We start from the raw sequence: 57,671 nt of genomic DNA, 5'->3' as shown, positions 1-57,671 counted from the left end.
TTAATTAATTCTAGCTTTAAGCGTAACCTCAAAATTTATATTCCCTACCTAATTTCAATGACGATACTCGTTGCAATCAATTATATTTTTAAGGCTGTCGCGGTTAATGATAGTTTAAAAAGTTTACCAAGTGCCAGTGTTACCAAAGCCTTATTAGAGACCGGCTCAACTTTTATTATCCTTGTTACGCTAGCTTTTATGATCTATGTTAACCGTTTCTTATGGCAGCAACGTCATCGGGAAATGGGGCTTTATAGCATGCTTGGCATGACTAGCCGTAACCTCCAGCTCTTAACAATTCTTGAAAAAGTTTATCTTTTTATTCTTAGCTTAATCGCCGGCCTGCTAACGGGAATTATCTTTGACCGGTTAGCTTTCCTGGGCCTTTCCCGTCTCCTAAGAATTGACCGGCTATCGCAGCCATGGATTGAATGGTCTGCTGTCGGTAATACTATTTTTATCATTGGGGCATTCTTTATCCTGCTGATGGTAATTGACCTCGTTAAACTATTTCGGTTAAATCCCAATGAGTTATGGCACCCTGCATCAAAAAATCTTCGCCGTCACGGAAAGTTCTTTACTTTTGCGGGTCTTATGGGTGCCGCTGCCCTTGCTTGGGCTTATTATCTTACTGTGACCGTGAAGCCTAAAATTTCTGCAATCTCAACCTTTATGTTTGCTGTCATCTTAGTTGTTGTCGGAACTTATCTTATTTTTATTACTGGAAGCATTATTGTCCTTAAACTCCTACAAAAAAATAAACGATACTACTATCATCCCCGACATTTTATCGCAGTTTCAGGGATGTTACAGCGAATGGAACAAAACGGTGCTAGTCTTGCAACAATCTGTCTCTTATGCAGCTCAGTCCTCGTTATCCTTTTTACCTCAATCACTCTTTATGTCGGAATTAATGATACTGTTAATTCTTTCGCCCCTAAAGATATTAATATTATTAGTTCCCAACGCCTTTCCGCCCAGCAACAGTCAACAATTAAAGAAGTTGCCAACGAGCATCATGCCCGGCTCGGTCATTCAATAACCTTTACTACTAGCGCACCGCAATATGGTTACTGGAAAAATAATCGTTTTGTTAGCCAAGGAGGCTTGCAAAATATGACTAACCAGACTACTAGTTCAGTTATTACAATGTCTACTGCAACTTACAATCAAATAACTGGAGCACACAAAAAATTAGGAAAAAATGAAGCATTAATTTATTCCCCAGCAAAAAAGCGGAGCGGAGCATTACAAATCGGGACACAAAAGTATCACGCAACAAACCTTAACCACTTTAATTACTACTTTAACCCTAGCCATTCGATCTACTCTCCCATCTTTGTCATTACCAATAACCTACCAGCCAATAACGGAACAATTACCGTTACTGGAATCAATTATCGCCTAAATGGCAGTCGTAAAGCCCATCTTAAGTTTGAAAATGACTTGCAAAGGCGGCTTGGTCTATCCAACCTTGCCTATACATCACGGACCAATATCCGCAGCCTCCTTACTGGACTATATGGCGGAATTGTCTTTTTAGGAATATTAATCAGCATCGCGCTCGGAATTACGACGACGGTGGTTATTTATTTCAAACAAATTACTGAAGGTTATGAAGACCAGTATCGGTTTAAAACAATGCAACAAGTTGGCTTAAGCGAAAAAGAGACTGCTAAAAGCATCCACAGCCAAGTCCTGATGGTATTTATGCTCCCCGTTATCGGGGCAATTATTAACCTTGGATTTGCCATCCCGGCCATTCGCCAGATCCTAATCCAATTTAATTTCTACAATGTCCGCTTAATGATTGCTATTGCTGTTACTATCACCCTTATTCTTCTCTGTCTTTACCTTCTTATCTATGGACTGACTACTAGAATGTACCAAAAAATTGTTACCCAAGCGTAGAAGCAATAAATTGACATTCATCCTTAAAACGGTTACACTTTAATTACTATTTATAAGTACGACTGAATATGAGGAGATGTCGTTTATGAACAACATAACTTCAATAGCTCAACAATCCTTAGTTTGCTGTTGCTAAGCAAAGAGGCAGATTCTTCTGTCTTATTTAAGCATGGATACTTCCATGTTTCTGCTTAGTAACAGCTTTTTATTTTAATTCAATCGAGGTGATATTTATGAAAACTGATCCTTTAAATATCGGGATTCTCAACTTAATGCATGACAAAGTTGATACACAAAAACGGTTTTCCAAAGTTCTCACAGCAGGGCGTTACGAGGTTAACGTTCAATACCTTTATCCACAAATGCATTATCAAGCTCGACCAGTTCCAGAGCTTGTTCAAAAAATTTCCTCCCCACTTGATTTATCCCAAATACATCGGTTTGATGCTTTTATTATTACTGGTGCCCCTATCGAGCAACTTCCATTTAATAAAATTACATATCTAGATGAAGTACATCGATTAATTGATCAATTGGTTACCTACGAGGTGCCACAACTTTATGTTTGCTGGGGAGCAATGGCAGCTGCTAATTATCTTTATGGGATTACCAAAACACCTCTTCCTGAAAAAATTTTTGGTGTTTTTCATAACTATATTCAACACGAAGATCCGTTATTAACAGGTTTAGAGGACGGTTTTCTTGCCCCGCATGCTCGATATGCGGAACTGGACATAAAAAAAATCGCACGCGATCCCCGTTTAATTATTAATGCTACTACTAAAGATAATCGCTTGTTCTCATTTCGGACCCGTGACAAACATCAATATTTCTTATTCTCACACCTCGAATATGGACAAGATGCTTTATTGAAAGAATACTTACGGGAACGAAATACGCATCCTGGCGTTGAATATATTAAGCCGCAAAACTATTTCCGTGATCCGCTTCATATGAAAGATCCCCAATTTAGCTGGCAGCGAACTCAACGCGTATTCTTTGATAATTGGCTTCAAACTGTTGCTAATGATGCAAAAACAAAACAATTAGTAAAGGAGTAAATACTATGACTGAAATCACTAATTCTATTACCAACTTAATTGGCAATACGCCAATCGTGAAGTTAAACCGGGTTGTTCCTGATGATGCCGCTGACGTTTATGTAAAACTTGAATTCTTTAATCCAGCAGGGTCAATTAAAGACCGGATTGCCCTTGCGATGGTTGAAGAAGCGGAGAAAACAGGTAAACTTCAAGCTGGCGGCACCATTGTTGAGCCTACTTCTGGTAATACGGGAGTAGGCTTAGCAATGGTTGCGGCAGCCAAGGGTTACCAGCTTGTTATCACAATGCCGGAAACAATGAGTATTGAACGCCGAAAACTGATGCAGGGTTATGGTGCCAAATTAGTTTTAACACCTGGTGCAGATGGAATGAAGGGTGCAATTGCAAAAGCAGAAGAACTAGTAAAAGAGAAGGGCTATTTTATGCCAATGCAATTTAATAACCCAGCTAACCCTGATATTCACGAAAAGACTACCGGAAAAGAAATCCTTGAAGCATTCGGTAATGATATTCCTGATGCTTTTGTTGCCGGAGTTGGGACTGGTGGTACATTGACTGGTGTCGGCCACGCCCTGAAAAAAGCTAACCCCGATGTCCAAATTTATGCCCTTGAACCAGCCGAATCACCTGTTTTAAAAGAAGGTAAAGGCGGTAAACATAAGATCCAAGGAATCAGTGCTGGCTTTGTACCAAAAGTCCTTGACACTGATGTTTACAATGGGGTTATCGAAATCAAGAGTGACGATGCAATTGCGATGGCGCGTGAGGTTGGTCATAAAGAGGGTATCCTTGTTGGGATTTCTTCCGGAGCTAATATCAAGGGTGCAATCGAGCTTGCTAAAAAGCTTGGTAAGGGGAAGAAGGTTATTACCGTCGCTCCTGATGGTGGTGACCGTTACCTTTCAACTGAATTATTTGATTATTAATTTTTTAGGCATGTAATGAGAAAATTTTCTTGTTACGTGCCATTTTTATGTTGACCGCTACCTTACGTTACCATTTACACTAAGAGCAAAGGAGTGATGATAATGTATACCAGTGGTCAATTAGCCAAAAAAGCAAATGTTTCTATTAGAACGATTCAATATTATGACCGTCGTGGGCTTTTACACGCCCGACGTACCACAAACGGGCTTCGCAATTATAGCAACCAGGATCTCAGACAACTGCAAAAAATATTGATCTATAAAAAGTTAGGATTTACCCTTAATGATATTCAAAAGATTATTAATGATAACGATAACAGTACCCTAAAATCATTAATTGCTCAACGGCAAAACACTATTAGTTACCAAATTAAGGACCTATCAACCCAGCTTAAAAGCCTTAATTATTTCGAAAAGCATTTAATAAAATTTGACGATTTCCCGGGGAATTTTAATCAAGATATTCTTAGTAAGGTACGTCAGGTTAAGAAATTAAGGACCTTGCGAATTTCACTAATATTAGTTGGAATATTAATTGACTTGCTTATATTAGTAAGTATTTTTTACTTTTTCTTACATCTAAGTAATAGCCTATTATTTATTATTGGTATAGTGATTTGCTTGATTTTGAGTTGGGGCATAACCATGTTTTATTATCAACATACTCAATACTTGTGTCCCCAGTGTCACCATGAATTTACAGTACCGTTTAAAGAATGGTTCTTTGCCAAACATACACCCAGTACCCGTTATCTTTTTTGTAGCAATTGCCATAAGAAAAGTTATTGTATTGAAGAATATCGATAAAAAAGCTTTACGAGGGCACTTCCTAGTAAAGCTTTTTGATGTTCTCTTATAAAATTGGCGATAATAACCGTGAAAAGTACTGCTTGAATTTTCGCCAGTTTGATTGATTAGCGAAATATTCAGGCGTAAGCAAGGTACTCTTTTCCATATCTTCTTCAAAAATTCTCTTTAACTCAGCAGTTAGTTCTTTGTTATAAGCAAAGGAATTAACCTCAAAATTTAGCCTAAAGCTTCGATAATCCATATTAGCGGAACCTACAGAAGCGATATTGCTCCCACTAATCATAGTCTTAGAATGGATAAATCCATTATCATACTTATAAACTTTCACCCCATTATTTACCAAGTATTTTGCGTAATACTCTGTTGCCCGATAAACAAATGGATGGTCAGGCATACATGGAATCATAATCCGAACATCAATTCCACTCCGCGCTGCAATTACTAATGCTTCTAAAACCGAATCTTCTGGAATTAAGTACGGTGATTGAATATATACGTATTTGCGAGCAGAGCTAATAATTGATTCGTATCCCCGCCGTATAGAATAGTTTTCGTTATCTGGTCCCGATGACACTATCTGCATTGTCACATCATCCGGATTACCAGTTGGTCCCAATAATTCAAAATTCTTAAATTCGTTTTCAAGATTAATTTTCTCTTTATGAGTTTTCCGACAAGTTGTATTCCAATCCATAGCAAAGCGAACTGTCATCATCATCGTTGCTTGGCCAACAACTCGAAGATGCGTATCACGCCAATAACCAAATTTAGGATCTTCACCTAAGTATTGATCCCCAATGTTAAAACCGCCAATATAACCGATTTTCCCATCAATAATCGCTAATTTACGGTGTAAATGATAATTTAATCGCGGTGTTTGGAAATGAGCTTTTGCGGCTGCAATAAATGCCTGTGCTTCACCGCCCAGCTCTTCTAAATGCTTAAAAAATTTATATGTTGTGCCATGAGAACCACTTAAGTCATAAAGGACCCGCACCGTTACTCCCCGTTCAGCCGCGGCCTCTAAAGCTGCTAACACCCGCTTGCCTAAATTATCGGCATAAAAAGAATAGTATTCAATATATACGTGATCTTTTGCATTATTAATATCATCAATTAACTTATCAAACTTCTTCTTCCCATCAGTAAATACCTGAACCTTATTGTTAAATGTCACAACAGAATCATTTAAACTCAAAAACAGGTTAACCAATTGTCGATCCCGAGAAAGCCGGTTCCCCTTAGGCAACAATTCGTGTTCTTCACTTAACTTTCTTTGTTTTTCAAGATATTTTGTTCGTAATTGTTTTTGCTCATCTTGAATACTAAAGATCTCGTCATGTGAAAGTTGTCGGCCAACAAAAAGATAGAGCAAAAAACCAACAACTGGAAAAACTGATAACACAAGCAACCATGCCCACGTTGACGCAATATCGCGACGGCTCCGGAACACTGTCCAGATCGCAAAGGCAATATTGATCAGCCAAAGGACTTCGATAATGCGACGGATAACGTCCCACGTCCATACGATATTCATAAGCTTATAATCTCCCTATTAGTACTACTGCACTATTATAGCTGTTATCTACTCACATTTCAGCTTTATTTTGGATAAAGGCGCTGAAGAACTACCGCTAATACAATTGCTAATACCCCATAAATAGCTCCTACATAACCAAGGGTAGTAAGACTTGCGATGCCCACAGTTGTCGAAGCTGTAAACGAACCTAATGAAATTCCCACATTAGCAAAGATTGAGATAAGCGATGTCGCTAGCGCTAATGACTGCGGATATTCCTGTTCCGCCACATTAATAAAAACTAGTTGAATTGTTGTTCCATAAACAATTACTACGACACACAACGCTGCTAAAGTTAACATTCCCGTAATCTTATTGCTTAATGCAATGCCTAAAATTAAACTAAGGACTGTCATAATAATAAAAACTGTCGGGAGTTTGTGAACACCATGGTGACTAGCAACAAGTCCAGCTATCTCGTTACCAATAATACTCATTACTCCTAAGATAAGTAATAACCAATTTAAACTTGTTAAACTAAAGCCCATCACAGTTGTAATCAACGGACGGACATAGGTATAAAAGGTATACTGTAAACTCAATACAGCTACTGTAATCCCTATCCCTAAGAGTACTCGCCGATCTTTTAATAAAGATAGCTGTTCTACGATACTCCCCTTAACCTGTGGTGTCTCACGAGGAGTCAACCAAGCTAAAAGGGCAAAAACAATTAACGTCAACCCAGATATAATCCAAAAACTATCATGCCAAGTAAGGAGGGTCGCAATGGTCGTCCCTAGTGGTACTCCAATAACGGACGCAATGCTAAATCCAGCACCAACCCACGCTAGAACCATCGGCCGCTTATCCATTGGCGTGATTAAACTAACAAGTAAGTTAATTAATGAAATAATTGTTCCAGCTACTGCCGCCGTAATTATCCGCGCTAATAAAAGCCAACCAAGTGAAGGTGCGAGCGCCGTTAGTGTATTTCCAATAAAAAAGATCGTCATTAAAATCATCAATAACTTATAGCGGTTCCAATTACTCGTTAGCGTTGTAATAATTGGCGTACTAATCGCATAAACGCCCGCAAATGCCGTTACCAGAAAACCGACTGTTGATAACGGAACATGATAACTACGAGCAATGTCTGATAGGACACCTACAACCATAAATTCATTACACCCAAGCATAAAGGCAACTAAAATAAAGGTCAACGATCGTAATTTCTCATACCTCAATATTATCCCTCCTTATATTTACGATATTTACGCTTTTAAAGCAAAAAAATTTTCTGAAAAAAAAGCAATCCAGAAAATTATAAACGTTTATCAACAAACTTCCAATAGTTTTATGTGGTTTATTAATAAATTTGCGCCTGATATGCTTTGAAAGTTTGTGAATCAAAGCAGACCATCATTACTACATCAACATAATTAGCTGTTAACAGAAAGTCTTTAATCGTTGTAATTGCAATTTTAGCCGCCCGTTCAAGCGGAAAAGCATAAACTCCCGTACTAATTGACGGAAAAGCAACCGTCTTACATAAATGCTGGTCAGCTAGCTGCAAACTATTACGGTAAGAATTTGCAAGTAGTTGGTCTTCATCATTATTGCCCCCATGCCAAACCAGCCCAGGCGTATGGATAATAAAACGAGCTGGTAAATTAAAGCCTCCTGTAATCCGAGCTTCACCAGTCGGACAACCATGAAATTTTTCACAGGCACTGTATAATGCAGGCCCTGCTGCGCGATGAATTGCTCCGTCAACACCGCCACCACCCATTAAAGTTGTATTGGCAGCATTTACGATCGCATCCGCTTTGATTTTAGTAATGTCGCCTTGGATTATATTGATATGGCCCATTAACTACCAATCCTTTCACGTTTTCTAAACTGTGGATATAGCCAAATTAATATAGTAAGCGCAATCGATTTCATTGATACTAAAAATCCTGTTATAAAATCGTAATAACTACTAAAGTAACAATAATTTCAGTTTTTATTGTTATATTCACTTTCTTCCAATCACCATATAATATTAACAAAAGTGCATTAATAGAAAACAAGCCTAATAATATTCCATTTCCCATTTTAAGATTTACTCCTAAAATTGATATAAATTTTAAATATCCTAACGATTGCATTACAAAATATAAACACCCTAAAACATTAATAACATATAAAATACTAAAAATTCGATCTTTCCTTGTCTTAACCAGATGTTCTTCCTTATAGTTATCTATCATCTCGTGATCCTCCCGTAATAAATCGTCTAAACTAATATGGTAAAGATCACTTATTTGTACCAACATGAATATATCAGGATAACTACGGCTATTTTCCCAGCTAGAAATCGTCTTGCGGGATGTTAATAGCTGATCTGCGACATCTTGTTGTGTCCAATTATGCTGGTGGCGATATAATTTCATTTTATCGGCAAATTTCAATAAGTTCTCCTACCTTCATCTTAAATTTATTTCCCGGGAAATTAAGCTTGTTACCACCTTACAAAAAGAGCCCTAAAATGTCACGCTAAGTTACATAGCTATATAAAAAAGCCTGCCATACTATCAGGGTATAACAAGCTTCTAGGTAATAATTACCAAATATGAACCCGATTTTCTGGAGCTCGGTACATCTTATCACCTGGTTTAATACTAAAAGCGGTGTAAAAGTCATCTAAGTTTTCTGCTTGGATATTTGCCCGTAGTTTTTGTGGTGCATGAACGTCAATTGAAAGTAATAATTGCATATACTGTTCTGTTGCCTTCATTCGCCAAATGGTTGCCCAATTAATAAAGAATTCTCGCGCATTAAAATCTGCTTCCGTCTTTGCGGCTTCTAATGCACAGCTGAGGCCACCCGCATCCGCGATATTCTCAGAAACAGTTAATTTACCATTTACTTTCTGACCAGCAAATGGTATACCATCAAATTCCTTAATCATCTTTTGAGCTAATTGCTTAAAATGAGCTGAATCCTCATCGGTCCACCAATTATTAAGGTTACCAAATTCATCAAAAAGCGAACCGTTATTATCAAAGGCATGGGAAATCTCATGGGCAATAACTGCACCAATCCCCCCATAATTTTGACTACTACTTTGTTCTAATGAATAAAATGGCGCTTGTAGAATAGCTGCTGGAAAGACAATAATGTTTTTAAATGGGTGATAGTAGGCATTAACCGTTGCTGCACTCATTTCCCATCGCATCCGATCAACCGGTTTATTCCACCGACTAAATAGTTCCTTGTTAGCAACTACCGTCAATTGATTTAAGTTAGCGATTAAGGACTCCTCTTCATCAACTTTAAATTGGTCATAAAGAGCTGGAATCTTATCAGGGTAACCAACTTGAATCCCTAATTTATCAAGCTTCAAGATTGCTTTGTCCCGTGTGGCCTTACTCAACCACGTATTGTTCGTCAACCGCCCTTTGTAGACCTTAATCATTTGTTCAACCATGTGGTGAACATCGGCTTTTGCTTGCGGGCCAAAGTACTTCTTGCCATAGTAGTCGCCCGCTACTTGACTAAACATATCGCGTGCAAGGTAATAAGCAAATTTACGTTGGCTAACCGGCTTCTTGCTTCCTGATAACGCCCGATTGTATCGACCGTTAATTTCACGCATCTCATCATCAAGATAGCTGGCGTTTTCTCGAATAATCCGAATCAGTGCCCAGCTCTTAAATAGTTCAAAGTTATTTTGCAAAATGCTATTAAGCGCCTTGAAATAATCAGGTTCCATAACAATTACTTTTTCTGGTTTTTCACCAACCAATTGCTCAATAACAGCGGCAATGTCTAGTTGGTCAGTCGAGCTGGCTAGTTCAGCAACACTTTGCGGATTATACATTTTACTATAGTCAGCTGCTTCCTCGGCACTCTTAACATTAGGGGCAAGCAAAGCATCAAACTTCTTGGTATCATCAATAAGCTTAGCAGCCTCTGTTTTACTATAGCCCAATTTTTCCAATAAGGTTGCAACCATCGATGACCATAATTGGAGCAATTGATCATGCTGAGCCTTTTTTTCTTCTTCATAGTAGCTCTTATCAGGAAGAATCAAGGATGGAGATGAGGCAAATAATGCATATACAGTAGCATTCTTCATATCAGCATCAATATCAAAACTGATTGGCGATGGCATCCCCGATAAAATCCAATTTTTCCATTGCATCTGGTAGTCCGCATACGATTCAAGCTTTGCAACACTAGCAAGCATCCGCTTTAACGATTGTGGTCCCACTTTTTTCCGCCAATCAAACTTTTTAGCAAGGCGGTAGAGCTTAATCATTTCATTAAAGCGAGGATCGTCAGCTTTTTCTTTTCCATCTGCATAAGCATCAAAATCATCCATTAACTGCTTATCAATCTCATCAACAAGATCATTAAAGCCCCCAGTTGCCGGCTTGTCATCAGGAATCTTAGCAGTCTTTAGCCATTCGCCATTAACTGCCTCATATAAGTCATCTTTTATTAGTTCGTTATTTACTGCCATTTGCAGCACCTCCTTAAAAGGTTACATGACTATTATACTATGCTTGGCTTACTTTCACGAAAATTTACTTTAATCCATAAATGGTGCTAATAACGTTTTCCTTGCACTTTCTGAAAACCATGAATCATGCTGCATTAATAACTGATTAACTGCCTGATAATCACCAAGATCGATCTTGCCCTTAACTAATCCAGCTATCTGTAACTGACGTGCAAATTGGACGTCAGCCGATTGCAAAACATTCCGAAAAATCGGTTGTTCATCTGGATCCCATCGTTTATTAAGCAACCCCACTGCTCGTTGATATTCTTTACTGTGAGTAAGTACCTTCTGCATGGCTTGCGGATTAAGAATCGTTGTCATTGTTTGTTTCCTTTCATTTCAAATACCTGGCCTGGTGGATTCGCTACTGATAATTGGTCGACCTTAGTCATCATTAACCAATAAACATTCTGATAGTGATAATTATTTATTTCCCGTTCGCCCCAGCCATCGGTGATGATAATCGTAATCCGTCCTTGCCGTGCAACATGGTGCTGACGAAGATAGTCAAAAATACATTGAAAACTAGTACCGCCACCGCCATGCCGGACAAAGGAAATTCTTTGTCCCGGCCGAATATCTTTTTGGGAAGTCACTTTGGCATCAAATGAATAAACTGTTGCTGCTAATTGTGACTGTTGCAGCATCTTTTGGATTATCGCTAACGTCTGCCCTAATTCGTCATCCCTAACCGAACCCGAATTATCAACGAAAATATCGACTGCTGGCGTCAATCGCGTAACTGTTCCTGGTAAATCCATCCGCAATGGTTGGCGGCGATTAAACCGTGCATACGATTCCTGCTGTCCACGCATGATCATGCCAAATTGCTGTTGCAAAATTCGTTGCCAATTAACCGTCTTAGTTACTTCGACATTATCTAATTGTTCTTTTACCTCTCCTGGTAATAATCCTCGATCCCGCTGTGGAGTGAGTTTGTACGCTTGCTTTAATATCTTCTTGAGATTAGCTATCCGCACCAGCTGATTGCTTAATTGCCGAGTACCTGATTCTGTATTTTTCCAGCCGGTATGACTACCCAATGGGCGGTGGCGACCTTCTGCACTAGCTTTACCCCGTTGACCTTCTTTTAGTTTAAAGCCGTCTTGGTACAATTTCTCTTGTTGCTCAATCGGCAGCTTTTCTAACAGTTCCAGATATTCCTGTGAATCTTGTTGTGGTACAATTTTGCGGCGAAGGAGACGCTGTAGATTTCCAAGGGTCATTGTTCCTTGCGGTGGTTCGGCTAAAAATTGATTAACAGCGACATCTGTTGCAATTTCAACCAACCCTTGATGCGGATAATCAGCATACCTCAGCGGGTGTTCCCAAATAATATGTAATGCCTCGTGCTCTAATAACGTCTTTAGTTCATCACTGCGTAAATGTGCCAACCGTGAAGGGTTAAAATTCAAGATCAATTCATTATTTTGCCACGCTAAACCCATAACAGCTGGTAATTGCGGGGCTTCCTTGCGTGGTAACTGTAATAAGATTTCACCACTTAGTCGTCGTTCTTGTAACACGCAAACGATCGCCGAGGTTAGCAACTGGTTCACATTGTTATCTGATTGTCCATGACGAAAACGATTAAAGATTCGTGAAAGAGCCATCAATTATCACCACGGGTTGCAATATGAGCAAACTCTTGGTAAAGGCGGGCTACATTTCCATGAGGATGCTTAATTGCTTGTTCATACATCGGCTGAAGAATAGTTGCTAACTGTTCACCAACTGATTGTGCTATTGCATATTGCCCGTCTGGACTAATTAGTTGTAAATATTCATTAAATAGTTGGGCTTCTTTTTCTACTGCCAAGCCATCCTGTAGCCACGACCGTAATAGTTGAATTTTGGTTGCTTCATCACATGCACTAAATTGTTTTTTCCCCTCTTCTGCTTTCTTTAAAGTTGCGACTGTCAATTCATGTCCCTGAGCAAGAACAAATTGCGCAAACGCAACACCGATTTCATCACCGAGGTCGCCACTAAACAAGTCGGCTGCCAGCTGTTTTTGCATTCCATAAGCTAACAATTGCAATTGATCAAGGTTTCTCGCTACCCGTTCCCAAGCCCGAGGAGTAGGTGCTAAATCCTCGTTATTAGGATCAATAACTAATAACCGTTCTGGGTATTGAGTAAGATATTTAATTACCAACCGATTCAAATCAATTGAGCGGGCCCACTTTAACCATTCATTAGTTGAATTAGTCATTACCAGCCGAACTGTCCGGTCTTTTATTGCCGCATCACCAGTTGCAACACCATAATCACGATCTATAAAGCCTGCCATCGTCGAATCAGGGTTCTCTGCAATTACAATTTTGACAGTTGAAGGTAATTTCAAGGCATTAATTTTTCGTTGAAGCACAAGATTCATGAGTTCACTCTGTACTGCTTGCGTACCACGATTAAATTCATCTAAAAACCAAATAATCGGCTGTGAAGGATGACTTTCAGCGTATTTAATTATACTAATCAAGGTCTCTGAATAACCAAATTGAACATTTGCAAGGCGCCCATAATTTTGCGTTTCAACAAATGAATCGCTAGTTAAAGGCGGCACGGGTATTGCCAAGTCACCTTTCTCGCTTAAACTAACAACCGTTGTAAATAACTTAGCTCCTAGGTTGGCAGCTACTTCTTGGACCAAGGCAGACTTACCGATACCTGCATCACCAACAATATTAGGAACATTGTCAGCAGCGAGAACTAATGGAACTGCCGTTAGTAGCTGTTGGTATGTTAATGACATTCATTATTCCTCCCAACCATGATTTACAATATCGACATCCCTTTTTTTCATATTTGAAACATAAGGATTGCCTTTTACATAGAAGCGACGCGGACTAAGCCCATTAGCTGCCTTTAAGTTAACCCCGATCCGCGCAGTTGTTATAATTTCCCGGGGAATTTTAAAATCCTGAAGGTCAACGGTCAATGCACTTGTTTCCATTGGCTGGCCATCTAAGTCCCGCGAATGAATTCCTAGTGCCTGAACTAATTTTCCTGGCCCATTGGTAATATTTACCCCTGTCATTTGTCGGTTTGCTTCCATTTGTTCGATATTTATGGCAGGTTCAATTCCACGCAACAAAACACCATGTGGTTCTTCCTTATTTTGAACAACAATATCAAAACAATAATGGCCCCTAATTTGGTAAAGATAGATATTACCAGGCATTCCATATAGTGATTCCGAATATCCGGTTCGTCGACCGTTAAATGCATGTGAAGCAGTGTCGTGTTCCCCTAAATATGCTTCGGTTTCAACAATATATCCACCAACTGTCCCCGCCGCGGTTTTATATTTAACCATTTTTCCTAGCAGGTGCTGGGCAATTTCGGTTGTTGGCCGACCAGTAAAAAACTGTTGATATTTTGTTAGCATATTTATTTTCCTCCTGAAAAGAACTATCCTTAACATAACACACTAATTAATTATAAAGGGGATAAGCATATATGGAACTTAAACTAGAACGTATTTATACCAAGCCTGCTGATTTAGACGGATATCGTATTCTCGTGGACCGGATATGGCCCCGTGGAATATCCAAAGCTGATGCACATCTTAATAAGTGGCTTAAAGAAGTCGGTCCCAGTAACGATCTGCGAAAATGGTATGGTCATGATGTTGCTCGCTATCCAGAATTTAAAGAACGTTATTTAGCAGAATTAGCCGCATCTCCTGCTTATTACAATTCACTAAAAGCAATCGTTCAGGATCAACTACAATCGCAAAATGTAATTATCCTTTACGGCGCTAAGGATGAAAAGCACAATCAAGCCGTCATTTTAGTTGAAAAATTAATTCGTGATTTAAAGCTTAATGGTAAATAACCAATTCATATTATTAATTTAGTGTTTTTAAAGGTGTTTTGTTATATAATGATAAATGAGAATTTGATTCATAATTCTCTGATACCCATAGGATAATGTATCTTTATAGTCCTAAAATTCTTCCTTCGAAGTCATCATAGTTTATCCAGATGATTTTTATAGCTATATTGATTCATTTATCCTCATCTTAATTGTGCAGTTAGGATGGACGGGTATTAATAACCCCCTAGTTTCATTTTTAATGAAACAATTATCTGATATGGCGGAAGTCTGTTGTTGAAGTGGTAAACAGGCTTCTGCTTTATATTTTTAAACCAACTTATCAGCCCAACTGCGTCCATCGAGCTCTCCAGATGCATTTTCCAACCGTTGGGCCTGCTTATTCATTAACTGATTTAATGCCCGATAAAATGCTTGATCTTCGTAGGTCGGGCTTTTTTTGATTAAAGTCATTATTTCTTCATGTGCCCATTGCTGATTTTCATTCATTCTAATCATCCTCTTTTTCACGCAGCCATGTAATTGATGCAAATAAATCATCTAATTCTTCTTGCTGATCATTTAATAATGTTAGCAGCTGTTCAAGCTTAGCGCGTTGTACTATGTCTTTCTCTTTTATAATCTTATGCTCTAGCTTGTCAGCGAACCACTTCACATTGCTTTTGAAGTGGCCTAATTTAGGAATTGTTAAGTATTGTTGGTAACGGATAAATAGCAATTGACGTTCTTCATCACTTTGTTGGTCGAATTGATATATTGGAAAAGCAGGAAGATATTTTAATCCTAAGTGATGAGCAAGGGCTTCAAATGGTCGCAATAACTCTGCAATTGTGTACTGTTGGCTTGCTCCGGGTTGAAATGATGAAGCAGCATGACCAACTGTAACAACGATTCCTAATTCACGTCCAGCTACTAGGCGGCGACTAATAAGGCGGCTATTCCAGACTTTATCTAACCATTCTTTTAGAATTGCTGGTGCACTGTACCAATACATTGGGAATTGAAAAATTATCCGATCTGCTGTATTAAGCAATTTTTGTTCTTTTTCTATATTAAATGGCAGAGCAAGCGGATGCCATGTAACGTTACTTTCACATGTGGCAGCCTTTTTTAGGAATGATTCTGTAGATGAATTTTTCAGGCGCGGATGAGCAACTACTACTAACGTTTTCATTTATACTGCTCCTCCAATATTGCTAATCCTTGTTGCAGTACATCATCTGTCACATCAATTGTTAAAAAACGTTGTAATGGCGTCTCGCTGTGGCGGTTCTTAAATGCCATTGGTTCAGCCGCCAAAATAACAACTGTTAAATTATTTTCTGTCAGCATTAATTGACCGGGATGATTGTATTTTCCTTTAGTATGCTTCCCAGTTCGCCATGTGTGAAGCTTGATTTCCCCTTTTTGATCAATTTTTAGTTGATACTTACCACTAGCATCCGGCTCAACGGGGATTCCCGTAAATTTTTGAACATCATACTTATCTTTTTTACCCATAAGTATTCCCCTTTTATTTTTTAGCTTTTTCTTTGCCCTTTTTATTATATTCCTTTCACTTTTCACATTGAATTTGCTTGCTTAAAAAATACTCCCAGCAGTTAGGAACTGGAAGTATAATTAATTACTTCCTACTGTTATCTAATTCCGTTCCTTCATAGTTCTCTATTAATATATATACGTAAAAAATCACTTTTTGCACTTTTAAAATAAGGATGGCTGAAAAAATTTTGTCTTCTCTCAGCCATACCTATTTTATTTTAACGAATGATAATTAGACCGTGACGCGCTAATCATCGCCCGCAATTAGCCAACCACCTTGGCGAGAAGGTTATCCCCCCTTTTTTCATTTCTAATCCTTAGTATCCTTTAAGTACTGAGTTGCTTCTTGTTCAGATAGGTTAAAGCTGCTCATCACTTTTTGTTTGATAACAGCTTCATCAATGTCAAGGGCGCGAAGGGTATGGATAAGGGCATGAATACCTTCAATTTTTCCCTTAGCTTCACCCTTTTTCATACCTTCTTTAATTCCAGCGGCACGCGCATCCATCAGTTCTAATTCAAACTTCATAAAGCCCCGTCTCCTCTCTGGATCTTGCTTTACTCTGGCAATTTCGTCCTGAATTGTTGTAATAAACTTACTTTTATTGTCTACTTGATTGCGCATTAAAGCAAGAAAGTCCTTGATCGGTTCCTCATCTTTTTTAAATTTTTTCGCCAGCGCATTAAAAACCACCACTGTGCGTTGATCGCCAAGCTTGAGGGTCGGATCACGGCGACATGTATTTTCAAAGGTGTACCGTGCCCAGCCACGACCATAGTAATCAAAGTCGCAAAACATAATGACATAGGTTGGGTGATCACCTAGGTCTTGGTAATTTTTCCCGGGTAATAATACGCCATGATCGATCTGTTCTTGATAATACCGTAAACGATAAGGCAGATTCTGTTTATCTGCTACCTGCATTTCAATGACAATAATATTGCCATGCTCATCGCGAACATACACGTCATAGCGGACACGGCGAGCTGCAGCCACATTAATGTCCTTTTGCGTCACCAGCTGCACGATTTGCGTTGCTCTTAAACGGGGCAACGCGCGGTTAATTAGCTCTAAACAAATCGCTTTGTTTTCCATGACCATCCCAAACAGCGGGTCGCTGGTAATCGTCATCTTTTCCCAAGTTGCCAATACCGTTGCAATATTCTTTGCTAAGTTTGTACCCATAAGTAATTTCTCCCGTATTTTATTTTTGAGGAAGTCCCTCTAAAATATATATACGTAAAAAATCACCTTTTGCACTTTTATTTAAAACATTCGTGCTATTAATGCACATAACCAATTCAACGTCTAATTAAAAAACAACCAAATTGCTTTATTGATTAGCATTTATTTAAAACAGACTATAATAAAGGTGAAAGGTAAATCTTCTTTAGTGGGTAACATATCTATCGTATGTGTAGGTACAGATTTGAAAGGGGATAATACTATGTTCAACGTTATCTTTTGGATTCTTGCAATCTGGTTCGTAGTAAACGTTGTATGGATGTGGTTTGCTCTTGACAATCAAGTTCTACAAAAGACATTCGCATGGATTAATGTATGTGCAATTGTAATTGGCTTTTGGGTATATTACGGCATGACGCACGATGCTAGCGCGCTTAACGGCTGGTTCCTTACAATGAATTGGGTAAACATTGCCGTTGCCGCTGTTCAATTCTACTTTGGTTATCGTGAAGACAGCATTACCCACAACGATCACAAGACCGCTTGATTTACTTTTCAGCTAAGGGGCTGTGACTCTTGCTAGTCATGGTCCTTTTTATATTAAAAAATCCAAGATAAGCAATAGGCCTTCTTGGATTGATCACCAACTCTCGCTTACGCTATTTAGTAACATCTGCAGAAGAAGGTCCATATTGTGCCGTATCTTTTCCTTCGTACTGAGTATAAGTTCCACCATTCAGGCTTCCGTACTGAGCTTCAATATGGTATTTATTTTTTTCAGTCTTAGTGACTATAAATCTATCCTCCCCCTTTGCTCCAGGATAAGTAACCATTATATAACCACCATTGGAAGCTGCATTGCACTCTCATAAGAGAAATCAGTAAATCCACCTTTTTCAATTAAACTAGCCGCTTCATCAAAGGTCATTTTCTCTGGTTCATTATTGGTTTCACTTTCATTTGATGTATCGTTTCGTTTAGCGTTAATTTGTGAATCCAAGGATACATTTTTTATCATTGCCCCAGCATTATTTTTATTTGCCAGACTTACCATTTCATCAGTTGTAAAAGGTTCTTTCATGAAGCCGTTATGATTATCAAGAATATATGTATTATTACCAACTATCGTATAATAGGCACTTCCCTTTCCTTCTTTCAATTTAACCGAATATAATATCTGGGCCCCCGCTGGAATATCACCTCTTATCTTAAACCTATCAGCATCATTTATATTATATAAAGTCACATTTATCTGTTGCCCTTTCTCATCTATCTTCCTAACATAATTCTGATTATTCTTGACACCACCATAGTACATAACTAATGCGGCATTTTCTTGCGGGGTTAAATTATTAGCTGCTAATTTCACAGGACTCGATGATACTTTATGATCAACACTTTTTTCCTTTTGTATTACTGATTGCGTATTCTTATTCTGGCTTGATTCGTTGTGCTTTCCACATCCTACTAACAATATACCTGCAAACATCGTAACCACTAACAAAACCATTTTCTTCATTATCATCTATCCTTTCTACTATTTCTTACTTTAGTTTAATAATAAAAAGGGCGCTACATCTATCCGTAGCGTCCTTTCCTATTAACTTTAACCCTTAGTTTCGATTCCCGACCGCATTTAATACTGCTTCTGTAAGTCTAACAGCGTTCTCATCATGTTCTTGCTGTCCCTTAGCAATAACTGAATCTAAATGTAATTCGGGCTTATCTAAAAACTTATCATCAGAATATATATAAGCAATGTCTCCCTGAGCATTGTAAACCTTGATTTCCCAACCAGTACCGAAATCTTTAATAAATTTTTTATTTGAAGAAATCGTATCACAGATTGGTTCTATTTCATCCCCTGTAACTAGCAGATTTCCTTCACCATCTTCATGTCGAGTAGGGTCACCAAATGTTCTTGTAAGCACAGAAATATTATCTTCAATATACGAGCCAATGTTTGACTTCAATCGATTACTAAGTTCCTCATTCATTTGAAGATTCAACACTTTTTTATGGGTATCAACACCAGCTATCTGGAACTTACTAAACAATCCACTCATGGATGGGGTCTTTTTACAGGCTTTTGATATCTCATCCACAGCCTGCTCATCCCTTTGCTGTTCATAAGCCTTGTGCCCTATTATTATCACCACCAAAGCACAAACTACGCCCAATGCTATAATCAATAACTTCCTATTATTTTTAATAAAATTTCTCATTTTGTCTTATCTTTACTTAGTACCGTTTCTTTCGCATTAATCCTAATCCAAACATTGCACTTACTGTCCCCATCGTGATTGCTAGTAATGAATTAGTGTTTCCTGTTTGTGGTAATTTAACATCATGTTCATTATTAGAACCGTGATTACCTTTGTTGGTAATATTGGCTGTCAAATTTTCATTAACAAGACTATTATGCAATTCATTAACTGTAGTAGCAGGCATCACAATCTTGGAATTAATTATTGCATCATGATAGTCACTAGTTTTAGTAAGATTGTTTGTAGAGCCAGCATTAACACTCTTTTGTGTATTTTTGCTTACAGTGTTATTCATGTCCAAATTATTAACTGTATTCGTATCATCAGCCTTATTCACTTTTTTCACCCCAGCATCGCTACTTTGATGATCCGTTGATTGTTGTTGGTCGTCATGTTTAGCTGGTGGCAAAATAACAGTGTGATCGCCGTTACCAGTTTGAATCGTATCGTGTGATTTATCTGTGTCAACTGATGCCAATTGAGCTAATTCAGCATCAAGTTTAGCTTTCAAGTCGTTATAAGCTTTGAGATCATCAGCCTTTAGTTGAGCTAATTTATCAGCATTAGCTTGAACAAATGCTTGGTGAGCAGCTTGAAGCGCTTTGATTTGTTCTTGAACAGCAGTATCGTCAACACCTAACTGCTTAACCTTAGCTTCATAATCAGCTTTTGCTTGAGCAGTTAATGCAGCGATATCTTGTTGACGCTTGGCTTCGATTGCAGTTAACTTAGCTTGATTAGACTTAACTAAGGCTTGATACTTTTGATTGAGTTCTTGCTTTAATTTAGCGACGTTAGTTGTATCGCCTTGAGCATTAGCAATCTTAGCGTCACGTGTCTTAGTGGCCTGGTCAACGGCTTGCTTTAAGGTAGCGTCGGCTTGCTTGATAGCGTTATCACGAATGGCTTCAAGATTCTTTAAATGATCCTGATGAGTTTGTGATAATTGTTGAAGCTTGTCATTAGCATCAGCAGTTGTTTGCTTCAGGTTGTTTTGAGCGGTAGTTAAAGCGTCAGTATATTCCTTTGGCGTAACAGTTTTTGCTTCAGTATGTGAGCCAGTACCGTTCTTTTCGTATGAAACAGCAGCTTCAAATTCAGGAGCAGTTACATCTGAACCTAGCATCTTGTCAAGGTTCGTCTTAAAATCATTGTAGTAATTAACAATCTTTTGATCAGGAACAGTAGATGGATCAACTTCAGCAAATAAGCTACGAGTGTTAAGTTTACCGTCAGCATCATGCGTCATATGAATGCAATATGGATAAAAAGAAAATGGGTCGAAAGTGAAGGCGTACTCGCCATCTGTAAAGCCATGACTATCTTCTTGAGGTGTAAGCTTTTGTAAGCCAAACGAAATGCAATTTAAATCAGCATGCAGCATGCTTTCAGCATGGCCGCCAATTTTCATAGTAGCTGGATGAGTGTCGTATAATTCACCGTACCACATGTCTTGGGTCATATTATAGAGGCCGACTAAATACCCCAGTAATGTTAGTTGCTTGTTTTTATTAAGATATGGAACCATCGTTTCAAGATTTTCCGTATAATACGTACTAGCCTGCGTGCTATATTCACCGAATGGTGCTTGCTTTTGCGTTGTGTTATAATAATCATATAATTTGGTACTCGTTGGAAGATTTGTTTCATCACGTGTTGTAGGGTGAGTACTAGATGACATTGTGTGTTCATCATTGGTTAATGAGTTACTTTCACGTTCTTGAGTAATTTCTTTACTTAATTGCTGCATCGCATCAGTGAAATGTAACTGTAATGGTGCAGTATCTGCTGAAAACGGATTAATAGTACTGTTGTTAACATGTTGGTAAACGGCCGGCTCGTTATGATACATCCAGTCACGATAACCGTTAGCCCAACTAGTGGCAAATAAACTAATAATTGTTTTTTGCCGATCGGTTAATGTGCCATTAGTAACAACTTCCGATGTGTCAATATCAGGATTATAAGCAATTAAACCTGGTTGAAAATCGGTCGGCATTTCAGCAATGCTTGATGGCACATCTTTCACTGAATCAGTAGCACCTATACGTGAATAACTCCCTAATTGTGTGTTCAAATATATATCATTATCGTTGTGATATTTGTTTTTCCAACGTGAAATAATAGTATCAGATACATATGGATTAAATTCTTTTGCATCTGTAATACGTTTAATGTTTTTCTTCTCACCGGGAACCGTGACCGTTTCAGTAGTTGTATGATCTTTAACAGCTTGTTGAGCTTGGTTGACAACATTTTGAGCAGCGGTTACACCGTTCTTAACTTGCTGTTGATTGGCGTTGTACGTATTATTTTCATTGTTAACGTTAGCAGTATAGTCCGCATTAGCGGCAGATGTAGCTAGTTGATGACTAGCATTAGCGTTGTTAACAGCAGTTTGATATTCCGCATTAGCGTTGCTGATGGCGGCAGCTGAATGAGCAGCGGCTTGTTGAGCTTGCTGTTCAGCTTGCGCGATTGTAGCTGCGTTTGCTGATTGCATTTGAGCTTCGCTAGCCGCGTTAGCTTGTTGAGCGGCGCTAGTAGCGGCAGCAGCCGAATTGTTAACGGCTTGTGTTTGGCTAGTAATAGTTGAAGTCATTGCATCGGAAGCAGCTTGAATTTGTTGAGCTGCATCTTGCTTTTTTTGAGCAGCTTGTGCTTGAAGGTCAGCGATTTGTTGACTTGTGGCATTAGCACTTTGTTGGTTAGCTTGCGCGTATGAATTAGCAGCAGTAGTTTCTTTAGCCGCATTAGATGCAGCTAAATCAGACAACTGTTGTTCATTTTGCGCTGCTTTTTGCTGATAAGCACTTTGACTAGTTTGGGTAGTTTGCGCATCTGTTGTCTTAGCCGTAACTTCATCAGCATGAACGGAAGTGACGCCTAGGGCAGTTATAGCCACCACGGTAGAAAGTGCCATTGTACATAGATATTTACCATTCTTAAATAATTTGTAATGTAATTTTTGTTCCATCTCAAATATCCCCCACTCTAATTATCAATAGCTTTTGAATATTCATATATTCGTGATTGCCCGTCTGGCGTTGTTACAATATCGGTTCCTAATTGATAACCATCGGCCGTTTGTCCTGACATTGTAATATGATGAGTGTTTCCTTCAGCATCAACCGAGGTACTTTCTGCGTTAACCGAGTTATCATTCGAACTGTTACTTTGTGCATTATCTTGTACAGATGAAGATGCTGCGCTTGGTTGTTCATCACTTGTAGCTACTGATGAATCAGCCTGTGATGAACTAGACGAACTACTACTAGAAGCCTTCTTTTGATGGTGTTTAACTACTTTTTTCGATGAACTTACGCTACTATTTTCTTTGCTTGTCGAATTTGTAGAATTGCCACAAGCAGCTAACGATAGCGCAATCGTCATCGTAGCAGTTATCGCAAGAAGTTTTTTCATGTCAAAATCCTCCATAAATAAAGCGCCCTATGAATATAGTGTTATTGGGCAAAACTAGATAATTTATACAATTCTCCGTTTAAAAATAACACTATATTAATAGTTTGCAATGGTGATGGCTTCTTATTTATCGTGTAATACTTTTCATAATTACTGTTATTTTAGTAATATATGTGATAGGTAAAAAATTTTAAAAGCAATAATTATTTAAATTTATTATTATATCGATAACTATTTATATAAAAACACATGCATTTATTAACAGTTTTTAACTTTTAAAAATATTTACAAATATCGTTATATCAGTAAATTTTTTCAGTTATCTTTAATAAAAAAGAAGGTGACTGTTATCGCGGATATCGGGGACAACATGCGAGCAATTCGAAAACATCTCGGGGTAACACAAGAGCGTTTAGCTGAATTAAGCGGCTTATCCGTTAACTTTATATCTCGTCTTGAACGAACAAGTGACCAAAATGTAAGTTTAAAATCCTTAAAACGAATTGCGGCCGCTTTACAAATATCAATTACACAACTACTTGAAAATACAGATTTTAATAACAATGAACCTTCTGAAGTTCAAACTAATTTTTCTAAGATTGATCAGCTTTGTTTTGAACTTAAATCAAAAGATCCTAAAACAGCAATTGAATTAACTGATTCATTTTTAAGAATTCTTAAATACACAAAATAATTACTTAAACGCAAAAATCCCAAGCTATAACAGCTTGGGATTTTTGATATTCGAGGCTAATCGCCTCGCTAAAACCTTTGAAATTAATTCAAAGGAGTTATTCATATGATTTTATCGCAAAAACAAATTGTCCCGATTCTTGATGAACTATTACAAACGGCATGGCAAGAGCACCAAAAGCAGCTACCACTAGAACATGGTCACATTAAGCCAGCTCAACTAGCACAATTTGAACATAATTGCCACGACCTTGCTACTATCGTCAACGACCTGCAATTACTCCTGAGCTTACCAGCTGACACAACTTATTACATTAAATGGCAGGTGACAATTTTTGAAGAACAATTACCAGAGGTAGACCTCCATATCCGCCCTATCACGCCCGCTTCACATCATCCTCTCACAATTTCACCACGACTGCTAGCCCTTTTCACCGACTATTTCATTAAGGTTGGCCGCATCCCTAACCCGTGGCTCATCAGTTAACTAAAAAAGCTCCTCAATTTGAGGGGCTTTTTTATCCTACTCAAGATCCTTCAATTCAACAGAATCTCTCGTATGCAGCATTATTAGATAATAGAACAACCCAATTACAAACCATGTACATCCAATTACCTTAGCAAGTATGTCCATATTTAGTAAAACATAGGCAATAATTACAAAACCAATCAATGGCGATACAAGATGTTTTAGGTAATCCTTTGAATGCTGGCGTCGAAGATAATAATTGATTACAGAAACATGAATTACACAGAATGATACCAAGGCGCCAAAGTTAACTAATGCAGATAAGACGTTTGCTTGATTAACAAAGATTGCCCCAACGATTAATGAAACAACACAAACTAAAATATTAGCAGCATATGGGGTCTTATATTTAGGGTGTACCTTTGCTAAAACAGTTGGCAGGTTATGGTCGCGAGCCATTCCAAATAAGATCCGTGAAATTGCTGCTTGAGCAACCATGGAATTAGCAATCCCCCATGAAAAGATTGTCGCTAAAATCGTCATGATTTCGAGCGGACGACCACCAACCGAAAAAGCAATTTCATAAAATGCCGTATCCGCACTCTTAAATGATGTGTAATCCGGGTGCAGCAAGGCCGCAATATAAGTTTGCGCGATAAATAACAGTCCGACTACGAATAATGCTAACATGATACCGCGGCCTACAGTTTTATTACCACCCTTTGTCTCTTCAGCTAGGGTACTAATTGCGTCAAATCCCAAAAAGTTCAACACACAGATTGAAACAGCCGTAAAGACAAAATTAAGGTTAAAATCTTGGGCAATATAGAAAGGCTTAGCAGTAAAGCCATCACCGACACCATGCATGACGCCATAAGTTCCGCAAACTAAAAAGATTAACAACACAGCCAGTTCAAGGCCTAGAAAAATAAAGTTAGCCCTATTAGTAAATTCAATTCCCCGGATATTGATGACAGTATTAATAACAATAAACGCAATTACCCAGACATATGGCGGAACCCCTGGTACCAATGTCCGCAACGAATTAGCCGCAATTACATAAAGTAGCGCTGGCGCAAATACATAATCAAGCAAAATCATCCACCCAGCTAAAAAACCAACATGTTTATTAATTCCACGTTGGGCATATGCGTAAACCGATCCTGCTACTGGAAACGCCTGTGACATTTGCCCATAACTCAAAGCAGTAAAAAACATCGCAACTACCCCAATCAAGTAGGCAAGTGCAACCATCCCCTTAGCAGGCGTAACTACTGAGGCATAAATTCCAAACGGTGCAATCGGGGTCATAAATACCAGCCCATAAACAACTAAGTCCTTGAGAGTCAGTCGGCGGTCGAGTTGTTGCTGGTAGCCCATCTTTTCTAGCATATTATCAGACTGTTGCACATTCACTCACCAAACTTTCCTTGAAAAACATCTGTGAAATAGCGACGCAAATTAGTGAAAAATACTTCTGGATTATCAACCATGTGGTTATGACCACCATTCGGCGTAACAACCAACCGTGCATTAGGAATTGATTTTTGCATCCTTTGCGCTGTCGTAAGCGGCATCGTTTCGTGAGCCCCAAAGGTCAATAACGTCGGCACCTTGATATTATGAATATCATTGCTTCGATCCCATCCATCCAAATCACCGTTGATAATAAATTCATTGTCACCTTGGAAGGTGTTATAAACCGGCTTAGATTGAATATCAATTTGGTGACTCATCTTGGACGGTTGCTTGCGGTTCACATACTCTTTATACATATGGTCAATATATTTACGGTATGCCGGATCTTGATAATCGCCGCGCCGTTCTGTTTCACTCATATACGCAACTTGATAAGGGGCAAATTCATCATTAAGAATTTCTTTTAAGTGCGTTACATAGTCAGCCACATTATCAATCATACTGATAATGATTAAGCCCTTTAAGTGTTCTGGATAGCGGAGCGCATACTCCATTGATAAAAGGCCACCCCATGAATGCCCGGCTAAATAGAATTTTTCTAGACCCAGCTTTTGGCGGACTTCCTCAATTTCACTAATGTAATACTCCATATCCAAATATTGTTTACGGATCTGTGGGTCGCTCCAGTCCGGCGTATCCGAATACCAAGAGCCAAGCTGGTCGTAGGTATGAACGGTAACCCCAAGTGGTTTTAGCTCTAATCCAAATCTTTCGTAAACTTCATGTGTATCTCCGGGACCACCATGCAAGCATAGCAAGTCTTCTGAACCCGCCGTATTTTCTGAATGTGTCCACAGGTGATACCCATTATTTAACGTCATAATATGTGTGCCATCCCACATAAATCTCTCCCTCTTTCTTTTATTAAATTCAGATTAAAGAGATTATAGCAAGATTAAAATTAAAAACAACAGCTAATTTTTTATTAGTGTCGATTTGATGAATCAAAAAATAGTTGCGCTTACATGATAATCATGGGATTAACAACGGTAATTTTTATTTAAAATTAAATTTAAATTTTATTTTTAAAGCAAACCGAAGCTAGCAGCTGAGAAAAATTTTGTTATTCTCAGCCGCTAGCCTCGTTTCTACTCTAAATTGTCTTTTGAATTTAATTATTTCTTGTCATGACCTACTTCTTCCCAAACAAAACTGCCATCTTTGCTGCAACTTCTGGATCAAGATTATCTGCCAGCGTACTTTCCGTGGTCTTTTGTTCATTTTGTTGGTTTGCAATTGTCTGTTTGAGGTCGTCGATAACCGCTTGTTCACCAACTTCAATCGGGTTGACCGTTAAGCGGCCACCAGCAGCATCAGCATGCCCACCCCCGTTGAAATACTTCTCCGCAAATTTAGCAACGTCTAACTTGCCATTGCTACGGAGGGAGATACTAACCGGACTAACCACTAAGGCTGCATCGACCTCTGGATGCTCTTCTAATAGCTCATGGGCAATTTCAGACTTGTAATCACTGGCATACACTACCCCGAATTTATGACCATCAAGTTCGGCAACTAAAACATCTTTCAAATGACTCTTAAGATACTTTGCCCGCCGTTCATTAAGCGTCCGAATCAATAGCCGGTTAGCTTCTTGATACTGTTGCCAACTAGCATTGAAAACATTTTGCACAAACTCTTCTGAATCTTGGAGCGGATAGAACCAAAAGAGCTGGTCAAAATCGTCGGCATCAATCCGTTCTTGCTCGGGCATCTCCGGATCATTTTGCCAATCCCAGGTATCATACGCCCGAATCAGCTCTACAAGGTATGCCAATTCCGTTTGCCGTTGTTGTTCAACCTTATCAAATTTTGGTTGCGTCTTTAGCCAATCCCAAACTAAACTTGTTGCACTCGGGTTAACCGTTGGATCAGCAGGCGAGATACTATTAGCGGCATACTTTTGCCGTAATTCCGCTTCACTTTCATGGTGATCAAAGACGAGCCAATGGTTAGCAAAACGTTCATTAAGCAACTTAAAGGAGTAATCACTATCTGGCGTCATATCCATGATATAAACATCGGTAAAACGGCTGGCCTCTGCTGTTTGCATCCAGCGGCTCAGTTCTTCATCAATCCGTCCTGCCCCACAGTTAGTCATCTCAAATTCGGTATTTTCAAACATTACCGGTTGAAGCGTCTTAAGTAATAATGGTGCTCCAAAACCATCCAAATCATTATGAGAAAATAATTTTATTAACCGTTGTGCCATTTTTTATCCTCGCAATACTTATTTTGCCTTTTATTATACCGTAGAAAGGCGCCTAAACTACACTTAATTACTGACAGCACACTAACATACTGCTATCATTGAAGTTAGTAGCTTATTTTAAGAAAGGAAATCGTCATGCAAATTTATGATTATCGTCAAGAATTAATCGATCTTTTAAACAATACCTCTGCCGATCCGCAAAGTTTATTGCAGACGCAGCGGAGTTTAACCTTGATCCTTAACATCCTCAACCATTACCAACAAAGTACACCAGTAAAGAAGACAACACCCCGCTTTGTGCAACGAAAAGTCCAAACGACGGGGAATGAACTGTCTCCCCATGCCCGTAAGACTTTAAGATCCCTTCTTACCGGGCCATCAATCGACGAAGAAAAAGTCTCCGCTTCAACTACTCCGGTATCGGACGAGCCTGTTGTCCCAGTACCAAAAGAGCCTACCGAAGAAGAACGGCTGGCCGCGGATAATCGGTACATTGTTCACCGCAAACTAAGCGGGGCGGAGATTAACCATCGATACTATTCGGAAGCCCTCCTCCACTCGCTTCCCTTCCCAGTTGAAGATGGTGATATCGCGCAATTAGATTATGACCAAAAAGTTCGTGGTCTTCCTGTTATTCGTCGGATTACGGGAGATCACCTTCGCGAATATACTTCTGAAAAAATTAATGTCATTGAGTATGGGGAATTAAAACAAGTTGCTGGTTCGGATGTTCTCCAGATCAGCAATACCATTAAGGGAAATTCAATCGTGGATGAAGCCCCTGAAAATACCATTGTGATTGACCCCTTCAAATATCCGGGACGGGAAATCAAAGCGGGAATGGTTATCGATTATGCATACTATGACCGCGGCAATGGTCTAGCAGACGCAAAAGATGGTTCCATTCGGTGGATTCATGAAAAGAAAGATTACGATACAACTAAGCAGCCAGCTAAACCAAAAGTCGTTAAAAAACCTTCTAATCCACGGCACGACTATGAAAAGAAACTCGATTACGACCTGCACCAGCGAAAGGTCCTAGTCATCACCGGCATCCGTAATAAGGTTAAGGGGCTAAAACCAGTAATTGATAAACACCATGGTTTATTCCGTGGTTTGGATGCTTCTGCCGAAGAAAAAGTCTCCAGCAGTAAATTAAAACGGGAAATCCGGGACGCTGACTTTGTGGTTGTCTGCATCGATGCCATCCACCACCGCATCAGCCAACTTGCCAATCACCACGCTAAACGTTACGAAAAGCCGCTTGCGATTGCTAACGTCACATCTAATACAGCCGTTGAACGGGCGGTTGCCCGCGCGCTGAACGGTGACCCGGCCTATGCGGAAAGCAGCGAGGATTTGAAAAAATATAAATAATTTTTAATTTACTGTTGACTTTTATTAAAAATCAGTTAGTATTAGTTACAACAATTTAATTATTCGATCGCAATGAGAAAGAAGAGTAGGTTAAACGATAACTTCAGCGAGTCTCGGTTGGTGTGAGGAGACAGTTTTGACTTTAATTGAAAATCACTTTCGAGTCTACAGCTTAAATACCAGTAAGCTGTAGTGGTTACACCCATTATCGTGTCAGCGTATCGCCAGCAATGGCCGTACGTGTGAGGTATTGTTAGCAATAGCAATACAAAGATAGGGTGGTACCACGCTCAGCGTCCCTTAGCCAGTTTGGCTAAGGGACTTTTTTGTTGGGATCAGATTAGGAGGAGAAAACATGCAAGATTTAACATCGCGCAAGTTAACATTCAAAAACTATTTAGTTGTTGCGTCGTTACTTTTCGGATTATTCTTTGGGGCCGGAAACTTGATTTTTCCACTACACCTTGGACAATTAGCCGGTAGTCATTGGGGACCGGCAGCCGTTGGTTTTCTAATCACCGGGGTGTTACTACCGCTACTATCAGTATTAGCTGTTGCTGTTACGCGGGCCGAAGGGGTCTTCGATATCGGTCGGCCGCTCGGGGTTGGTTTTGCCCTTGTGTTCATGGTTCTTATCCATGCCACTATCGGTCCATTATTTGGAACTCCACGGACTGCGACCGTTTCATTCACTGTTGGTCTTGCACCATTCGTTGACAAGCAATACCAATCATTAGCATTGCTATTATTCTCAGCACTATTTTTCGCTGCTGCATTCTTCTTTTCATATCGTGAAAATGACATCCTTGCTAACATCGGGAAGGTATTAAACCCTGTCTTCTTAGTCCTTTTATTCCTTGTTTTCGTTGTTGGTTTCGCCAAGCCGCTTGGTAACCCTGCTACTGCACCAACGACCAGTGCTTACGTTCATGGAGCTTTAACTAACGGTTTCCTTGAAGGATACAACACAATGGATGCTCTTGCCGGTCTTGCGTTTGGGGTTACGGTTGTTACTGCTGTTCGCTCAATGGGTCAACGCACCGAAAAGGATGTTTCCAAGGTTGTTGCTAAAGCCGGTTTACTTTCGATGGGGGCTGTCGCTTTTATCTACTTATTATTGATCCTTCTAGGAGCAATGTCACTTGGGCGGTTCAAGGTCTCTCCTGATGGCGGGGTAGCCTTTAACCAATTAGTTAACGCTTATGCAGGGGCTTTCGGTCAAATCGTTCTTGCATTCTTATTGACAGTTACTTGTCTTACTACTGCTGTTGGGTTGGTTGCAGCCTTTGCTCAAGACTTCCACAAGCACTTCCCAAAGGTTAGCTATCACGCATGGCTTGCCCTTAGCTGCCTTGCTTCATTCCTGACGGCTAACTTCGGATTAGATCAAATCATCGCTTGGTCAACACCAATGTTAATGTTCCTTTACCCATTATCAATGGTTCTTATCCTATTATCGGTTGCATCACCACTCTTCAATCGTGATGGTGTCGTTTACTTCTTCGTGGTCCTCTTCACCGTGGTACCAGCTCTCGGTGATATGGTTGTTGCTTTCCCAGCAGTTGTAAGCCAAAGCGCATTTGGTCAATCAGTTGCGTCACTCCGAAGCACACTGCCACTTGCAAGTATGGGGCTTTCTTGGCTAGTTCCAGCGCTAGTCGGTTTAGTTCTTGGTCTCTTAGTTCATTGGTTCCGTCGTGAGCGGGTTGCTTCCACCAACGTTCAAAGCGAAGCAGATTAATAAGTGTTTCATGGATTATTATAAAAGGGAGTTGCGGAAATTTTCCGTAGCTCCCTTTTATTGCATTTTAATTAATCTTGCGATGTTTTCCGCAACAAGGGCAACATCAGCTTTTGCCTCCCGAATCGCTTGAGTAAGCGACTTAGCGCCATTAGGTGTTGAAAAAATAGCATCAATAAAACCTTCTTCGTACAAGCTTGCCGCGCCGTGACCAATTTTACCAGTCAGCGCAATTACTGGCGCGGTGGGCACAACCTTTTTAGCTACTTTTGCCACACCATAGGGGGTCTTACCAAATTTAGTTTGAAAGTCCATCCCGCCTTCACCTGTAAAAACATAATCACTGCCAACTGCTTTCTCTGCAAGGTGACTGTACTCAGTCACAATTTCAATTCCTTGACGCATTTCAGCATTCGTCAATGCTAATAAGCCAAAGCCAAGACCACCAGCGGCACCACTCCCAGGAGTAAATTCCAAGTTACGGCCAAGGTCCCGGTTAACAATCATCGCAAAATGATGAAGATTTTGATCTAACTGAGCGATCATTCTAGCGGTTGCCCCCTTTTGCGGCCCAAAGACTGTCGCTGCGCCGCTTTTGCCTGTTAACGGGTTGGTCACGTCAGAGGCAATAATTATTTTTGTTTGCTGAAGGCGTGAATCTAATGCCGTGATATCGATGTGGTCAAGATCGGCAAGACCGCCACCACCTGGTTGAATCTCTTGTCCCGCGGATGAAAGCAAGCGCGCCCCTAACGCCTGTGCCATTCCAGCACCACCATCAACAGTTGCGCTTCCGCCGAGACCAATAATAATCTGGTCAACATTTTGATCTAATGCTGCCCGAATTAATTCACCGGTTCCATAGGTTGACGTAAGTAACGGATTTCTTGTTTCTTCATTAATATATTGAATCCCACTCGCCGCTGCCATTTCAATTACGGCCGTTTTACTATTGCCTAATAATCCATATTCAGCCCGCACTATTTCACCGAGCGGCTGGTGAACATTAGCCGTCATAATTTTACCGCCAGTCGCATCAACTAACGATTGGACAGTGCCCTCCCCGCCATCGGCCATGGGAACAACCTCATAATCAGCCTGCGGATAAACTCGCTTCAATCCTGTCGCAATCGCAATTGCAGCTTCTTTTGCCGTCAAGCTTCCTTTAAATGAATCTGGTGCGATTAAAAATTTCATGATTTTTCCTACTTATTTAATATTATCGTATTGTGCGAGATTAAATTTATGAATAGCGTAGATTAACTTGCTGGCATAGTCGGGGTCAGTCGCATAGCCATTGCGCTGTAATTCGATTGCGGAACGTCGGTAATCAGTACCAGTCTGTACGCTGCGGAAACGAGCATGATTATCAGCCGTCCCATTAATAATTAATAGCGTATGCGCCTTAATTGAGTCGGCCCAGCTATTGTAAACCGTGAAATTTTGTTTTACTTGGATATCCCGACCGCGAACGTGTTCAGTCGTATACATCTGCACTTTTTGATCGTCATGATTTGCTTTAATACCGAATAAATTGTTGTACTTATTGGCAAGCTTGCTCCGTCCCCAGTTAGATTCAATTCCAGCCTGAGCAATGGTAATACTTGCCGGAATGTGGTACTTTTTCTGTTCTTGTTGAGCAGCGGGGGCGACTTGGCTAATAAATTCGTTTACCGTAATATCAGCCGGATGTGTTTCCCGCTCCACCTGTGGTGACTGATGAATCACAATTGCCACAATTCCAAATAAAATGATCAAAAATGCCAAGACACTGACACTAATTATTTTTGTTTCCTTTTTCATCATTAAACTTCCTTTGTTTCCGATTGTCGCTATTATAACCAGTTAATATTAATAATGCGAGAATTTGAAATTACCATTATTTACTCTTGAGACCCTTTTTATAATCATTAAAGTACTTACTATCAGTAACTTTCATCTTTGGGAAACTCTTCAACAAACGACGATGGTTCCAGCTTAATTGTTTACTAGCTCCTTCTTGGTTTAAGCGGTGAGCAAATTGATGGTGCCAGTCATGAAGGTGATGTTTGAGAGTCGGACGTTCTTCGGGTGCCGCATCTTTAAGTCGTTTCTCCAGCTTCTTGCGGTATGCCATTGCTCGCTCATCCCACTGTTTGGTAGTCGTATGGAACTTTTTGACACTAATCATAGTCATAACCGTATCTGTCCCCATCACTAAAACAATGATTAAAGCGAGCATCCCGTGGGTCCATGATTCTTCCCAATTAATTACACGTTGGACGACGGGCTGAATAAACTTAACCAATAACACAACCCCGATTCCCCAAAAGAATGAGATTTGCGGGGCAACCCGTCCTTGAATATTTCCTTTTAAATGCGAATAGTCCCATAGTTTCAGATGGAAGAATTTTTCCAGAAACCAACTAGCAACGTATTCAAAAATCGAGGCGACAATAAGCCCTACTATAAATAGTAGAAAAATATTATGTTGGACTGGCTGTGTAGTGATTAAAATCGTTGTTACCGCAAAGCCATACACTGGACAATAAGGGCCAAACAAGAAGCCCCGATAAGCGTAATGGTGATCCTTAAGCGAGCAGTAAAACGTCTCCCATAACCAACCAATAACCGAATAAGTAAAAAATAAGACAATGATTTCAGAAAGCGAATAGGGCAGCATAATTCTTCCCTCCTTTTGAATTCATTGTCTCATAGATATTAGAAATAATCTTATTTCAAGCTAAGTTTTTCCACATTGAGGATCTTATCAAGCCATCCTTCAAAGAAACCCTGCTCATGACTAACGAGAATGAGGTTTCCTGGAAATTCTTGCAAGGCCTTCTTTAGCCCTTCCTTAGTCTCGTCATCCAAGTGATTCGTTGGTTCATCCATAATCAAGAAATTACAAGGCGTTAATTCAAGAATCGCCAACTTAACTTTCGTCTGTTCTCCCCCCGATAGGAGGCTCATTTCTTTCATCGTATTTGCCGCATTAATGCCTGCTCGGGCTAATTTTGTCCGAATTGTTCGTGGCTGCATTGTTGGAAACATGTTCTGAATCGTCTGCAAGGGCGTCAGATTAGGGTCATCCCATTCTAAGTCTTGGTCAAAATAGTTAATCCGTGCAGACGGGGAGAATGTGGCGGTCCCGCTAAGTGCCGGAATCTTTTTAAGAATTGATTTAATCAAAGTAGACTTACCAACCCCATTAAAACCGGTAAATAGCAGTTTCTCGCCCATTGTCATCGAAAAAGTGACCGGTGCTAATAGTGGACGGTTATACCCGACAGATAACTTCTCAACTCGAAGGGCATTAGCAGAGCCTGTATTCTCATACGGAAAGTGGAAAGTTGCCTTAAGGTTATCCTCGGGCGGATCAATCTTCTTCATCCGCGCTAGCATTTTTTCCCGCGATTTAGCCATGGTCGATTTAGAACCGGCCTTATTTTTGCGGATAAATCGTTGCGCCTTTTCGATTACAACTTGTTGCTTTTCATATTCTCGTTCTTGTGCTTCTTTCCGTTCTTCTTTTTGGCGCATTGCCTGTTGGAAGCTTCCGCGATATTTGGTGATTTTGCCAAATGACACATCACAAATCGTATTAGTTACCTTTTCTAGAAAATCATAGTCATGAGAAATGATCATTGCAGCTCCATCAAAGTCATTAAGGTAATTAATCAACCATTCAATATGCGCTGTATCAAGGTAATTTGTCGGCTCATCAAGCAGGATGACATCTGGATTTTCTAAAAGCATCTTAGCGAGAATAATCTTAGATCGCTGCCCACCACTCATTTCAGAGACAATATGCTCCTTGCCAATATCAGTTAAGCCTAACCCATTCATTACCCGTTCTACTTCAGTTTCAATCTCATAAAAATTATTTGCATCAAGCTTTTCTTGAATGCGGCCAGCCTTGGTTAGTAATTCATCATCCATCTTTTCAGCATAGTCCGAATACAACTGATTCATCTGATCATTAAGCCGATATAATTCCGAAAAGGCGGTGTGAAGAAAATCAATCAGTGTCATCCCCGCCGGAATATCAACATACTGGTCTAAATAACCAATTTTGACGCCCTTTTGCCACTTCACGCTACCATCTACCGGCAGTGTCTTACCAATGAGAATTTTGATTAAAGTACTCTTTCCCGCGCCATTTTGACCAACAATCCCCATGTGTTCATGTTTTTCTAGTTGAAAGCTGGCGTCTTCATAGAGCTTTTTATCCGCGTAGCTCATTGTCAGTCCCTCAACATCTAATACTGCCATTATATTCTCCCCTTCTTACTTATTACGAGCTAAAACTGCTATCCATACTATCATATTTTAGGGTTGAGCTTCAATTTATTGGGATATGCTAGTACAATCATCTTTTCTAGAATAAAAAATTTTTTGAAATAAAGTCTTGACTTATATATATATATATATATATATAATACCCACAATCTCAAAAGACATAATCTTGTTACTACACCTTACTGCTGGTGATTTTCTTTCTAAAACAGTGTGCATATGCCAGTAGAGATGTGTAATTATTTTCGGGTTTCTCATTTAGATTACACATTATATGTTTTTTGCGATTTTAAGTTGAAAACTTTTTTCTGTGATCAGCTTAATGATGGGTGTCCTAGGTGCGAAGGGCACCTTCATATTTTTAAAGCTTTTCCCTCCATAAAGAAACACTTAAGCAAAAAATAAACCCACTCCAAATTATTACAGCAACTTAACAATTTTGTAACATTACCCACTTTAAGGTATTTTTCATATCTTCTTCACAATATCATCATATAGTAAAAGAGTGCACAAAAGTTGCATAACATAAAATCAAAAAAATCGAATTCAGGAGTGAATAATTATCGCTAAGAAAAAAACTATGTCTAAAGTTCTTGCTGCCGCATTAGGTGCTGCCGGTGCATTGGCCGTTGCTAACACTGCAAGTGCTGACACCCAAGTTCAAGTACAATCAGGAGACACTGTATGGGGCTTTGCGCAACAGTACTCAACTACTATTGACTCAATCTCATCAGCTAACCAATTGGCTGACCCTAACGTCATTTACGTTGGTCAACAATTAGTTATCCCAACTTCTGCTATCAGTACTGCTTCTGCTGCCGCTACTGTTGCAATGCCAACCGCAACTGACAATGCTACTGCTAGTCAGGCTGCTGTTCAAACAACAGAATCAACGGTTGCTTCTAATGCTCCTGTTGTTTCTGCTACTAACGCAAGCAACGTTGCCGACCAAGCACAACCAATGACTGTTGTTTCTGCTGCATCTGATAACAGTGCCGTTGCTCAAAACAGCGTTGCCGTTCAATCGCAAGCACCTGCCCAAGTAAGCACGGCTAACGTTACTATCAATGCAACCCAAGCAAGTTCAGCTGCTAACAACAACGTTACTACTTTAGCTACAACTGCTACCGCAACGCCAACTCAAACTACATATGCTGCGACTGAAGCTGTTGCTGCTCCACAAAGCAGCACTACTGTACAAAGCACTGCGGCCGTATCTGCTACTCCAGCAACTCAAGCAGCTGCTGGTCAAGGTAACGGTTCCACTGCTTCGGCGGTTGCTACAGCCCAAGCACAACTTGGTACCCCATACGTTTGGGGCGGTAACCAACCAGGTGGTTTTGACTGCTCAGGTTTAGTTCAATACTCATACGGTCTTGGTTCAAACTACCGGACTACATACCAACAAACTAACCTCGGTGCTCACCACACTGATATCCAAAACGCGCAAAGCGGTGACCTCTACTTCTGGGGTCCCGATAGTGCTCCTTACCACGTTGCAATTGCTACTGGTAATGGTGGTTACATCCAAGCACCACAACCTGGTCAAAACGTTCAAACTGGTAACATTAACTACTACACCCCTAGTTTCTACATCAGCATGAACTAGGAGTAAAGCTATAAAATAACCGCAAGGCGCACGTCTTGCGGTTATTTTTTCTGTAATTAACTTTTTATTCACTAACGCTAAATTTAAAAGAAAGAAACTGACTCTTTTTAAGGCCCTTAAATCGAAAACAAACCGAATGAATCCCCGGCGTAATCTTAATTTTTCCAGATGATGATTCCTTATTTATTATTACTTTTCCTGCAATATGCCGATCTAATAGCAGTTCAACTATTCCTTGGCATTTTCCAGTGAAATTAAGGGTTAAATTAAGGCAACATGGGGCTTGGCGAAAATCAAGGTACTTGAACCCCACAATTGATCCGTCACGAAGATTGGTAACACATTGTTGCCGACCTTTAATCATCAAATAAGGGGTCGTTTTCTTTTGACATTTTCCATTACGGTCTAAAAAGACACAGGCGCTAGCGGCTTGATATTGATAATCCCAAGCCAAGCCGCCCTGCCGTTGGACTTGTGAAGTAAACTTTGCCGGACTAAAAGCACCGTTGGGATTCATTTTTAGTTCAACTAGCCATGCCTGTCGGTCAGAATAACGACTTCCTGTTTGCCGATGAAAGTTTTGATAATAATGTCCATTAGCATAAAACATCCCTCCATGGGTCGTTCCAAGGTAGGCAGTCGGTTGATGAAAGGCACTATCCCCTAACGATACTAGAACCCCCTGATACGAAAACGGACCAAATGGACTAACTGCGGTTGCGTAACATAACGCACTAGCTCGCTTCTTTGTTGCATAGTAACTGAGATAATAGCGATCATCATATTTTCTAATAGATGCCCCGTTCTCCATCCGCCAGCCATCGCCATTCATTGCAAAATCCGGTGAAATATAATTCTGAATTTCTGGCGCTTTGACCATCGTCCGCATGTCATTAGGACTTAGCTCCGTCACATAGCAATGCTGATAGCCAAAATATAAAAATAAACGACCATTATCGTATAAAACTGCTGGATCATATGGATAATATGCTAAGTGGTAGTGTGGGATTCCTAACGGCATGGTAAACATTGGCTGGCCTTTCCCAAGTAAAAACTCATCGTCACCATCAACATCGGTTAAATTAGCAGGTCCAGGATAATGAACACGACCTAAATAATTAAACGGGCCGATCGGTTGGTCTGCTACTGCCACCCCTATCCCAGCACCTGACATCCCTACTCCATAATATAAGTACCACCGCCCCTTTACTTCTACTACATCGGGAGCAAATAAATATTTATAAAATGGTAGACACAGCTTATGAGCCATCATTCTTTTAATGTAAGGATCCTGCTGGCGGCGATAAATTATCCCTTCATTTCGCCAAGCACTTAAATCATCAACCGGGGCTGACCAACACTGGTAGTCGCCTTGACAAGGAAATTTAGTTCCTGGTATGTCATGTGAGCCATAAAGATAAACGCGATCACCATAGACTTTCGGCTCACCGTCAGGAATACAAATATTAGCTGGCAAGTATGGATTAACCAATTGCTTTTTCATTTTGAAATACTCCTCGAATCGATTACTATCAAAATTTTACCACTAATCAAGCCACTAATATTTCTAAGTAAATTTTAATAATCCTGTTGACAGTAAAAAGAACATTCGCTATACTTAACAACAATCAATTATGTAGGGAGTAAGTATAATGAACGCATATCAAACTATCAACGTTAATACTCGTTGGCAAAGCCGGTGATTCAGGTTGTTTCGTCATGGATGCGACCTGAAAAGACAGATTGCATCTGTGCCGGCTGAGTTTGATGTTCATTTCAGTCCGCATGGATCCACATGCGGACTTTTTATTTGCCTTTAAAAACGAGAGTCCGTAGGGTGGGCTCTCGTTTTTTATTATTTTGTGAGGTGATATTTTATGAAAAGAATGTACGGCTTAATTGCAATTATTGTCGCTTTTCTTTGTTTCGCATTCTTCAAAGAAAATAATGGTCTGGTAAGCAAACAAAAGGTCCCAACGGTTGGTGTATTAACACTAATGCACCACCCAGCGTTAGATGACATCTACAAAGGCTATGTCGATGAACTTGCTAAGGAAGGCTACCATAATGGCAAGAATATCAAAATTGAATATCAAAATGCCAATGGTGACCAGAGTAATCTCAAGACAATGGCATCCAAATTAGTTAACGATGACTCTACTGTTCTCTTTGGAATTACGACGCCCGCGGCTCAGGCACTAGCTAATTCAACCACTAAAACGCCAATTGTTTTGGGGGCAGTTACTGACCCCAAAGCGGCCGGCTTAGTTAAAAACAATCAACATCCGGGCGGTAATATTACTGGGGTTTCTGACCAAGCGCCAATCCATGAGCAGCTTAACCTAATTAAACAATTTATGCCCCACCTGAAGACCCTTGGTGTAATTTACACGTCCAGCGATGCCTCTGCCGTTGCTGGCTACCACCAGATTAAAAAAGAGTGCCGAAAGATGCACATTAACTTAAAAGCTTATTCAATCGCTAATAGTAACGACTTAAATCAAGTATCAGAACAAATGCTTAGTCAAGTCGATGCTGTAATTGTGCCAACTGACAACACGATTGCGGGGGCAATGCAAACATTAGTCAAGAATGCTGACGCTGCTAATAAGCCAGTCTTCCCCGCTGCTGACACCATGGTTAAGCAAGGCGGAGTTGCAACTTACAGTGTTAACCAGCGGGCATTAGGAGTGCAGGGCGCTAAAATGACGGTAGCGATTTTGAAAGGCAAGTCTAAACCGGCAGATATGCCAATTGAATACATGAAACACGGTACTCCTGTTCTTAACCTTAAGCAGGCCCGCAAACTTAATTTACAAATTCCGCCACAATTTGAAAAGGAAGCGGAAACGAAAGGAGAGGTTTACAAATGAACTTAATCGTATCTTCAATCGGGCAAGGACTACTATGGGCATTACTCGGTCTCGGCCTTTACCTTACATTTAGAATCCTTGATTTTGCTGATATGACGGTTGAAGGAACATTCCCGTTGGGGGCTGCGAGTGCTGTTGCGGCTATTACGCACGGTATCGATCCCTTTTTAGCCACGCTTATTGCCGTAGGGGCGGGAATGATTGCTGGACTAATCACCGGTCTGCTTTATACCAAGGGAAAGATTCCAAGTTTATTAGCCGGAATTTTAACGATGACCGCGGCTTATTCGGTAAATTTACGAATTATGGGAAAATCAAATGTCTCTTTGCTAGGACAAAGAACATTATTTAGCGGCTCTTTCATGCGTAGTCTCCCGCAATACTTTGATGGTATTTTTATCGGCATCGTGACAATCGCAATCGTAACAATTCTTCTTATTTTCTTCCTTGCAACTGACTATGGGCAAGCCTTTATTGCGACTGGTGACAATCCAACAATGGCGAAATCACTAGGAATCCACACTGACACAATGGTAATTATTGGGTTAATGGTGTCCAACGGTATGGTCGGTCTTTGTGGGGCGCTAATTGCCCAAAACAATGGTTATGCGGATATCAATATGGGGATCGGCACTATCGTTATTGCCCTCGCCTCAATTATCATCGGTGAAGTAGCATTTGGCGAATTAACGTTAAATCAGCGACTGGTTGCAGTGACCCTCGGTAGTATTATTTATCGGATCATCTTGCTAGCTGTCCTCCAACTTGGCTTCTCAGCTAATGACTTGAACCTTATTTCATCTGTTGTTCTTGCTATCTGCATGATGCTGCCACAATTAGAAGAACGCATTCACCTTAAAAAGCCAATTTTGAAGGGAGTCCGACCACATGAGTAAACCAATATTAGAATTAAAGGATGTCAAAACCATTGTTAATAAGGGAACCTCAAACGAAACAACGATTCTTAAGGGTCTTAACCTTAAAATCAATGAGGGGGACTTTATCACTATCGTAGGGACAAATGGTGCTGGTAAATCAACCCTGTTTAATGTCATCGGTGGTAACCTTCACGCTGATAGCGGGACTATTCTGCATAACGGCCAAGATATTACTAATACTACTGAAGAACAACGGACCTCATTTCTTTCACGCGTCTTCCAAGATCCTAAACTTGGAACGGCCGCGCGGATGACTGTTGCTGAAAATATGCTTTTAGCTACTAAACGCGGTGAACGTCGGCATCTTATTCCCCGTAAGCTAAAAAGCAATATGGAACGGTTCACTAAACTTGCCGCGACAATGAATAACGGGCTTGAAAATCGTATGAATACTGCAACCGGAGCACTCTCTGGCGGTCAACGACAAGCACTAAGTTTTTTAATGGCTACCTTGAAGCGGCCAGATATTTTACTTCTAGATGAACATACTGCAGCCTTAGACCCGCATACCAGTTTAAACCTTCTTCACGCAACCAATGAGCGAATTACTAAAGACCATTTAACCGCCTTAATGATTACTCATAATCTTGAAGATGCGCTTACCTATGGAAATCGCCTCATTGTCCTCAAAGATGGTGAAATTAAAGCTGATTTCAACGCTGAACAACGGAAAGGTCTCACCGCTGAAAAGCTATATGCTTATTTTGAAGGTTAATTTGACTATATATCATTTTTGGTATATCTTTAATATATCGAAAATGATATATAGGAGATGTTTAATATGAATTGGTGGATTATCTTTATTACCTTTATTGCCGTTAACCTTGATTTCTTCTTTATTTTATTGTGCTTGCTCGATCGTTATAATATAAAGAGTGTTATTATTGGTTATCTCGCCGCCCTCTTAATTTTGGTAACCATCAGCTTTATGGTTGGTAAGACCCTCGCGTTCTTTCTTCCCGAATGGATTCTAGGAGTGCTTGGGATTCTTCCTATCTACATGGCACTTCACGACAACGATGAAGATCCCACAAAAGCGCCAAAGCACGGGCCAATCTTGACGACGCTAGTCACCTACCTCGCTGTTTGTACAGGGTGCAATCTCTCAATCTTCTTGCCGATTTTGACAGACCTGTCACTAAAACAATTCGGCTTGGCATTACTCTTTATCGCGTTCTTGTCAGTCATTGTCGTCTTCCTAATTAAAGGAATTGGCAATCTAACCCCGATCAAGAAACTGATGACTCGTTATAGCGAACTCTTAATGAAAGTTATCTACATCGGGGTGGGCTGTTATGTCTTCTGGGACAGTGGATTAATCACCCATCTTATTAACCTTTTATAATTTGGTATAATAATTACTAAAACCACTAAAAGGAGGGCAGCGATCAATGTCTTCAACACAAGAGTTTATTGATGAAGCTGCTAAAATTTACAAAGTATTAAGCAATAGCACAAGGTTAAAGATTTTATATTACCTTCGTCACCAAGATAGTGAGACGGACGTCAAAACAATGGTAAACGATCTCGGCCTCGTTCAGCCAATTATCTCGAAACAGCTTGGGATTCTTTACCGCTACCAATTAGTATGTCGTCATAAAGAAGGAACTCGCGTTTACTACGTTTTAGACGACCCGCATGTTATTGAAATGATCGATGATATGCTGAAACATGTTAAGCATGAGATTAAGGGCGAGCCGCATCCCCGCACTTTGTATGATAATAAAAAATAAAATTTACAAAAGTCGTTAGTGTTTCTGGAGGGTAAACACTGACGACTTTTTTGTATTATCCAAAATTTAGTCTTACACCCTTGATTTAAGATAGCGTACAATAGTTAACAGATTGTCAAAAGGAGTTTTAAAATGAACGAGTTATTTGAACATGCTTCAATTAAACGGGCCTATTTTACCCTTGCCCTTCCCGTTGTCCTCAGTATGGCTGTGACCCTGATCTATAACATGGTCGATACTTTCTTTGTTGCTAAAACTGGGAACCCTGATTTAGTGGCTGGTGTTTCGCAAGGTGCGCCGATTTTTACTTTAATGATTGCCCTCGGGGATATTTTTGGCCTCGGTGGTAGTTCGGTTATCTCCCGGTTATTCGGCGAACAGCGCGATAAGCTTGCCCGCTTTGTTAGTGGTTACTGTTTTTATGCGTCGATTATTTGCGGAATCATCGTTACGGCGATTATGGTGATTTTTCAGACACCGATCCTTCACCTGCTCGGTGCTTCTCCTTCAACTTGGAAATACGCTCGTGAATACTATCTTGTAATTGCGTGGGGAGCGGTTTTCGTTATCTTCGGACTTTCACCGACTAATATTTTGCGAACAGAAGGATTAGCCGTGCAGTCAATGATTGCCAGTATGGTTGGTACCGGTATTAATATCATTTTAAACCCAATCTTTATTTTTACCTGTGGTCTCGGTGCCGCCGGTTCGGCTCTTGCTACCGTCACGAGTACCGTCATCGGCGATATCTTGATGGTCTATTACCTTCGTACCAAGAGTAAAAAACTATCTACATCTATTCACGAAACTAAAATCAGTTGGAAACTTCAATTTGAAATTTACGCAATTGGAATTCCCGCCTCTGTTACGAACATCATGGCAACCTTTGCTGTGGCAATGACTAACCGCTACTTAATTACCTATGGAGCAGATAGTGTTGCTGCGATGGGAATTGCAATGAAGGCGAATATGATTATTAACATGATTATGGTCGGTTTTGCCTTTGGAGCGCAACCACTAATCGGTTATGTTTACGGCGCCAAGGATGAACAACGATTCAATAAAGTAGTTAAGTTTGATATCCAAGTTGTGGCCAGCCTCGCCATAATTCTTACAATTATTCTCTTTATCTTTGCTCCGCACGTAATTCGCATCTTTATGAATGACCCTAAGATTGTGGCAGAAGGATCATTAATGTTGAGATGGCTTTCTATCTCAACAACTTTAGCTGGAATTATCCTCGTCTTCACCACAATGTTCCAATCGATGGGAAAGGCGACCCCAGCATTTTGGCTATCATTTTGCCGTCAGGGATTAATCTTCGGGGTGACAATTAGTATTCTGGCAAAGTTATTCGGCTATACAGGTATCATTGCCGCCCAAGCAGCCGCTGATTGTTTAACTTTTATTTTAGCGTTAATTTTCTATCAATGTTATAAACCGCATTTTAAAAAATAAATATTAATAGCCAGGCTAGTGAGGAAGATCCTTCATTAACCTGGCTATTTGGTAATTAATTTATTTTTCTGCAATCTTTCGTTCAAAGTAATGCGCTAACTTGGCTTCTGGATAAAAACCAGTTACTTTTTCTTTGGCCTCACCATCACGAAAAAGGACTAGGCTTGGCACACTCATTACTTTGTACTCTTGAGCAATCGCTTGGTTGCCATCAACATTCATTTTTACAAATTTGATTTTATCGCCGAATTGCTTTTCCAACTTTTGCATTGCCGGTTCCATCATTTTACAGGGGCCGCACCATGGTGCCCAGAAATCAACAATGGTTAGCGGACCTTGGATCGTATCATCAAAGGTCGCAGCCGTTGCATTAATTGCCATTTTATTCTACCTTCTTTTTTTGTGGTCTTCGTATAAAGTGAATGATAATTGTTACTGCAAAAACAAGCAAGATAAAACTACCAAAAATCCCTGACGGAATCTCAATGTCAATTGCCGGGATAGTTAAGAAGAGCTTGATTGCAATCACAAAGATCAAAATATAGGCCATCGGTTCAAGCTCGGGTACTTTCCGCATTAATTTCATTATCACTTCAGCGATTCCCCGCATACATGCAATCCCAATCAAGCCACCGATTAAAACAATCACCGGATTTTCAGAAACAGCTAACGATGCTAAAACGGAATCTATTGAGAAGATAATATCCATAAATTCAATTTGGAGAACGACAGTCCAAAAAAGCTTGCGACCAGTTAAACGGGTCTTACCTTCATGGGTTTTACGTAATGCACGTTTGCCAAAGAATTTATTGTGGAAGTAGCGGTAAACAAGATAAATCAAGTAAGCAGCCCCAATAACTTTAATTTCCCAGAAATTAATTAGGTAGACTCCAATACCAATAATTAAGAAACGGAAGATATAAGAACCCCAAATTCCATAGAATAACGATTCTTCTTGTTCTTTTAATGTTGGTAATACACGCGTCTGGGCTGCTAATACAACGGCATTGTCAACGGATAAGAGACATTCAATCATAACTAGCGATAGAATAATCAACCAATCCTGTCCTGACGTAATAACCATTGCCCAGTTATGTGGATCAAAAAACGGTCCATACAACTTTTCTAAAAGTGACAATTAATGTCCTCCCTTATTCAAATTTGCTTCTTAGCTAAGTTATATTTTACCAAATAATCATTAAAATAGGACGGTAATGGCGCAGTAATATTTAAAGATTTCATTACGAACGGTATGACCAGCTTTTGTGATGAGCCATGCAAAAGCATCTTTTCTGGGGACGCTGGGTTATAAAGCGGGTCCCCCACGATTGGATGACCGCTATATGCTAGGTGGACCCGCAACTGATGCGTCCGCCCAGTTGCTAATTGCAAGCTGAGTAATGAACGCTGCTCGTTACTTGCTAAACTTCGGTAGTAAGTTAATGCTGCCTGCGCATTAAGACCGTTTACTTGATGAAGATGCAAATTCGATGGATTTTTACCAATTGGCCACTTCATTTGTCCGTTACCGCTAAATTTACCTTCAACTACGGCCAGGTATTGCCGGTGAATTTTCCCGGTACTAATTAAACGATTAAGAATGGGGACGACAATTGGGTTTTTAGCTACAATCACTGCACCGCTTGTCTGGAGGTCAATGCGGTGCACCATGTAGGCATTACTGGTTGTATCCGCTAGATATCCGGCAACATCGTTCATCAAAGTTCCGGTTTCGCCATGATAATTAGGATGGGTTTTCTGCCCACGTGGTTTATTAACCACTAACAAGTCCCGATTCTCATACAAAATCTTTAATCGCGGTTTCGCCGTTGGAACATAATCATTAGCATCAGGTGTCCGAACCTCATCGCCCTGAAAGCCAAATTCAATCATATCTCCCGCAGCGACAAGCTCATTCATTGAGCGATATTGCCCATTAACCGTAATATTCCGACGGATTCTCAAATAATGGATTAGCCGGTTAGGCAGCAGCCACTGTTCATGAAGCAGCGACCGCAAAGGGAGTTCCTTTTGTTTTTGATTCAAAATTTCATTAAATTGCCAACGTAACGGCACTTTTCCCACCTTCATTCGCGCTAATATTTTCGATAGCCCTATTTTACGTTATTTCCCAGGAAATATTCAGTTAATTTTTCATTTAGCTGGTTTACAATTTGCCAATTATAGCGTTGAATAGAATATGAGTATTTTTAAGGGGATGAGCACTGATGTTAACAACTGAGCAGATTAATGACCATAGCAAGTGGATAAGTATATTTGAGCCCCTTCCCCATGAACGATTAGACCTAATTGAAAAATATGAAGTTACACAAGAATTGCTTGATTATGCAATCGACCCCTATGAAAAAGCCCGGGTTGAAGTTGATCCTGATGCCGGCGTGACGCTTTTAATTTTTGATGTTTACGTTCCAACCCACGCAGTTACAGCTCCGCAAACCGCCCCAATTGGGATTATGCTGACTGCAAATAATATTATTACGTTTACAAATGCCAAGACTAACTTTGTTAACGGGATTATTGCTAACCAATTACGCCTACTAAAAAAGCATGGCGCTAATGATGATAAGTTAAATTTGGTTTTCCCGGTTCTTTACCGGCTTTCAACTGATTACTTCGGTCCTTTACGCCGCGTTGACCAACAACGGCAGCAAATTCAACGTAATATTCAACGACGAACTGGGCGCCAAGCCATCACCGAGTTCATGGAAATCGAAACCGGACTAGTTTATATGCTGACTTCGCTTAAGGGAAACGTATCATTACTAGAAGAATTTAAGCGACGATTCGGCAACCACATCACTACTAAGCAATATAACGACCTTGATGACGTAATTGTCGAAGCTCAGCAAGGGTTAGAGATGGCACAGATGACTTCTGATGTTTCGGCGCGAGTTTCTAATGCCTATAGCAAGGTTTTAGATAGTGACCTAAACCAGACTATGAAGTACCTAACCATTTATTCAATCGTTTTATCAATTCCGACAATCGTCGCTGGTTTTTATGGCGAAAACGTTAAGCTCCCCCTCGCCAACAGTAATTATTCATGGGTAATCACCCTGCTGATTATGGTAATCCTAATGCTAGCATGTATTGTGTTCCTGATTAACCGCCATTGGTGGAAATAAGCAACTTTGTAATATATAAAAAGCGGCTGGCAAAATTTTTGCCGGCCCTTTATTATTATTTATAGATTATCCCCGCGTTCAAATTGGAATTTAGAATTAAGGAGGGCTTGATGGACTAAGCTATCAAAAAGCTTATGAGTCTCATCAAGAACATGATTTGCGGTTTTCATATTTTGCTCAGTTAGGTAGTTAGTAAGGTTCGCAGAATTTTGTACCTCCGCAGCCCTTGTAACTGCATCAACCCGACTGACCCCGTAACTTTGACAGCGGTCGCGAAAATCATTTACTTCATTAATGAATTCATGATAGCGCGGTTCAATAATGACTTCGAGCAGTTTATTCAACCAATAAGCACTCTTGTCCGGCTGAGCATCATTCGTTGCGTATTTATACTTTGCTGGCGTATCGCTGATGTTAGTAAAGAACGGCACATATGGACTATAACAATAAAAGCCAAAGTTAAGCCACTGAATAGCTGCATACTTTGCTGGCACATCATTACGAATTTGGAGAATACATGAACTCTGGTTACGATCAAGCGCAATCGAACGAAACTTCTTTTGATCGTCCCTATCGCCAGACGCAAAAGTCCCCATTGGATCGTACTGCGTGCCATTGTAATGCGATGACAAGAAGTATTCAACATCCTCTATCGCAATTTTCTTTTCCGGGTGTTGAATAAATGGGATTTTTTGACTGGTTGGCTCTTGATCTAGTGATGGAGTAAATAACTTTTGACCATACCATGACCGCGGCGTGTTATAGTATGCGTCAGCTTCATCTTGGGTTCCAAAAATATTACGGAAATTAAATGTTCCTGGATTAGGGTTTAAGTGATATTTATCAACAAATGCTTTAATTTGCGGAGCGTACATGAAGCTATCATGATCGTTAAAGTCAATCTCTTCAATGCACATAATATTAGGAGCAATTGCATAGGCATCATCAGGAATCCGTTGGGCTACCCATTGGTGACCGCCACCAGTTTCAAAATACCAAACTTCATCCTTATCGCTAAAAGCAATCCCGTTACTCTCACCAGTACCATATTTCTCAATTAAGGCACCTAACCGTTGAACTCCCTCACGAGCAGACTTAATAAATGGCAAAACAAGGTAAAGCATCGAGTCCTCGTTAACCCCATTTTTAACTAACGGATCATGCCCTAGGACACGCGCATTCGTCATCTCAGTTTCCGTTGAACTCATGGCAACGTTATACTCGTTGATCCCTTGTTCATCCCACCGTCCTTCATCAAGAACTCCATTCGGGGTCGCAGTATACCGGCAACCATGGCCTTTCATCTCAACCGTTAAGCCATTATATTTTGATACATAATGTTCGCCATCGTAATCCTTCGCTGGAAAAACCTTGAACGTTTTAGGATTAACGCCATCTTCCGCATCTTCATCACGGGCAATAATTGTTGAGCCGTCAATCGTTGCTTTTTTACCTACCAACATTGCTGTACAACTACTCATTAGCTTCCTCATCAATATCCGCTTCCTTCTATCGTAGTTAGTATACTCTTTAATGATACCACTTTCCTTCAATCGTAAAAGATGAACTTTAAAAGCTAGATTGCTTAATAATTACCAAAATTCACGAACAAAGTCTTGATTTAATTCGAGATTAATGCTAGGATAACTACATCATTTAAATAAAAAGCCTATATAATACCGAAATACGGTCGGTTAGTTTCTACCTAAAGCCTTAAACTTTAGACTATAAGCATTTTTCATTTTAAAAGCTGGCAGTTGCCTGTTTTTACTAAAGCTTAGATATAAACGAATCGATAGGCTGTGACTTAGTTCGCGGTCTTTTTTATTTAGGTTTGTAAATTTTCAGGAGGCATATTTTGAAAGAACCAGCAACCACAATCTCCGCAACTAGCAACGACGCAAAAATTGATTTTGCCCAGCAATGGAAGAACTTTATACTTGGTTTCCAGCACTTACTCGCAATGTATTCCGGGGATGTTCTTGTTCCTTTGCTTATCGGTCATTACTTGCACTTTTCCACGCTTCAGATGACCTACCTTGTTTCAATTGATATTTTTATGTGCGGGATCGCAACCTTACTACAATTGAAGCGAACCCCGCTAACCGGAATTGGTCTTCCAGTCGTCCTCGGCTGTGCTGTTCAGGCAGTGACGCCATTAGAAATGATCGGCGGGAAACTTGGCATTACTTATATGTACGGTGCTATTATCGCGGCCGGAATTTTTGTCTTCTTAATTGCCGGCTTCTTTGCCCGCTTGAAAAAGTTCTTTCCACCAGTAGTCACCGGCTCCTTAATCACGATTATTGGGTTTACCCTTGTTCCCGTTGGTTTTCAAGATCTGGGCGGCGGCACTCCCACTGCTGCTTCGTTCGGCGCTCCTGCCAACCTCCTCATCGGTTTTCTAACCATTGCAATTATCCTCTTATTTAATGCCTTTGCGCGTGGCTTTATGAAGTCAATTGCGATTTTATTAGGAATTTTGATTTCTTCATTAATTGCGGGAATGATGGGCTTTATTTCACTCAAACCAGTTAGTGAAGCAGCATGGTTCCATGCCCCACAACTATTTTTCTTCGGCGTTCCCCACTTTAACGCCAGTGCAATCATTACGATGATTCTCGTTTCCCTTACTACCATGATTGAATCAACAGGCGTTTTCTTTGCCCTTAGCGATATTACGGGACGAAAGTTAACGAGTAAAGACTTGGAGCATGGCTATCGGGCAGAAGGAATCGCCGCAATCCTTGGTGGACTTTTTAATACCTTTCCATATTCAACCTTCTCTGAAAATGTTGGTGTTCTTAAAATGTCAGGAGTAAAAAGTCGGCAACCAGTTTATTACGCGGCCTTTTTATTGCTAATTCTGGGGCTTTTACCAAAAGTTGGCGCGTTAGCTACGGTTATCCCCGAACCAGTCCTTGGCGGCGCAATGATTGTGATGTTCGGAATGGTTGGTGTGCAAGGAGTCCAAATTCTGCACAAAGTTGATTTTTCAAATAATGCTAATTTATTAACCGCCTCTGTTTCAATCGGTCTTGGCTTAGGAATTACAATGTATCCGCAACTATTTCAACATATGCCAACTGAATTTCAAATTATCCTCGGCAATGGGATTGTCGTTACTAGTATTTCGGCGGTACTGCTCAACTTGCTCTTTAGCCATCGTTGGGCTGCCCATGATTAATTCATTCTCATAATTTTTTAATTTCATTATTGACATTCAAATTCAAGCACGATATTATAGTTGCAACAATTATCGTTTCAGTAGGTCCTTCGTTAGGTGTAAGAGAGCCGGTGGTGAGGTGCGAACCGGTCAGGCGGAGTGACACGAATTATCGCGAGGATATTAATTGTCCGGCCATAATCAGTGCCGTTACCACCTGATATGAGTGCGCATAGTATTAGGATGCGTAAGTGGGTGGTACCGCGGTTTTAAAATTAATCGTCCCGTTGATAGCAATATCAACGGGACTTTTTTATTTCGAGGAGGAAGTCTAATGAAGAGTATTCGATTTAAAGAAGCAGTTACCTTACTGCTTATTATGCTAATAATTTTAGGAACAGCCGTAATTAAATTTGGGTTGTCACCACAAATTCCAGTTTTATTTGTTATTGCCTTACTTATTTTTTGGGTAAAATTTCGTGGCGCTAGTTGGGAAGAAATCCATCAAGGAATCCAAGAGGGGATTAGTACCGCCATCATCCCCATCTTTATTTTTATCCTAATCGGTGCTTTGATTGCCGTCTGGATCCATGCTGGAGTTATCCCCACAATTATGATTGTCGGGTTTAAGCTCATCAGTAGTCAATTTTTTGTTCCTTCAACCTTTATCGTTTGTTCCCTTGTTGGTCTCTCTATCGGTAGTGGTTTTACCACGATTTCAACAATCGGGATCGCCCTTTTTGGAATGGGCGTGGCAATGAATGTTAACCCAGCGCTAGTTGCTGGGGCAGTCATCTCCGGCGCCGTCTTTGGTGATAAAATGTCGCCTCTTTCGGACTCCACTAACTTAGCTTCTGCAATTGCTGGGAGTGACCTTTTCGCCCATATTAAAAATATGATGTGGTCAACAATCCCCTCATTCGTTGTATCATTAATTATTTTCTGGTTTCTTGGTAATTCCGGTTCACAAATGAGCGCCAGCAAAATTGCTCACACCACCGCCATTCTCCATCAACAATTTGCTATTTCTTGGTGGGCACTTCTACCGATCGCGCTAATGTTTATCTGCGCTTGGCGTCACATTCCAGCCATCCCAACATTATTTATCAACATCATCGTAACCGTCGTCATGATTTTCTTCCAAAACCCACACACTTCGCTCCAATCTTTAGCAAAACTTATTAGCGATGGTTTTGTTGCCCACACCAGTGATGCATCCGTGAATGCATTGCTAACGCGGGGAGGTATCAGCAGTATGATGGGGACCGTTTCCCTGATTATCGTAACCCTTTCATTAGGGGGAATCCTCATGAAATTTAATATTGTGCAATCCGCGATGAAACCATTAGTTGCTCACTTGCACCAGCCAGGAAGCCTTATTACCGTAACGATTTTGTCAGGAATTGGCATTAACCTCTTTGTTGGTGAACAATACCTCTCTGTTATCCTTCCAGGAAAAGCCTTTAAGGGAGCCTTTGATAAAATGGGCCTCTCTCCATTAGCTCTCAGTCGGGTACTCGAAGATGGCGGAAGCGTGATTAACTACCTTATACCATGGGGAGTAGCTGGATCATTTGCCGCTTCAACCCTAGGTGTTCCTGTTCTTCATTTCCTCCCCTTTGCTTTCTTTAGTCTCTTCTCGCCAGTATTCTCCATTCTTAGTGGAATTACGGGAATTGGCCTAAAATGGCAAAAGGATCGGAAAGAATCAGCAATGATGTAAGATAAAAATTAAGGAAGCTAGAAAATAGCCGCCACGACATGGCCGTTACTTTCTAGCTTCCTCTTTTTACTGTCAGTATCAAAAACTCCTATTAGTAACCAGTTATCTTTAAGCTAACAAAACTTCGGCGACTAAGATACCGCCCCCAAAAACAAGCACAAATACAACCACTGGCCAAACAAACCGTAACCAGTGTGAATACCGCATATCAAGCATTTGCAACGTTGCCATTACTAGTCCAGTCGGTGCTAAGAATAACATTGCATATTGACCAAATTGGTAGGCGGTTACCACGGTATACCGCGGAATATGAACCGTATCGGCCAACGGTGCCAGAATCGGCATTGCTAAAACTGCCAACCCTGATGATGATGGCACAATAAAGCCCAATACAAAGAAGACAAACATCATCACAATGATAAACAAGCCGCCATTCATGTGTGCAACCAATTTCGAGGACTGGAACAAGATTGTATCAGAAATATACCCATCATTTAAGACCTTATTGATTCCTCGCGCTAATCCAATAATCAGTGAAACACCAACTAAACTAGCAGCGCCATCAGAGAAAGCGGTCGTGGTCTTATATTCACCCAAGCCATCTCGCTTCCCAAAACAAGTTAAGAACATAATAATAATTGCAATCGTTAAGAAAGCTGACGCCATATTAGGAAAGGCCCATCCTCTTGCCATTACTCCCCAAATCATGATTGGAAAGGCACAACTAAATAGAATTAAAATAATTTTCTTCTTCGTTGTAAAACGTTGGTCTCTTTCTTCACTAGTATCCATTGCCCACATCTGATCAAACTTAGCCTTATCATCATAAGAATAAGAAAATTGCGGATCCTTTTGAACATGCCGCGCATACCAATGCAAGTAGAACAGTAAGCAAATCACCGCAACGATTAGTCCGACAATCCGTCCGCTCATTCCTTGAGTAAAGGTCGTTCCGGCGGCATTAGAAGCAATAACAACTGAAAACGGGTTGATTACCGAAAAAGTTGTTCCAAGTGAACTAGCTAAGAAGATTGCCCCCACACAAACAATTGAATCATAGCCCATGGCAATAAATACTGGGGCGAGAATTGGATAAAACGCAACTGCTTCTTCTTCAATTCCACAGAGCGTTCCTCCTAGTGCTAGTAAAACCGTTACTAGGAAAACTAGGATAAACTCTTTTCCCTTAGTTTTAGTTGAAAGGGCCGCTAGTCCTGACTCAAAGGCACCACTGGCCTTAACGACTCCGATCAGTCCACCTAAGACTAGGATAAAGATCATAATGTCGACAGACTCAATCGTCCCTTCAACCATACTTGTAAAAATATCGCTGATTTTAGCTGGGTGCTGCTTTAACCGCTCGTAAGTTCCCGGAACCGAGATTGGTTTATTAATTGCCCCAGACTTAAACTGATCGATATCAATCTGCAAGTTCAGCTTCTTCAAAGTAGCTTGCGTTGCCGGATAGACATTTTTGTCGCCATTCGGCTGGACAACTTGCAAATGATCATTCGCGTAGGTTAGTTTAGAATAACTACCCGCGGGAATGACCCACGTCAGCATTACCGCGATCACTGTCAGAAAGAATAAGATTGTAAAGGCTCCTGGCATTTTTAGCTTAAAGCGTGATCGTTGTTTACTCACTGTCTTATCCATACTATCCACTCCTTATTGTTTAATCCCCCACCTTTTATTTTAGTAAGCGTTTTCTATAAATTTCAAAATACTTCAAATTAATTCAATAAATGATTAAATATACTAATCTTCAGATGGCAATCGAAAAATAATTTGTCTTATTGTTATTTGGATTACCAAAGCTATACGCCTGTTGACAAGCTTTATCCATGCATGATATTCTTTTTAGAAAATTTTACATGGAGAAATCATATGAAAACAGAAAAGAGTTACCGAGAACTAAAAACTGAATTATATAGTGGCTATTTTGTTTGTTTTCTATTTTTATGTGGAGTAATTTTTCGGGACAGTATTCCGTGGTCATGGTTACGAATAGTTATTGTGGCTGGATTTATCGTAATTTTGGTTGAATTAGTTTCTTTACAATATAAGTTTTTCAAATTTAAAAGACACGCAATCAAAAAAGACCAAAATATAAACTAAATGATTGGCAATCAAAAAGAGCGATGGCTTAGACCAGTATCTTAACGTAGTGATATTGGGATTAAACATCGCTCTTTTTATAATTTCAAGTAAGATCATCAGCCCGTTAACCCGTTAGCTTACCAGCCACCTTGTCAAAAAGGCCAATCTCCTGCTTTTTATTTATTATATTCAATGATTTGCATATCATCGTCTGTTAAGACGGCAGTAGTTAAACTCCCATTGGCGGGACGAACTGTTACATCATATTTTCCATGACCAAAACGCTCGACTAAACTCAGTAGCGTATTACCATGGCTCACCCATAAAACATTGGCGTCATCTGGCAAGTCAGCATTGCGAATAAGTGCTAGTCCCTTATCCATCCGCTCCCAATACTCCTCATTATTTTCGGCATCATGAAACGGATCGGCATCTTTTAGCCAATCCTTTGCTTGCCCGATTGAATATTTTTCCACAATATCATGAAAGTTCTTCAAGCCGTGTGGTGCTCCTGCATTATACCAAGCAAGGTCCATATTGGTTCCCTCATATGACCCATAAAATTCTTCTCGGAAATATGGAGCCGTCACTGGTTGTTTTACTGAGTTTTCCTGATTCATATTTAAAATTGTTTGGATTGTTTCTATTGCCCGCGTTGTATCACTGCAAAACGCACCATCGAAATGAATATTTTGCAACTTTTCACCAGCTAATTTAGCGTCTTCTTTTCCCTTGATCGTTAATGGCGAATTACTCCAGCCTTGTAGCTTATTATAGATATTAAAAAAGGTCTGCCCATGGCGAACAAGATAAATATTTAGTTTTGTCATTACAATCCCTCCATTTATTTTCATTGTACCGCTTACAAGTGTAGAAAACTATTTAATAATTTACTTAGTGCTTTAAACATACTTCTTTCATATTCAGCTCGTACACTAGGAAATATAGGAGGAATGAAGTATACATGAAACTTAAAGATACAAACGAAGCAAATATTGTTGCGGCTAAGATCATTAATGTCTCCCGTAAAAATATTATAGTGATTACTGAAGAAGGGCACTTTCTCCGAATCCCCCTAACGACTAAATATCAGCAAGACAAAACTCTCTTTGCCTCCCTCAAAGATATCTTAAAAGCTGAGATCTGGATTCCGGTCAACAAAAAGCTTAAAAAGTTATTCAGCGATGACTGGTTATCTAGTCCAACACCAGCAACGATTCCAGCAAAGAATTAAATTTCTACAACGATTTCGTGAAAAGGAATGTTTTTTAGCGATCTGTGATAAAATAATTCTTGATTTGTCGAATTTTTATTTCGCTAATCCAGAACAAACAATATTGATTGCGAGGAACATTCCTAATGAAAAAATTAAGCAAATTTGTGGATACTAGGATTGGTTTTTTCACCCTCCTAGTTATCCTTTTTTGGTTAAAGACCCTGTTTGCTTACTTTACTGATTTCAAGCTGGGGGCCACGGGATTATTTCAATATCTGATCCTGTTTTTTAACCCTTTAGCAACGACTGCTTTTATCTATAGTTTGGCATTCTATTTTAAACGTGCCCGCTTTTTTTACCCCGTTATTATGGGGCTGGACATCGCAAATACTTTGTTGCTTTACCTAAATGTCATTTATTATCGTGAATTTACTGATTTTATGACAATTGCGACAATGACGGGCTATTCAAAGGTTAATCAAGGTTTAAGCGGGAGCTCATTAGCCTTAACCAATTTTCACGATGTTTTTTATTGGTTAGATATCGTTGTCATTGTGGTCTTAATGCTTTGCAAGGTCATCAAGTTTGATCCGCGGGCGATCGGAACACGGCTGGCATTTGCCTTCACTTCAGTCTCCCTGGTTCTATTCGGCGTCAACTTGTCGTTTGCTGAAATGAGCCGCCCACAGTTGCTCGGCCGCACATTCGACCGGTCTTACATTGTAAAGTATCTGGGGATTGATGCCTTTACGGGCTATGACTTAGTTAAATCCCAGCATATTAATAATATGCGGCAAAGTGCAACCAAACCGGAACTGCTAAAAGTTAAAAAATTTACGGACAAACATTATGCACCTGCTAATCCGCAAATGTATGGAATTGCAAAGGGACGAAATGTCATTGTGATCCACCTCGAAAGCTTCCAGCAATTTTTGATTAATAAAAAAATTAACGGACAAGAAGTCACTCCTTTCCTTAATTCCCTTTATAACGGTAAGGATACTTACTCATTTGATAACTTTTTCCACCAGGTTGGTCAAGGGAAAACTAGTGATGCCGAGAATTTATTAGAGACTAGTACATTTGGTTTACCGCAGGGTTCACTTTTTGCAACTCTCGGTAGTGATAATACATTCCAAGGAGCTCCTGCGATTCTCAACCAACGGGCTGGCTATACCAGTGCTGTCTTCCATGGAAACGTTGCTAGTTTCTGGAATCGTAATAATGTCTACAAAAATCTCGGTTACCAATACTTCTTTGATGCTAGTTACTACGATACTTCTGGTGATAAGGCGACCGGATACGGTCTTAAGGATAAGCTGCTATTTAAGAATTCGGTTAAGTACCTCCAGACCCTCCAACAGCCTTTCTATGTTAAGTACATTACCGTAACTAATCACTTCCCATATACACTTGATGACGAAGATAAAGACCCTAACTTCCAGACAACGGATACCGGTGACAGTAATGTTGATAATTATTTTGTTACCGCACATTATCTTGACCAATCAATTCAAGAGTTCTTTAACTACTTACAAAAGACTGGGCTAGATAAGAAGTCGATCATTATGATTTATGGGGACCACTATGGGATTTCAAATAGTGAAAACCCTTCACTAGCTAGCGTTCTTGGTAAGAATGCCGATGATTGGAACGACTTTGATAATGCTCAGCTACAGCGGGTACCGTTGATGTTTGTTATTCCAGGAGATGGTCACGGACGAGTTGACCATACGTATGGTGGAGAAGTGGATGTCTTGCCAACCCTCCTGCACTTATTGGGTATTAGCAGCAAACGGTATATTCAGTTTGGAACTGACCTGTTCTCCAGCAAGCACAATCAGATTGTTGCTTTCCGAAACCGCGACTTCATCACCCCAACCTACACCAGTGTGGGCGGAACAATTTACAAAAACCGTACTGGTAAAGAAGCTAAGCTAACTAAAAAGCAACAAGAGAAGTTAAAGAAGGACCAAGCTTTCGTAAACGAAGAATTGAGTCTATCTGATTCGCTTAATGAAAAGAACCTCTTACGTTTTTACCATCCAAAAGGATTTAAGAACGTCAATCCAGCAGACTATAACTATTCCAATGGATTAAAACGGGCTGAACGGATTGAAAAGAAGAAAGGGGTTAAATCAACCAGTATCTTCTCAGAAAATGGTGATCGATCAACAGTCGATGATTACAGTACCGATGCTCCGGAACAAAATCACTCCTCAACTGATTCAAACCGGATCAAGATTACCAATCCTGATGCTAACAATAAATAACCTAAAAGGGAGTGAGACAGAACTAGCTTGCTAGTTCGTTTTTCGACGCGAAGCTAGCCTTTAGGGAACCCCCGCAAGCACAAAGAGGACTCTAGTGTTCGGATTTTCCGAACGCTAGAGTCCCTTTGTGTACTGCGCTGTAGCATT

At 40.1% G+C, this 57,671-nt stretch carries 54 protein-coding genes, 1 pseudogene, 1 riboswitch and 1 other annotated feature (1 of these 57 running past the window's edge); of the genes and pseudogenes, 23 read left to right on the top strand and 32 right to left on the bottom strand.

Annotated features, from left to right (window positions below; all coding sequences use genetic code 11):
* The 4 genes from DTK66_RS00275 to DTK66_RS00260 form a co-directional block, all read left to right on the top strand.
* On the top strand, positions 1 to 1,911 hold the 3' portion of the coding sequence (locus DTK66_RS00275; RefSeq protein ID WP_191667402.1) for an ABC transporter permease. Its footprint begins 15 nt before the window's first position; the window shows 1,911 of its 1,926 coding nt (coding positions 16-1,926); its start codon lies off the left edge, out of view; the stop codon is at positions 1,909 to 1,911.
* 233 nt (positions 1,912 to 2,144) lie between these two features.
* Entirely contained in the window at positions 2,145 to 2,972 is an 828-nt protein-coding gene (locus tag DTK66_RS00270; protein ID WP_191667401.1) for a homoserine O-acetyltransferase/O-succinyltransferase family protein, read from the top strand.
* Between the two features lie 5 nt (positions 2,973 to 2,977).
* Positions 2,978 to 3,901 (top strand): cysteine synthase A, encoded by a 924-nt coding sequence (gene cysK, locus DTK66_RS00265; protein ID WP_191667400.1) that lies wholly within the window; start codon positions 2,978 to 2,980, stop codon positions 3,899 to 3,901.
* Positions 3,902 to 4,003: 102 nt separating this feature from the next.
* A complete protein-coding gene (locus DTK66_RS00260) occupies positions 4,004 to 4,708 on the top strand; it encodes a MerR family transcriptional regulator (protein ID WP_191667399.1) in 705 nt (234 codons plus the stop codon).
* Between the two features lie 46 nt (positions 4,709 to 4,754).
* Here the strand turns inward: DTK66_RS00260 and cls are convergent, their stop codons facing one another.
* From cls to DTK66_RS00215, 9 genes and pseudogenes are all read right to left on the bottom strand, one after another.
* Positions 4,755 to 6,248 (bottom strand): cardiolipin synthase, encoded by a 1,494-nt coding sequence (gene cls / locus DTK66_RS00255; protein WP_153930847.1) that lies wholly within the window; start codon positions 6,246 to 6,248, stop codon positions 4,755 to 4,757.
* 65 nt (positions 6,249 to 6,313) lie between these two features.
* A complete protein-coding gene (locus DTK66_RS00250; protein ID WP_191667398.1) occupies positions 6,314 to 7,474 on the bottom strand; it encodes an MFS transporter in 1,161 nt (386 codons plus the stop codon).
* 122 nt (positions 7,475 to 7,596) lie between these two features.
* Positions 7,597 to 8,100, bottom strand: a complete 504-nt coding sequence (locus DTK66_RS00245; protein WP_191667397.1) for an O-acetyl-ADP-ribose deacetylase — start codon at positions 8,098 to 8,100, stop codon at positions 7,597 to 7,599.
* Positions 8,100 to 8,683, bottom strand: a pseudogene (locus DTK66_RS00240) (helix-turn-helix domain-containing protein). The gene DTK66_RS00245 and the pseudogene DTK66_RS00240 overlap by 1 nt, the downstream one beginning before the upstream one ends.
* Positions 8,684 to 8,835: 152 nt before the next feature.
* Positions 8,836 to 10,740 carry a M13 family metallopeptidase gene (locus tag DTK66_RS00235; RefSeq protein WP_191667396.1) on the bottom strand — a complete coding sequence of 635 codons (1,905 nt, stop codon included), beginning with the start codon at positions 10,738 to 10,740 and terminating at the stop codon, positions 8,836 to 8,838.
* Positions 10,741 to 10,809: 69 nt separating this feature from the next.
* Positions 10,810 to 11,103, bottom strand: coding sequence for a hypothetical protein (locus DTK66_RS00230; protein WP_191667395.1), 294 nt, complete (start codon positions 11,101 to 11,103; stop codon positions 10,810 to 10,812).
* Entirely contained in the window at positions 11,100 to 12,395 is a 1,296-nt protein-coding gene (locus tag DTK66_RS00225) for a vWA domain-containing protein (protein WP_191667394.1), read from the bottom strand. The genes DTK66_RS00230 and DTK66_RS00225 overlap by 4 nt, the downstream gene beginning before the upstream one ends.
* Complete coding sequence (locus DTK66_RS00220; RefSeq protein WP_191667393.1) at positions 12,395 to 13,537, bottom strand: ATP-binding protein; 1,143 nt, start codon at positions 13,535 to 13,537, stop codon at positions 12,395 to 12,397. Before DTK66_RS00220 ends, DTK66_RS00225 begins: the two co-directional genes overlap by 1 nt.
* 3 nt (positions 13,538 to 13,540) lie before the next feature.
* On the bottom strand, positions 13,541 to 14,173 hold the full coding sequence (locus tag DTK66_RS00215) for a DNA-3-methyladenine glycosylase (RefSeq protein ID WP_191667392.1): 633 nt from the start codon (positions 14,171 to 14,173) through the stop codon (positions 13,541 to 13,543).
* Positions 14,174 to 14,244: 71 nt separating this feature from the next.
* On the opposite strand from DTK66_RS00215, the gene DTK66_RS00210 reads away from it, so the two are divergent.
* On the top strand, positions 14,245 to 14,622 hold the full coding sequence (locus DTK66_RS00210; protein ID WP_153930838.1) for a DUF488 domain-containing protein: 378 nt from the start codon (positions 14,245 to 14,247) through the stop codon (positions 14,620 to 14,622).
* 309 nt (positions 14,623 to 14,931) lie between these two features.
* On the opposite strand, the gene DTK66_RS00205 is transcribed toward DTK66_RS00210, so the two are convergent.
* From DTK66_RS00205 to DTK66_RS00190, 4 genes are all read right to left on the bottom strand, one after another.
* Complete coding sequence (locus tag DTK66_RS00205; protein ID WP_153930837.1) at positions 14,932 to 15,111, bottom strand: hypothetical protein; 180 nt, start codon at positions 15,109 to 15,111, stop codon at positions 14,932 to 14,934.
* Between the two features lies 1 nt (position 15,112).
* Complete coding sequence (locus tag DTK66_RS00200) at positions 15,113 to 15,796, bottom strand: NAD(P)H-dependent oxidoreductase (protein ID WP_191667391.1); 684 nt, start codon at positions 15,794 to 15,796, stop codon at positions 15,113 to 15,115.
* The gene (locus tag DTK66_RS00195; RefSeq protein WP_153930835.1) at positions 15,793 to 16,122 is read right to left on the bottom strand and encodes a DUF7671 family protein; all 330 of its coding nucleotides are present in this window, start codon (positions 16,120 to 16,122) and stop codon (positions 15,793 to 15,795) included. Before DTK66_RS00195 ends, DTK66_RS00200 begins: the two co-directional genes overlap by 4 nt.
* 352 nt (positions 16,123 to 16,474) lie before the next feature.
* Positions 16,475 to 17,350, bottom strand: coding sequence for an Rpn family recombination-promoting nuclease/putative transposase (locus tag DTK66_RS00190; RefSeq protein ID WP_191667390.1), 876 nt, complete (start codon positions 17,348 to 17,350; stop codon positions 16,475 to 16,477).
* 262 nt (positions 17,351 to 17,612) lie between these two features.
* Here DTK66_RS00190 and DTK66_RS00185 point away from each other — a divergent pair, with 262 nt between their 5' ends.
* Complete coding sequence (locus tag DTK66_RS00185) at positions 17,613 to 17,897, top strand: hypothetical protein (protein WP_153930834.1); 285 nt, start codon at positions 17,613 to 17,615, stop codon at positions 17,895 to 17,897.
* 112 nt (positions 17,898 to 18,009) lie between these two features.
* Here the strand turns inward: DTK66_RS00185 and DTK66_RS00180 are convergent, their stop codons facing one another.
* The 5 genes from DTK66_RS00180 to DTK66_RS00160 all read right to left on the bottom strand — a co-directional run bounded on the left by DTK66_RS00180 (position 18,010) and on the right by DTK66_RS00160 (position 23,040).
* Positions 18,010 to 18,183: a hypothetical protein gene (locus tag DTK66_RS00180; RefSeq protein WP_191667389.1), complete on the bottom strand. Its 174-nt coding sequence runs from the start codon at positions 18,181 to 18,183 to the stop codon at positions 18,010 to 18,012.
* Positions 18,183 to 18,869, bottom strand: a complete 687-nt coding sequence (locus DTK66_RS00175; RefSeq protein WP_191667388.1) for a hypothetical protein — start codon at positions 18,867 to 18,869, stop codon at positions 18,183 to 18,185. Before DTK66_RS00175 ends, DTK66_RS00180 begins: the two co-directional genes overlap by 1 nt.
* A gap of 94 nt (positions 18,870 to 18,963) precedes the next feature.
* On the bottom strand, positions 18,964 to 19,416 hold the full coding sequence (locus tag DTK66_RS00170) for a hypothetical protein (protein ID WP_191667387.1): 453 nt from the start codon (positions 19,414 to 19,416) through the stop codon (positions 18,964 to 18,966).
* 175 nt (positions 19,417 to 19,591) lie between these two features.
* On the bottom strand, positions 19,592 to 22,594 hold the full coding sequence (locus DTK66_RS00165) for an LPXTG cell wall anchor domain-containing protein (RefSeq protein ID WP_191667386.1): 3,003 nt from the start codon (positions 22,592 to 22,594) through the stop codon (positions 19,592 to 19,594).
* Between the two features lie 17 nt (positions 22,595 to 22,611).
* Positions 22,612 to 23,040, bottom strand: coding sequence for a hypothetical protein (locus tag DTK66_RS00160; RefSeq protein WP_191667385.1), 429 nt, complete (start codon positions 23,038 to 23,040; stop codon positions 22,612 to 22,614).
* A gap of 340 nt (positions 23,041 to 23,380) precedes the next feature.
* Here DTK66_RS00160 and DTK66_RS00155 point away from each other — a divergent pair, with 340 nt between their 5' ends.
* Positions 23,381 to 23,734, top strand: a complete 354-nt coding sequence (locus DTK66_RS00155) for a helix-turn-helix domain-containing protein (RefSeq protein ID WP_368356231.1) — start codon at positions 23,381 to 23,383, stop codon at positions 23,732 to 23,734.
* A 105-nt stretch (positions 23,735 to 23,839) separates the two neighbouring features.
* Positions 23,840 to 24,220 carry a hypothetical protein gene (locus tag DTK66_RS00150; protein ID WP_191667384.1) on the top strand — a complete coding sequence of 127 codons (381 nt, stop codon included), beginning with the start codon at positions 23,840 to 23,842 and terminating at the stop codon, positions 24,218 to 24,220.
* Positions 24,221 to 24,256: 36 nt separating this feature from the next.
* Here DTK66_RS00150 and DTK66_RS00145 read toward each other — a convergent pair whose 3' ends face one another.
* The 3 genes from DTK66_RS00145 to DTK66_RS00135 form a co-directional block, all read right to left on the bottom strand.
* Positions 24,257 to 25,612: an APC family permease gene (locus tag DTK66_RS00145; protein ID WP_368356230.1), complete on the bottom strand. Its 1,356-nt coding sequence runs from the start codon at positions 25,610 to 25,612 to the stop codon at positions 24,257 to 24,259.
* Positions 25,613 to 25,614: 2 nt separating this feature from the next.
* Positions 25,615 to 26,523: a proline iminopeptidase-family hydrolase gene (locus tag DTK66_RS00140; RefSeq protein WP_191667383.1), complete on the bottom strand. Its 909-nt coding sequence runs from the start codon at positions 26,521 to 26,523 to the stop codon at positions 25,615 to 25,617.
* A 290-nt stretch (positions 26,524 to 26,813) separates the two neighbouring features.
* Complete coding sequence (locus DTK66_RS00135; RefSeq protein ID WP_191667382.1) at positions 26,814 to 27,893, bottom strand: DHHA1 domain-containing protein; 1,080 nt, start codon at positions 27,891 to 27,893, stop codon at positions 26,814 to 26,816.
* Positions 27,894 to 28,028: 135 nt separating this feature from the next.
* On the opposite strand from DTK66_RS00135, the gene DTK66_RS00130 reads away from it, so the two are divergent.
* On the top strand, positions 28,029 to 29,270 hold the full coding sequence (locus DTK66_RS00130; protein ID WP_191667381.1) for a DUF2325 domain-containing protein: 1,242 nt from the start codon (positions 28,029 to 28,031) through the stop codon (positions 29,268 to 29,270).
* Positions 29,271 to 29,333: 63 nt separating this feature from the next.
* Positions 29,334 to 29,574, top strand: a binding site (T-box leader).
* 51 nt (positions 29,575 to 29,625) lie between these two features.
* Positions 29,626 to 31,011, top strand: coding sequence for a branched-chain amino acid transport system II carrier protein (gene brnQ, locus DTK66_RS00125; protein WP_191667380.1), 1,386 nt, complete (start codon positions 29,626 to 29,628; stop codon positions 31,009 to 31,011).
* Positions 31,012 to 31,068: 57 nt separating this feature from the next.
* On the opposite strand, the gene DTK66_RS00120 is transcribed toward brnQ, so the two are convergent.
* From DTK66_RS00120 to DTK66_RS00105, 4 genes are all read right to left on the bottom strand, one after another.
* On the bottom strand, positions 31,069 to 32,208 hold the full coding sequence (locus DTK66_RS00120; RefSeq protein ID WP_191667379.1) for a glycerate kinase family protein: 1,140 nt from the start codon (positions 32,206 to 32,208) through the stop codon (positions 31,069 to 31,071).
* 12 nt (positions 32,209 to 32,220) lie between these two features.
* The gene (locus DTK66_RS00115; protein WP_153931166.1) at positions 32,221 to 32,814 is read right to left on the bottom strand and encodes a glycoside hydrolase family 73 protein; all 594 of its coding nucleotides are present in this window, start codon (positions 32,812 to 32,814) and stop codon (positions 32,221 to 32,223) included.
* Positions 32,815 to 32,890: 76 nt separating this feature from the next.
* Positions 32,891 to 33,670, bottom strand: a complete 780-nt coding sequence (locus tag DTK66_RS00110) for a putative ABC transporter permease (RefSeq protein ID WP_191667413.1) — start codon at positions 33,668 to 33,670, stop codon at positions 32,891 to 32,893.
* A gap of 53 nt (positions 33,671 to 33,723) precedes the next feature.
* A complete protein-coding gene (locus DTK66_RS00105; RefSeq protein WP_191667378.1) occupies positions 33,724 to 35,265 on the bottom strand; it encodes an ABC-F family ATP-binding cassette domain-containing protein in 1,542 nt (513 codons plus the stop codon).
* 604 nt (positions 35,266 to 35,869) lie between these two features.
* Here DTK66_RS00105 and DTK66_RS00100 point away from each other — a divergent pair.
* Complete coding sequence (locus DTK66_RS00100) at positions 35,870 to 36,898, top strand: C40 family peptidase (protein ID WP_153931168.1); 1,029 nt, start codon at positions 35,870 to 35,872, stop codon at positions 36,896 to 36,898.
* A 64-nt stretch (positions 36,899 to 36,962) separates the two neighbouring features.
* Here DTK66_RS00100 and DTK66_RS00095 read toward each other — a convergent pair whose 3' ends face one another.
* Entirely contained in the window at positions 36,963 to 38,402 is a 1,440-nt protein-coding gene (locus DTK66_RS00095) for a family 43 glycosylhydrolase (RefSeq protein WP_191667377.1), read from the bottom strand.
* 373 nt (positions 38,403 to 38,775) lie between these two features.
* Between DTK66_RS00095 and trpX the strand changes: the two genes are divergently transcribed.
* From trpX to DTK66_RS00065, 6 genes are all read left to right on the top strand, one after another.
* Positions 38,776 to 39,771, top strand: a complete 996-nt coding sequence (gene trpX / locus DTK66_RS00090; RefSeq protein ID WP_191667376.1) for a tryptophan ABC transporter substrate-binding protein — start codon at positions 38,776 to 38,778, stop codon at positions 39,769 to 39,771.
* Entirely contained in the window at positions 39,768 to 40,667 is a 900-nt protein-coding gene (locus tag DTK66_RS00085; protein WP_153931171.1) for an ABC transporter permease, read from the top strand. Before trpX ends, DTK66_RS00085 begins: the two co-directional genes overlap by 4 nt.
* Positions 40,660 to 41,424 (top strand): ABC transporter ATP-binding protein, encoded by a 765-nt coding sequence (locus DTK66_RS00080; RefSeq protein ID WP_191667375.1) that lies wholly within the window; start codon positions 40,660 to 40,662, stop codon positions 41,422 to 41,424. Before DTK66_RS00085 ends, DTK66_RS00080 begins: the two co-directional genes overlap by 8 nt.
* A gap of 66 nt (positions 41,425 to 41,490) precedes the next feature.
* Complete coding sequence (locus tag DTK66_RS00075) at positions 41,491 to 42,054, top strand: cadmium resistance transporter (protein ID WP_191667374.1); 564 nt, start codon at positions 41,491 to 41,493, stop codon at positions 42,052 to 42,054.
* A gap of 46 nt (positions 42,055 to 42,100) precedes the next feature.
* Positions 42,101 to 42,442: an ArsR/SmtB family transcription factor gene (locus DTK66_RS00070; RefSeq protein WP_153931174.1), complete on the top strand. Its 342-nt coding sequence runs from the start codon at positions 42,101 to 42,103 to the stop codon at positions 42,440 to 42,442.
* A 132-nt stretch (positions 42,443 to 42,574) separates the two neighbouring features.
* Positions 42,575 to 43,900: an MATE family efflux transporter gene (locus DTK66_RS00065; protein ID WP_191667373.1), complete on the top strand. Its 1,326-nt coding sequence runs from the start codon at positions 42,575 to 42,577 to the stop codon at positions 43,898 to 43,900.
* Between the two features lie 60 nt (positions 43,901 to 43,960).
* Here the strand turns inward: DTK66_RS00065 and trxA are convergent, their stop codons facing one another.
* The 3 genes from trxA to DTK66_RS00050 are packed head-to-tail and all read right to left on the bottom strand — an operon-like array spanning position 43,961 to position 45,976.
* A complete protein-coding gene (gene trxA, locus DTK66_RS00060) occupies positions 43,961 to 44,281 on the bottom strand; it encodes a thioredoxin (RefSeq protein ID WP_153931176.1) in 321 nt (106 codons plus the stop codon).
* Position 44,282: 1 nt separating this feature from the next.
* Positions 44,283 to 45,038, bottom strand: coding sequence for a TerC family protein (locus DTK66_RS00055; RefSeq protein WP_153931177.1), 756 nt, complete (start codon positions 45,036 to 45,038; stop codon positions 44,283 to 44,285).
* 17 nt (positions 45,039 to 45,055) lie between these two features.
* Positions 45,056 to 45,976, bottom strand: coding sequence for an RluA family pseudouridine synthase (locus DTK66_RS00050; RefSeq protein ID WP_438268333.1), 921 nt, complete (start codon positions 45,974 to 45,976; stop codon positions 45,056 to 45,058).
* 152 nt (positions 45,977 to 46,128) lie between these two features.
* Between DTK66_RS00050 and DTK66_RS00045 the strand changes: the two genes are divergently transcribed.
* A complete protein-coding gene (locus tag DTK66_RS00045; RefSeq protein ID WP_153931179.1) occupies positions 46,129 to 47,046 on the top strand; it encodes a magnesium transporter CorA family protein in 918 nt (305 codons plus the stop codon).
* Positions 47,047 to 47,105: 59 nt separating this feature from the next.
* Here the strand turns inward: DTK66_RS00045 and DTK66_RS00040 are convergent, their stop codons facing one another.
* Positions 47,106 to 48,539 carry a C69 family dipeptidase gene (locus tag DTK66_RS00040; RefSeq protein WP_191667371.1) on the bottom strand — a complete coding sequence of 478 codons (1,434 nt, stop codon included), beginning with the start codon at positions 48,537 to 48,539 and terminating at the stop codon, positions 47,106 to 47,108.
* 156 nt (positions 48,540 to 48,695) lie between these two features.
* Positions 48,696 to 48,794, top strand: a riboswitch (purine riboswitch).
* A gap of 110 nt (positions 48,795 to 48,904) precedes the next feature.
* Between DTK66_RS00040 and DTK66_RS00035 the strand changes: the two genes are divergently transcribed.
* Both DTK66_RS00035 and nhaC read left to right on the top strand, forming a co-directional pair.
* Positions 48,905 to 50,233 carry a nucleobase:cation symporter-2 family protein gene (locus tag DTK66_RS00035; RefSeq protein ID WP_191667370.1) on the top strand — a complete coding sequence of 443 codons (1,329 nt, stop codon included), beginning with the start codon at positions 48,905 to 48,907 and terminating at the stop codon, positions 50,231 to 50,233.
* A gap of 313 nt (positions 50,234 to 50,546) precedes the next feature.
* Positions 50,547 to 51,935: a Na+/H+ antiporter NhaC gene (nhaC, locus tag DTK66_RS00030; RefSeq protein ID WP_153931073.1), complete on the top strand. Its 1,389-nt coding sequence runs from the start codon at positions 50,547 to 50,549 to the stop codon at positions 51,933 to 51,935.
* A 108-nt stretch (positions 51,936 to 52,043) separates the two neighbouring features.
* Here nhaC and DTK66_RS00025 read toward each other — a convergent pair whose 3' ends face one another.
* Positions 52,044 to 53,591 carry a YfcC family protein gene (locus tag DTK66_RS00025; RefSeq protein WP_191667369.1) on the bottom strand — a complete coding sequence of 516 codons (1,548 nt, stop codon included), beginning with the start codon at positions 53,589 to 53,591 and terminating at the stop codon, positions 52,044 to 52,046.
* A 231-nt stretch (positions 53,592 to 53,822) separates the two neighbouring features.
* On the opposite strand from DTK66_RS00025, the gene DTK66_RS00020 reads away from it, so the two are divergent.
* Entirely contained in the window at positions 53,823 to 54,053 is a 231-nt protein-coding gene (locus DTK66_RS00020; RefSeq protein ID WP_191667368.1) for a hypothetical protein, read from the top strand.
* 158 nt (positions 54,054 to 54,211) lie between these two features.
* Here DTK66_RS00020 and DTK66_RS00015 read toward each other — a convergent pair whose 3' ends face one another.
* Positions 54,212 to 54,865, bottom strand: coding sequence for a histidine phosphatase family protein (locus DTK66_RS00015; RefSeq protein ID WP_191667367.1), 654 nt, complete (start codon positions 54,863 to 54,865; stop codon positions 54,212 to 54,214).
* 134 nt (positions 54,866 to 54,999) lie between these two features.
* Here DTK66_RS00015 and DTK66_RS00010 point away from each other — a divergent pair, with 134 nt between their 5' ends.
* Positions 55,000 to 55,269: a hypothetical protein gene (locus tag DTK66_RS00010; RefSeq protein ID WP_153931076.1), complete on the top strand. Its 270-nt coding sequence runs from the start codon at positions 55,000 to 55,002 to the stop codon at positions 55,267 to 55,269.
* Positions 55,270 to 55,394: 125 nt separating this feature from the next.
* Positions 55,395 to 57,524 (top strand): LTA synthase family protein, encoded by a 2,130-nt coding sequence (locus DTK66_RS00005; RefSeq protein ID WP_191667366.1) that lies wholly within the window; start codon positions 55,395 to 55,397, stop codon positions 57,522 to 57,524.
* The last annotated feature ends 147 nt before the right edge of the window (positions 57,525 to 57,671 follow it).

It is taken from the genome of Limosilactobacillus walteri (genome assembly GCF_014830205.1).
GTDB lineage: Bacteria > Bacillota > Bacilli > Lactobacillales > Lactobacillaceae > Limosilactobacillus > Limosilactobacillus walteri.
Note: the sequence above shows the minus strand (reverse complement) of the source record. Positions and strands in the feature narration are given on the sequence as shown.

Excerpts from the sequence above, each read along its gene's own strand:
- DTK66_RS00005 (WP_191667366.1), top strand. The coding sequence starts at position 55,395 with ATGAAAAAATTAAGCAAATTTGTGGATACTAGGATTGGTTTTTTCACC.
- DTK66_RS00115 (WP_153931166.1), bottom strand. The coding sequence starts at position 32,814 with ATGAAAAAGGAAACAAAAATAATTAGTGTCAGTGTCTTGGCATTTTTG.
- DTK66_RS00065 (WP_191667373.1), top strand. The coding sequence starts at position 42,575 with ATGAACGAGTTATTTGAACATGCTTCAATTAAACGGGCCTATTTTACC.
- DTK66_RS00220 (WP_191667393.1), bottom strand. The coding sequence starts at position 13,537 with ATGTCATTAACATACCAACAGCTACTAACGGCAGTTCCATTAGTTCTC.
- DTK66_RS00020 (WP_191667368.1), top strand. The coding sequence starts at position 53,823 with ATGAAAACAGAAAAGAGTTACCGAGAACTAAAAACTGAATTATATAGT.
- DTK66_RS00210 (WP_153930838.1), top strand. The coding sequence starts at position 14,245 with ATGGAACTTAAACTAGAACGTATTTATACCAAGCCTGCTGATTTAGAC.
- DTK66_RS00190 (WP_191667390.1), bottom strand. The coding sequence starts at position 17,350 with ATGGGTACAAACTTAGCAAAGAATATTGCAACGGTATTGGCAACTTGG.
- DTK66_RS00070 (WP_153931174.1), top strand. The coding sequence starts at position 42,101 with ATGTCTTCAACACAAGAGTTTATTGATGAAGCTGCTAAAATTTACAAA.
- cysK (WP_191667400.1), top strand. The coding sequence starts at position 2,978 with ATGACTGAAATCACTAATTCTATTACCAACTTAATTGGCAATACGCCA.
- DTK66_RS00175 (WP_191667388.1), bottom strand. The coding sequence starts at position 18,869 with ATGAAGAAAATGGTTTTGTTAGTGGTTACGATGTTTGCAGGTATATTG.
- DTK66_RS00235 (WP_191667396.1), bottom strand. The coding sequence starts at position 10,740 with ATGGCAGTAAATAACGAACTAATAAAAGATGACTTATATGAGGCAGTT.
- DTK66_RS00045 (WP_153931179.1), top strand. The coding sequence starts at position 46,129 with ATGTTAACAACTGAGCAGATTAATGACCATAGCAAGTGGATAAGTATA.
- DTK66_RS00095 (WP_191667377.1), bottom strand. The coding sequence starts at position 38,402 with ATGAAAAAGCAATTGGTTAATCCATACTTGCCAGCTAATATTTGTATT.
- DTK66_RS00015 (WP_191667367.1), bottom strand. The coding sequence starts at position 54,865 with ATGACAAAACTAAATATTTATCTTGTTCGCCATGGGCAGACCTTTTTT.
- brnQ (WP_191667380.1), top strand. The coding sequence starts at position 29,626 with ATGCAAGATTTAACATCGCGCAAGTTAACATTCAAAAACTATTTAGTT.
- DTK66_RS00160 (WP_191667385.1), bottom strand. The coding sequence starts at position 23,040 with ATGAAAAAACTTCTTGCGATAACTGCTACGATGACGATTGCGCTATCG.
- DTK66_RS00185 (WP_153930834.1), top strand. The coding sequence starts at position 17,613 with ATGTTCAACGTTATCTTTTGGATTCTTGCAATCTGGTTCGTAGTAAAC.
- DTK66_RS00195 (WP_153930835.1), bottom strand. The coding sequence starts at position 16,122 with ATGGGTAAAAAAGATAAGTATGATGTTCAAAAATTTACGGGAATCCCC.
- nhaC (WP_153931073.1), top strand. The coding sequence starts at position 50,547 with ATGAAGAGTATTCGATTTAAAGAAGCAGTTACCTTACTGCTTATTATG.
- DTK66_RS00180 (WP_191667389.1), bottom strand. The coding sequence starts at position 18,183 with ATGGTTACTTATCCTGGAGCAAAGGGGGAGGATAGATTTATAGTCACT.
- DTK66_RS00150 (WP_191667384.1), top strand. The coding sequence starts at position 23,840 with ATGATTTTATCGCAAAAACAAATTGTCCCGATTCTTGATGAACTATTA.
- DTK66_RS00075 (WP_191667374.1), top strand. The coding sequence starts at position 41,491 with ATGAATTGGTGGATTATCTTTATTACCTTTATTGCCGTTAACCTTGAT.
- DTK66_RS00080 (WP_191667375.1), top strand. The coding sequence starts at position 40,660 with ATGAGTAAACCAATATTAGAATTAAAGGATGTCAAAACCATTGTTAAT.
- DTK66_RS00230 (WP_191667395.1), bottom strand. The coding sequence starts at position 11,103 with ATGACAACGATTCTTAATCCGCAAGCCATGCAGAAGGTACTTACTCAC.
- DTK66_RS00200 (WP_191667391.1), bottom strand. The coding sequence starts at position 15,796 with ATGAAAACGTTAGTAGTAGTTGCTCATCCGCGCCTGAAAAATTCATCT.
- DTK66_RS00260 (WP_191667399.1), top strand. The coding sequence starts at position 4,004 with ATGTATACCAGTGGTCAATTAGCCAAAAAAGCAAATGTTTCTATTAGA.
- DTK66_RS00225 (WP_191667394.1), bottom strand. The coding sequence starts at position 12,395 with ATGGCTCTTTCACGAATCTTTAATCGTTTTCGTCATGGACAATCAGAT.
- DTK66_RS00025 (WP_191667369.1), bottom strand. The coding sequence starts at position 53,591 with ATGGATAAGACAGTGAGTAAACAACGATCACGCTTTAAGCTAAAAATG.
- cls (WP_153930847.1), bottom strand. The coding sequence starts at position 6,248 with ATGAATATCGTATGGACGTGGGACGTTATCCGTCGCATTATCGAAGTC.
- DTK66_RS00165 (WP_191667386.1), bottom strand. The coding sequence starts at position 22,594 with ATGGAACAAAAATTACATTACAAATTATTTAAGAATGGTAAATATCTA.
- DTK66_RS00085 (WP_153931171.1), top strand. The coding sequence starts at position 39,768 with ATGAACTTAATCGTATCTTCAATCGGGCAAGGACTACTATGGGCATTA.
- DTK66_RS00010 (WP_153931076.1), top strand. The coding sequence starts at position 55,000 with ATGAAACTTAAAGATACAAACGAAGCAAATATTGTTGCGGCTAAGATC.
- DTK66_RS00135 (WP_191667382.1), bottom strand. The coding sequence starts at position 27,893 with ATGGCACAACGGTTAATAAAATTATTTTCTCATAATGATTTGGATGGT.
- DTK66_RS00130 (WP_191667381.1), top strand. The coding sequence starts at position 28,029 with ATGCAAATTTATGATTATCGTCAAGAATTAATCGATCTTTTAAACAAT.
- trpX (WP_191667376.1), top strand. The coding sequence starts at position 38,776 with ATGAAAAGAATGTACGGCTTAATTGCAATTATTGTCGCTTTTCTTTGT.
- trxA (WP_153931176.1), bottom strand. The coding sequence starts at position 44,281 with ATGGCAATTAATGCAACGGCTGCGACCTTTGATGATACGATCCAAGGT.
- DTK66_RS00270 (WP_191667401.1), top strand. The coding sequence starts at position 2,145 with ATGAAAACTGATCCTTTAAATATCGGGATTCTCAACTTAATGCATGAC.
- DTK66_RS00170 (WP_191667387.1), bottom strand. The coding sequence starts at position 19,416 with ATGAGTGGATTGTTTAGTAAGTTCCAGATAGCTGGTGTTGATACCCAT.
- DTK66_RS00040 (WP_191667371.1), bottom strand. The coding sequence starts at position 48,539 with ATGAGGAAGCTAATGAGTAGTTGTACAGCAATGTTGGTAGGTAAAAAA.
- DTK66_RS00105 (WP_191667378.1), bottom strand. The coding sequence starts at position 35,265 with ATGGCAGTATTAGATGTTGAGGGACTGACAATGAGCTACGCGGATAAA.
- DTK66_RS00245 (WP_191667397.1), bottom strand. The coding sequence starts at position 8,100 with ATGGGCCATATCAATATAATCCAAGGCGACATTACTAAAATCAAAGCG.
- DTK66_RS00140 (WP_191667383.1), bottom strand. The coding sequence starts at position 26,523 with ATGTGGGATGGCACACATATTATGACGTTAAATAATGGGTATCACCTG.
- DTK66_RS00120 (WP_191667379.1), bottom strand. The coding sequence starts at position 32,208 with ATGAAATTTTTAATCGCACCAGATTCATTTAAAGGAAGCTTGACGGCA.
- DTK66_RS00215 (WP_191667392.1), bottom strand. The coding sequence starts at position 14,173 with ATGCTAACAAAATATCAACAGTTTTTTACTGGTCGGCCAACAACCGAA.
- DTK66_RS00100 (WP_153931168.1), top strand. The coding sequence starts at position 35,870 with ATGTCTAAAGTTCTTGCTGCCGCATTAGGTGCTGCCGGTGCATTGGCC.
- DTK66_RS00205 (WP_153930837.1), bottom strand. The coding sequence starts at position 15,111 with ATGAATGAAAATCAGCAATGGGCACATGAAGAAATAATGACTTTAATC.